General features: G+C 57.1%; 60 protein-coding genes. 24 read left to right on the forward strand and 36 right to left on the reverse strand.

Annotated features, from left to right (window positions below):
- Window positions 1-201: 201 nt before the first annotated feature.
- On the forward strand, window positions 202-918 hold the full coding sequence (locus tag FIL88_RS14865) for an outer membrane protein (RefSeq protein WP_142854672.1): 717 nt from the start codon (window positions 202-204) through the stop codon (window positions 916-918).
- Here the strand turns inward: FIL88_RS14865 and FIL88_RS14870 are convergent.
- Window positions 915-1,400 carry a DUF2937 family protein gene (locus tag FIL88_RS14870; protein WP_142854673.1) on the reverse strand — a complete coding sequence of 162 codons (486 nt, stop codon included), beginning with the start codon at window positions 1,398-1,400 and terminating at the stop codon, window positions 915-917. The genes FIL88_RS14865 and FIL88_RS14870 overlap by 4 nt on opposite strands.
- A 129-nt stretch (window positions 1,401-1,529) precedes the next feature.
- Complete coding sequence (proS, locus tag FIL88_RS14875) at window positions 1,530-2,882, reverse strand: proline--tRNA ligase (RefSeq protein ID WP_142854674.1); 1,353 nt, start codon at window positions 2,880-2,882, stop codon at window positions 1,530-1,532.
- A 129-nt stretch (window positions 2,883-3,011) separates the two neighbouring features.
- Between proS and FIL88_RS14880 the strand changes: the two genes are divergently transcribed.
- Together FIL88_RS14880 and FIL88_RS14885 are read left to right on the forward strand one after the other, a co-directional pair.
- On the forward strand, window positions 3,012-3,497 hold the full coding sequence (locus FIL88_RS14880; RefSeq protein WP_142854675.1) for a hypothetical protein: 486 nt from the start codon (window positions 3,012-3,014) through the stop codon (window positions 3,495-3,497).
- Window positions 3,498-3,538: 41 nt separating this feature from the next.
- Window positions 3,539-4,168: a hypothetical protein gene (locus FIL88_RS14885; protein ID WP_185960972.1), complete on the forward strand. Its 630-nt coding sequence runs from the start codon at window positions 3,539-3,541 to the stop codon at window positions 4,166-4,168.
- A 219-nt stretch (window positions 4,169-4,387) separates the two neighbouring features.
- Here the strand turns inward: FIL88_RS14885 and FIL88_RS16755 are convergent, their stop codons facing one another.
- Window positions 4,388-4,579: a hypothetical protein gene (locus FIL88_RS16755; protein WP_221931164.1), complete on the reverse strand. Its 192-nt coding sequence runs from the start codon at window positions 4,577-4,579 to the stop codon at window positions 4,388-4,390.
- Between the two features lie 179 nt (window positions 4,580-4,758).
- On the opposite strand from FIL88_RS16755, the gene FIL88_RS14890 reads away from it, so the two are divergent.
- Genes FIL88_RS14890 through FIL88_RS14905 form a run of 4 tightly spaced genes read left to right on the forward strand, consistent with a single transcriptional unit; the run spans window position 4,759 to window position 10,362 of the window.
- The gene (locus FIL88_RS14890; RefSeq protein WP_142854677.1) at window positions 4,759-5,847 is read left to right on the forward strand and encodes an AI-2E family transporter; all 1,089 of its coding nucleotides are present in this window, start codon (window positions 4,759-4,761) and stop codon (window positions 5,845-5,847) included.
- On the forward strand, window positions 5,847-6,518 hold the full coding sequence (locus FIL88_RS14895; RefSeq protein ID WP_142854678.1) for a P-loop NTPase family protein: 672 nt from the start codon (window positions 5,847-5,849) through the stop codon (window positions 6,516-6,518). Before FIL88_RS14890 ends, FIL88_RS14895 begins: the two co-directional genes overlap by 1 nt.
- Before the next feature lie 53 nt (window positions 6,519-6,571).
- On the forward strand, window positions 6,572-8,770 hold the full coding sequence (locus FIL88_RS14900) for an RNA degradosome polyphosphate kinase (RefSeq protein WP_142854679.1): 2,199 nt from the start codon (window positions 6,572-6,574) through the stop codon (window positions 8,768-8,770).
- A gap of 50 nt (window positions 8,771-8,820) precedes the next feature.
- The gene (locus tag FIL88_RS14905) at window positions 8,821-10,362 is read left to right on the forward strand and encodes a Ppx/GppA family phosphatase (protein WP_142854680.1); all 1,542 of its coding nucleotides are present in this window, start codon (window positions 8,821-8,823) and stop codon (window positions 10,360-10,362) included.
- Window positions 10,363-10,368: 6 nt separating this feature from the next.
- Here the strand turns inward: FIL88_RS14905 and FIL88_RS14910 are convergent, their stop codons facing one another.
- From FIL88_RS14910 to FIL88_RS14970, 13 genes are all read right to left on the reverse strand, one after another.
- A complete protein-coding gene (locus FIL88_RS14910) occupies window positions 10,369-10,713 on the reverse strand; it encodes an AAA+ family ATPase (RefSeq protein WP_246066741.1) in 345 nt (114 codons plus the stop codon).
- A gap of 15 nt (window positions 10,714-10,728) precedes the next feature.
- Entirely contained in the window at window positions 10,729-11,754 is a 1,026-nt protein-coding gene (locus FIL88_RS14915) for an endonuclease/exonuclease/phosphatase family protein (protein ID WP_142854681.1), read from the reverse strand.
- A 9-nt stretch (window positions 11,755-11,763) separates the two neighbouring features.
- Complete coding sequence (locus tag FIL88_RS14920; protein WP_142854682.1) at window positions 11,764-12,444, reverse strand: molecular chaperone DjiA; 681 nt, start codon at window positions 12,442-12,444, stop codon at window positions 11,764-11,766.
- 31 nt (window positions 12,445-12,475) lie between these two features.
- On the reverse strand, window positions 12,476-12,985 hold the full coding sequence (locus tag FIL88_RS14925; RefSeq protein WP_407642370.1) for a GNAT family N-acetyltransferase: 510 nt from the start codon (window positions 12,983-12,985) through the stop codon (window positions 12,476-12,478).
- The gene (locus FIL88_RS14930; protein WP_246066742.1) at window positions 12,949-13,563 is read right to left on the reverse strand and encodes a VOC family protein; all 615 of its coding nucleotides are present in this window, start codon (window positions 13,561-13,563) and stop codon (window positions 12,949-12,951) included. The genes FIL88_RS14925 and FIL88_RS14930 overlap by 37 nt, the downstream gene beginning before the upstream one ends.
- 124 nt (window positions 13,564-13,687) lie before the next feature.
- A complete protein-coding gene (gene scpA / locus FIL88_RS14935; protein ID WP_142854683.1) occupies window positions 13,688-15,814 on the reverse strand; it encodes a methylmalonyl-CoA mutase in 2,127 nt (708 codons plus the stop codon).
- A gap of 58 nt (window positions 15,815-15,872) precedes the next feature.
- The gene (locus FIL88_RS14940; protein ID WP_142854684.1) at window positions 15,873-16,388 is read right to left on the reverse strand and encodes a hypothetical protein; all 516 of its coding nucleotides are present in this window, start codon (window positions 16,386-16,388) and stop codon (window positions 15,873-15,875) included.
- Window positions 16,385-17,944, reverse strand: a complete 1,560-nt coding sequence (locus tag FIL88_RS14945) for a hypothetical protein (protein ID WP_142854685.1) — start codon at window positions 17,942-17,944, stop codon at window positions 16,385-16,387. The genes FIL88_RS14940 and FIL88_RS14945 overlap by 4 nt, the downstream gene beginning before the upstream one ends.
- Window position 17,945: 1 nt before the next feature.
- On the reverse strand, window positions 17,946-19,994 hold the full coding sequence (locus FIL88_RS14950; protein ID WP_142854686.1) for an acetyl-CoA carboxylase biotin carboxylase subunit: 2,049 nt from the start codon (window positions 19,992-19,994) through the stop codon (window positions 17,946-17,948).
- 143 nt (window positions 19,995-20,137) lie between these two features.
- Window positions 20,138-20,344, reverse strand: a complete 207-nt coding sequence (locus FIL88_RS14955; RefSeq protein WP_142854687.1) for a hypothetical protein — start codon at window positions 20,342-20,344, stop codon at window positions 20,138-20,140.
- A gap of 337 nt (window positions 20,345-20,681) precedes the next feature.
- A complete protein-coding gene (locus FIL88_RS14960) occupies window positions 20,682-21,032 on the reverse strand; it encodes a hypothetical protein (RefSeq protein WP_142854738.1) in 351 nt (116 codons plus the stop codon).
- 14 nt (window positions 21,033-21,046) lie between these two features.
- The gene (locus tag FIL88_RS14965; protein WP_142854688.1) at window positions 21,047-21,520 is read right to left on the reverse strand and encodes a DUF6497 family protein; all 474 of its coding nucleotides are present in this window, start codon (window positions 21,518-21,520) and stop codon (window positions 21,047-21,049) included.
- Window positions 21,521-21,522: 2 nt separating this feature from the next.
- On the reverse strand, window positions 21,523-23,055 hold the full coding sequence (locus FIL88_RS14970; protein WP_142854689.1) for an acyl-CoA carboxylase subunit beta: 1,533 nt from the start codon (window positions 23,053-23,055) through the stop codon (window positions 21,523-21,525).
- A gap of 188 nt (window positions 23,056-23,243) precedes the next feature.
- On the opposite strand from FIL88_RS14970, the gene FIL88_RS14975 reads away from it, so the two are divergent.
- The 3 genes from FIL88_RS14975 to FIL88_RS14985 all read left to right on the forward strand — a co-directional run bounded on the left by FIL88_RS14975 (window position 23,244) and on the right by FIL88_RS14985 (window position 26,796).
- On the forward strand, window positions 23,244-24,476 hold the full coding sequence (locus FIL88_RS14975; RefSeq protein WP_142854690.1) for a multidrug effflux MFS transporter: 1,233 nt from the start codon (window positions 23,244-23,246) through the stop codon (window positions 24,474-24,476).
- Between the two features lie 89 nt (window positions 24,477-24,565).
- Window positions 24,566-25,966, forward strand: a complete 1,401-nt coding sequence (locus FIL88_RS14980) for a helix-turn-helix domain-containing protein (protein ID WP_142854691.1) — start codon at window positions 24,566-24,568, stop codon at window positions 25,964-25,966.
- Window positions 25,963-26,796 (forward strand): alpha/beta hydrolase, encoded by an 834-nt coding sequence (locus tag FIL88_RS14985; protein ID WP_142854692.1) that lies wholly within the window; start codon window positions 25,963-25,965, stop codon window positions 26,794-26,796. Before FIL88_RS14980 ends, FIL88_RS14985 begins: the two co-directional genes overlap by 4 nt.
- A 47-nt stretch (window positions 26,797-26,843) precedes the next feature.
- Here FIL88_RS14985 and FIL88_RS14990 read toward each other — a convergent pair whose 3' ends face one another.
- The 4 genes from FIL88_RS14990 to betI form a co-directional block, all read right to left on the reverse strand.
- Window positions 26,844-27,083, reverse strand: coding sequence for a YdcH family protein (locus FIL88_RS14990; RefSeq protein WP_142854693.1), 240 nt, complete (start codon window positions 27,081-27,083; stop codon window positions 26,844-26,846).
- 82 nt (window positions 27,084-27,165) lie between these two features.
- On the reverse strand, window positions 27,166-28,821 hold the full coding sequence (betA, locus tag FIL88_RS14995; RefSeq protein ID WP_142854694.1) for a choline dehydrogenase: 1,656 nt from the start codon (window positions 28,819-28,821) through the stop codon (window positions 27,166-27,168).
- A 22-nt stretch (window positions 28,822-28,843) separates the two neighbouring features.
- On the reverse strand, window positions 28,844-30,352 hold the full coding sequence (gene betC / locus FIL88_RS15000; protein WP_142854695.1) for a choline-sulfatase: 1,509 nt from the start codon (window positions 30,350-30,352) through the stop codon (window positions 28,844-28,846).
- A complete protein-coding gene (gene betI, locus FIL88_RS15005; protein ID WP_142854696.1) occupies window positions 30,349-30,930 on the reverse strand; it encodes a choline-binding transcriptional repressor BetI in 582 nt (193 codons plus the stop codon). The genes betC and betI overlap by 4 nt, the downstream gene beginning before the upstream one ends.
- Window positions 30,931-31,118: 188 nt before the next feature.
- Between betI and FIL88_RS15010 the strand changes: the two genes are divergently transcribed.
- The 3 genes from FIL88_RS15010 (at window position 31,119) to choV (ending at window position 33,986) form a co-directional block, all read left to right on the forward strand.
- Window positions 31,119-32,051, forward strand: a complete 933-nt coding sequence (locus FIL88_RS15010) for a choline ABC transporter substrate-binding protein (RefSeq protein WP_142854697.1) — start codon at window positions 31,119-31,121, stop codon at window positions 32,049-32,051.
- Between the two features lie 76 nt (window positions 32,052-32,127).
- Window positions 32,128-32,964: a choline ABC transporter permease subunit gene (gene choW / locus FIL88_RS15015; RefSeq protein WP_142854698.1), complete on the forward strand. Its 837-nt coding sequence runs from the start codon at window positions 32,128-32,130 to the stop codon at window positions 32,962-32,964.
- A 2-nt stretch (window positions 32,965-32,966) separates the two neighbouring features.
- Complete coding sequence (gene choV, locus FIL88_RS15020; RefSeq protein ID WP_142854699.1) at window positions 32,967-33,986, forward strand: choline ABC transporter ATP-binding protein; 1,020 nt, start codon at window positions 32,967-32,969, stop codon at window positions 33,984-33,986.
- Window positions 33,987-33,996: 10 nt separating this feature from the next.
- Here choV and FIL88_RS15025 read toward each other — a convergent pair whose 3' ends face one another.
- Window positions 33,997-34,461: a hypothetical protein gene (locus FIL88_RS15025; RefSeq protein WP_142854700.1), complete on the reverse strand. Its 465-nt coding sequence runs from the start codon at window positions 34,459-34,461 to the stop codon at window positions 33,997-33,999.
- Window positions 34,462-34,568: 107 nt separating this feature from the next.
- On the opposite strand from FIL88_RS15025, the gene FIL88_RS15030 reads away from it, so the two are divergent.
- From FIL88_RS15030 to FIL88_RS15040, 3 genes are all read left to right on the forward strand, one after another.
- Complete coding sequence (locus FIL88_RS15030) at window positions 34,569-35,327, forward strand: hydroxypyruvate isomerase family protein (RefSeq protein ID WP_142854701.1); 759 nt, start codon at window positions 34,569-34,571, stop codon at window positions 35,325-35,327.
- Between the two features lie 74 nt (window positions 35,328-35,401).
- Window positions 35,402-35,767, forward strand: coding sequence for a VOC family protein (locus FIL88_RS15035; RefSeq protein ID WP_142854702.1), 366 nt, complete (start codon window positions 35,402-35,404; stop codon window positions 35,765-35,767).
- A 3-nt stretch (window positions 35,768-35,770) separates the two neighbouring features.
- Complete coding sequence (locus tag FIL88_RS15040) at window positions 35,771-36,493, forward strand: helix-turn-helix transcriptional regulator (RefSeq protein ID WP_142854703.1); 723 nt, start codon at window positions 35,771-35,773, stop codon at window positions 36,491-36,493.
- 107 nt (window positions 36,494-36,600) lie between these two features.
- On the opposite strand, the gene FIL88_RS15045 is transcribed toward FIL88_RS15040, so the two are convergent.
- The 5 genes from FIL88_RS15045 to FIL88_RS15065 all read right to left on the reverse strand — a co-directional run bounded on the left by FIL88_RS15045 (window position 36,601) and on the right by FIL88_RS15065 (window position 42,103).
- Complete coding sequence (locus tag FIL88_RS15045) at window positions 36,601-36,984, reverse strand: hypothetical protein (RefSeq protein WP_142854704.1); 384 nt, start codon at window positions 36,982-36,984, stop codon at window positions 36,601-36,603.
- A gap of 1 nt (window position 36,985) precedes the next feature.
- Window positions 36,986-39,778: a DNA polymerase I gene (gene polA, locus FIL88_RS15050; protein WP_142854705.1), complete on the reverse strand. Its 2,793-nt coding sequence runs from the start codon at window positions 39,776-39,778 to the stop codon at window positions 36,986-36,988.
- A gap of 93 nt (window positions 39,779-39,871) precedes the next feature.
- Window positions 39,872-40,060 (reverse strand): zinc-finger domain-containing protein, encoded by a 189-nt coding sequence (locus FIL88_RS15055; RefSeq protein ID WP_142854706.1) that lies wholly within the window; start codon window positions 40,058-40,060, stop codon window positions 39,872-39,874.
- Between the two features lie 68 nt (window positions 40,061-40,128).
- Window positions 40,129-40,512, reverse strand: a complete 384-nt coding sequence (locus FIL88_RS15060) for a histidine triad nucleotide-binding protein (RefSeq protein ID WP_142854707.1) — start codon at window positions 40,510-40,512, stop codon at window positions 40,129-40,131.
- Window positions 40,513-40,525: 13 nt separating this feature from the next.
- Window positions 40,526-42,103 (reverse strand): DUF5928 domain-containing protein, encoded by a 1,578-nt coding sequence (locus tag FIL88_RS15065; RefSeq protein ID WP_142854708.1) that lies wholly within the window; start codon window positions 42,101-42,103, stop codon window positions 40,526-40,528.
- A 150-nt stretch (window positions 42,104-42,253) separates the two neighbouring features.
- On the opposite strand from FIL88_RS15065, the gene FIL88_RS15070 reads away from it, so the two are divergent.
- Window positions 42,254-43,072: a sulfotransferase family protein gene (locus FIL88_RS15070; RefSeq protein WP_142854709.1), complete on the forward strand. Its 819-nt coding sequence runs from the start codon at window positions 42,254-42,256 to the stop codon at window positions 43,070-43,072.
- 26 nt (window positions 43,073-43,098) lie between these two features.
- Window positions 43,099-43,515 (forward strand): OsmC family protein, encoded by a 417-nt coding sequence (locus FIL88_RS15075; RefSeq protein ID WP_142854710.1) that lies wholly within the window; start codon window positions 43,099-43,101, stop codon window positions 43,513-43,515.
- 313 nt (window positions 43,516-43,828) lie between these two features.
- On the opposite strand, the gene FIL88_RS15080 is transcribed toward FIL88_RS15075, so the two are convergent.
- Window positions 43,829-44,821, reverse strand: coding sequence for an adenosine kinase (locus FIL88_RS15080; protein WP_142854711.1), 993 nt, complete (start codon window positions 44,819-44,821; stop codon window positions 43,829-43,831).
- Window positions 44,818-45,462, reverse strand: coding sequence for an endonuclease III (gene nth / locus FIL88_RS15085; RefSeq protein WP_142854712.1), 645 nt, complete (start codon window positions 45,460-45,462; stop codon window positions 44,818-44,820). Before nth ends, FIL88_RS15080 begins: the two co-directional genes overlap by 4 nt.
- 114 nt (window positions 45,463-45,576) lie before the next feature.
- On the opposite strand from nth, the gene FIL88_RS15090 reads away from it, so the two are divergent.
- The 3 genes from FIL88_RS15090 (at window position 45,577) to FIL88_RS15100 (ending at window position 48,063) form a co-directional block, all read left to right on the forward strand.
- Window positions 45,577-46,437 (forward strand): methylated-DNA--[protein]-cysteine S-methyltransferase, encoded by an 861-nt coding sequence (locus tag FIL88_RS15090; RefSeq protein WP_142854713.1) that lies wholly within the window; start codon window positions 45,577-45,579, stop codon window positions 46,435-46,437.
- Between the two features lie 115 nt (window positions 46,438-46,552).
- Entirely contained in the window at window positions 46,553-47,194 is a 642-nt protein-coding gene (locus FIL88_RS15095; protein ID WP_246066744.1) for a YiaD family glycine zipper/OmpA-like lipoprotein, read from the forward strand.
- A 113-nt stretch (window positions 47,195-47,307) separates the two neighbouring features.
- Window positions 47,308-48,063, forward strand: coding sequence for a FadR/GntR family transcriptional regulator (locus FIL88_RS15100; RefSeq protein ID WP_142854715.1), 756 nt, complete (start codon window positions 47,308-47,310; stop codon window positions 48,061-48,063).
- A 266-nt stretch (window positions 48,064-48,329) separates the two neighbouring features.
- On the opposite strand, the gene FIL88_RS15105 is transcribed toward FIL88_RS15100, so the two are convergent.
- The 6 genes from FIL88_RS15105 to FIL88_RS15130 form a co-directional block, all read right to left on the reverse strand.
- Window positions 48,330-48,620 (reverse strand): NUDIX hydrolase, encoded by a 291-nt coding sequence (locus FIL88_RS15105; protein WP_142854716.1) that lies wholly within the window; start codon window positions 48,618-48,620, stop codon window positions 48,330-48,332.
- A gap of 166 nt (window positions 48,621-48,786) precedes the next feature.
- Window positions 48,787-49,347, reverse strand: coding sequence for a F0F1 ATP synthase subunit B (locus tag FIL88_RS15110; RefSeq protein ID WP_142854717.1), 561 nt, complete (start codon window positions 49,345-49,347; stop codon window positions 48,787-48,789).
- 4 nt (window positions 49,348-49,351) lie between these two features.
- A complete protein-coding gene (locus tag FIL88_RS15115) occupies window positions 49,352-49,903 on the reverse strand; it encodes a F0F1 ATP synthase subunit B' (RefSeq protein WP_142854718.1) in 552 nt (183 codons plus the stop codon).
- Between the two features lie 77 nt (window positions 49,904-49,980).
- Complete coding sequence (locus FIL88_RS15120; RefSeq protein ID WP_039017421.1) at window positions 49,981-50,220, reverse strand: F0F1 ATP synthase subunit C; 240 nt, start codon at window positions 50,218-50,220, stop codon at window positions 49,981-49,983.
- Between the two features lie 59 nt (window positions 50,221-50,279).
- Window positions 50,280-51,089: a F0F1 ATP synthase subunit A gene (locus FIL88_RS15125; protein WP_142854739.1), complete on the reverse strand. Its 810-nt coding sequence runs from the start codon at window positions 51,087-51,089 to the stop codon at window positions 50,280-50,282.
- 40 nt (window positions 51,090-51,129) lie between these two features.
- Window positions 51,130-51,468, reverse strand: a complete 339-nt coding sequence (locus FIL88_RS15130) for an AtpZ/AtpI family protein (protein ID WP_142854719.1) — start codon at window positions 51,466-51,468, stop codon at window positions 51,130-51,132.
- A gap of 229 nt (window positions 51,469-51,697) precedes the next feature.
- On the opposite strand from FIL88_RS15130, the gene FIL88_RS15135 reads away from it, so the two are divergent.
- Window positions 51,698-52,027 (forward strand): ArsR/SmtB family transcription factor, encoded by a 330-nt coding sequence (locus FIL88_RS15135; RefSeq protein WP_142854720.1) that lies wholly within the window; start codon window positions 51,698-51,700, stop codon window positions 52,025-52,027.
- On the opposite strand, the gene FIL88_RS15140 is transcribed toward FIL88_RS15135, so the two are convergent.
- Entirely contained in the window at window positions 52,024-52,917 is an 894-nt protein-coding gene (locus FIL88_RS15140) for a LysR family transcriptional regulator (protein WP_142854721.1), read from the reverse strand. The two genes, FIL88_RS15135 and FIL88_RS15140, sit on opposite strands and share 4 nt — an antisense overlap.
- Before the next feature lie 122 nt (window positions 52,918-53,039).
- Here FIL88_RS15140 and FIL88_RS15145 point away from each other — a divergent pair, with 122 nt between their 5' ends.
- Complete coding sequence (locus FIL88_RS15145) at window positions 53,040-53,600, forward strand: FMN-dependent NADH-azoreductase (RefSeq protein WP_142854722.1); 561 nt, start codon at window positions 53,040-53,042, stop codon at window positions 53,598-53,600.
- Window positions 53,601-53,692: 92 nt separating this feature from the next.
- On the opposite strand, the gene FIL88_RS15150 is transcribed toward FIL88_RS15145, so the two are convergent.
- Window positions 53,693-54,385 (reverse strand): hypothetical protein, encoded by a 693-nt coding sequence (locus FIL88_RS15150; protein WP_142854723.1) that lies wholly within the window; start codon window positions 54,383-54,385, stop codon window positions 53,693-53,695.
- 300 nt (window positions 54,386-54,685) lie between these two features.
- Between FIL88_RS15150 and infC the strand changes: the two genes are divergently transcribed.
- The gene (gene infC, locus FIL88_RS15155; RefSeq protein WP_322788901.1) at window positions 54,686-55,144 is read left to right on the forward strand and encodes a translation initiation factor IF-3; all 459 of its coding nucleotides are present in this window, start codon (window positions 54,686-54,688) and stop codon (window positions 55,142-55,144) included.
- Window positions 55,145-55,168: the final 24 nt, after the last annotated feature.

Consider the following 55,168-nt stretch of genomic DNA (forward strand, 5'->3'; position numbering starts at 1 on the left):
AGTATTTGGCGGGCGGTTTTCGTATTGGCTGAACAATCCCCCTTCAGATCCACCTTTGCGTATGGGTTCGGGACAATAACACCCGCAAAGCGCGTGTTAGTGGTGCCACACCAGATATGGCAAAATTATTATTTCCCACTGCAACATTTTGTAGTTAAAAAAGGACAATCCATATTCTGCGTTTGAACACGAGTGTTACCTATGATGAAAGCTGCCAGCATTTTCACCGCCCTCTCCTCGCTCATTATTTCAGGAGCAGCACAAGCGGGAAACCTGCAAGACCCGACTGTTGAAGCACCTGTCGAGGTCATCCCATATGAAGACCCTCATCCATGGCAGGGCGCTTATGTTGGTGCCACGCTTGGATATGTACTTCCCGGCGATGATCGGATTGGGATCACATCGCGTTCAGGGGCCGGGTTTGGCCTTGGAAATCTTCACATAGGCGGGAAAATGGCAGGTCTGCGTGCCGGGTATCGCTGGCAACTCGCGCAGTTCGTTTTCGGCCCCGAGCTTTCTTACGAAGCTGGCCCGGTTGAGGATGCCTTTGTCAACGGTAACTCCGGTGCCTACACCGAGTTAAATCACGCAATGTCGCTTCGTCTCAAAGCGGGTAGTGTCTGGAAGGTTTTCAATTCCTTCGTATATGGCACTGTGGGCTTTTCCCGTGCCGAGTTCGACTATGTCGTTGCAGGGAACCCTATCCAGGGCCCTGTGGCCTTCAACGAAACCTATTCGACCAATGGCTATATCCTGGGTCTGGGGTTCGAACGCCCAATTTCGGATCGTTTGACGGTCACTGGTGAATATGAGTACACCAATTTCGGCAAGGATGAACTGACGGATTCCTTCGGGAACACCACCCTGGCAACACCGCTATTCCACACATTCAAACTGGGCGTGAACTATAACTTCTAAGCCAGCTTGCGGAACGGGCGCAGAAATGCGCCCAACAGCAGCGACACGATCAGCCACCCACCCACATAGCCGATCCCCGCACACAGAATCCCGTCCGCCGTCACGGGTACGGCCGGTCGGTAATCATTCCAGGTGCGTTCAACCAGATCCGCATCGCGGAAATGCCAAAGCTTGGTCAAACGCATCAAAGGCTCGGTTCCCTTAAGCGCCGCATAGGACGCGTCCAGTCGGTCGTATCGGTTAAAATTGTCCTGCATCTGGTCGCGCAGATCATTTTGGAAATCCGATCCGCTCATCTTGTCCAGCGCTTCGTCACGGGAGTACCCTGCCGCCTTCGCCGTCAGGTCAAACCCGGTGGTGATCACTTTCAACTCGGTTCGGGCACCGGACAGGCGCTGCACGTATTGCTGCGTGAATTCAGGGAACTGGCTGAGCGCCACGGCGCCAGCCAAGCCACCTATCATGGCCAATGTTCGGATCATGGTCTGCTCTTTCGCTTTTGCGTTTTGACCCAGTCTATCTTAGGGCGGCTTCCCACGTCAAAGGGGCCATTTCGCGACTTGGTCCCCGCCCAAGAAAAAAGCCCCCGGTGTCCCGAGGGCTTTCTTGATTTACAGACCAGTCACGCGATGCGGTTCGTAGATCTCGATGATCTTGGCAATTGCCGCTTCTGGCGTCATCTCTTCACTTTCGCCGGTTCGGCGGCTGGTGACTTCAACCACACCATTTTTCAGCCCGCGCGGGCCCACGGTGATGCGCCACGGCAGACCGATCAGATCCATCGTCGCGAACTTGCCGCCAGCACGTTCCTTGCGGTCATCATACAGCGGTTCAAGACCCGCATTGGTCAGCGCCTTATAAAGCGCCTCGCATGCCTCATCCGCAGCCTCGTCGCCCTGTTTCAGGTTCACGATGCCACAGTGGAACGGGGTCACACCTTCGGGCCAGATGATGCCGTTGTCATCATGCGACGCTTCGATGATCGCGCCCAGCAGTCGGCTGACGCCAATCCCGTGCGAGCCCATGTGGACCGGCACCTGCTTCTGTTCGCTGTCGATCACCTTGGCGTTCATGGCTTCCGAGTACTTTGTGCCGAAATAGAAGATTTGGCCAACTTCGATTCCACGCGCAACGCGGCGGCGATCCTCGGGGACGTCATTGAACAGCGCTTCGTCATGGGTCTCGTCGGTGCGCGCGTATTTCGATGTGAATTCCTCGAGCACGCCTTGACACTGCGCCACGTCATCATAGTCGATCGCACGATCGCCGAAAGTCAGGTCGGTGACGGCGCTGTCATAGAACACTTCCGACTCGCCGGTTTCGGCTAGCACAAGGAATTCGTGCGTATAGTCGCCACCAATCGGGCCACCATCGGCGCGCATCGGGATGGCCTGCAGGCCCATACGCTCGTAGGTACGCAGATAGCTGACCAGATGGCGGTTATAAGCGTGCAACGCATCTTCTTTGGTCAGGTCGAAGTTATAGCCGTCCTTCATATAGAACTCGCGGCCTCGCATCACGCCGAAACGCGGGCGGATTTCATCCCGGAATTTCCACTGGATTTGATAGAGGGTCAGCGGCAGGTCCTTATAGCTCGACACATTCGAGCGGAAGACGTCGGTGATGACCTCTTCATTGGTGGGACCATACAGCATGTCGCGCCCGTGGCGATCTTCGATGCGCAGCATTTCTTCGCCGTAGTCGTCATAACGACCACTTTCACGCCACAGGTCGGCGGGTTGGATCGTCGCCATCTGCATCGGAATGTGACCCGCGCGGATCTGTTCTTCGTGCACGATGTTTTCGATCTTGCGCAGGACTTTGAAGCCAAGCGGCAGCCACGTATAAATCCCGGCGGCTTGCTGTTTGATCATACCGGCCCGCAGCATAAAGCGGTGGCTAACGATTTGAGCATCGGCGGGGGTCTCTTTCAAGACCGGAAGGAAATAGCGAGTCAGGCGCATTAGGACCTCTTATTTCATGTTTAAGAAGCGAGTTACGGGAAAACGCTGCATAGTGCAATTTTTCCTGCGGTTGCACTTGTGACCTACAATCGTTTATCCGCATTTAGAGCCACTTGGAAGGTCACATGTATGCTCCAAACTGATGCTGGAACCCGATCGGAAACTCTGCCTAAGGCAGGTGTTGGCATCGTTTTGCTCGTCAGCACAATGATTGTGCTGATGGGCCTTGCCTCAGACGTGGTGAACGGTGGGGACAAATGGCACCAAGGGGACTGGCTGATACATGATCTGAATGGCGCAGTTCGCCGCGGTGCGTTTGGCCGTTGGATCATTCTGTTTTCAGACGCATTGGGGCTATCTCCGGTTTGGACCGCAGCCTTCTTCCAAGCCGTGATTACAATCAGCATTCCTGTGCTGTTTTGGCGCATTTCCAGCGCTGTCGGAGCTTGGTCTGCAACTCTGTTGTTGATCAGTACGCCGGCAATGATCTTTCTTTTCTGGGCTGGCGACATACAGGGCGCGCTTCGAAAAGAGATCATCGGCGTCCTGGCGGTGTTATTCGCGGGAATTGGCGTCGCCCGCGGTCAGTTTGTTCCGGCAGCACTTGGGGGGTGATCCTTGCCGCCGGCGCGTGGGGGCATATTATCAACGTCCTAATGGCTCCGCTTTTCCTATCCGTTCTGTGGATCGGACGGGCGCGCTTCCCCACACAATCGTCTGTTGTGGTCCTTGGATCGACCGTGATCATATTGTGCGGGCATGCGTTGTTCTCTGCCCTCAGCCACGCTCAGATCAGCTCGACCGACCCAATCTGCGATGCGCTGACACAACGTGGGATTCACCCCGCGATCTGCGAGGGCGCGATTTCCTATTTAGACAAAGACAGCTCTCACGGCTTGAAGAAAGTCGCGGATAAGTTCTTGAACACAGAAGCCTTGCCGGACATTGCACTATTAATGGGCTTAGCGCTTCTCGCACCCATTATCTTCGTGCTGCAACATCACATTGCCCGCACTGTTGCTTTGGCGACTGCGTTATCTGGCGCAGCACTGCTTCCACTCTTTTTTGTGGCCGTTGACTGGGGCCGCTTTGTCAGCGTCCAGATCTTTGGATTTTCGGTGTTAATGATGGTCGGATACCTGACCGGGGCCGTCCGGGAAAAGCGCCAGATTACACCGGGGCAAATTTTGGTCTGCCTCGTGATTGGGCTTATCTTCTCGATTGGGCATGTCAAAGGCGTTTCAACTTTGGGAGCTCTGAGCAGCCTGTATTTGATACTTCAATGATACTTGGCTAACCTTGCGCGTCGCGTCCAGCCTTTCCGAGATCTTATTTGCGACCGGAAGAAGGCTCTCCGGAACAACTGGCGACAAATTATCACCCGTCCCTAGCAACCATTCGAAGTTTCCATCTACGACGACCTGACACCGCCCAGCCTGAAATACTACAGGCAACACTTCAAGCGCCGCTCATGATTGCAGGAAAGGCTTGAATGAGGCCGCTGGCTAGATTGAACCACCCAAGCTGACAGAGACTTTCGTCTTGGAATGCGGCGTTGTCTTGCCGTTCTCATATTTAATGCCAACGCCGGCCTGGCCCGAGACTGTCACACCCGGCTCTCTCGGCTCGTATTGATGCCCTTCACATGCCGCAAGCAAGCATAAGACGGCAACCGCAGCAATCGCTGGCTTCATCATAAAATGTCCTTCCAAGGTCTAACGACCGCATTTGAGCCGCAGCAACGTCCCGGGCGCAAGCAGTTTCCTGAAAATGGTGCGAAAAACTGCCGATGAGAACAAAAACTCGATTTGCGCCTGCCCTTGAAATACCCGCTGGCTTGGGCGACATAGATGAAAGTTCATTTATCGGAGCCCTTATGCCGCTTCCCGTTCAAACTCAGGCCAAGTATTGGTCCATCGCAATTGCCATTATCGCCTTGGCCTTGTGGTTCCTAGGCGATGTTATCATGCCCTTCATCCTAGGAGGCGCGATTGCGTATTTCCTGGACCCGGTGGCAGATCGGCTGGAAAGGGCGGGACTGTCGCGAGTTGCCGCGACGGTCGTCATCTCGCTTATCGCGATGCTGATTGTGATCCTTGGCTTCTTGTTGGTTATCCCCTCGTTGGTCTCGCAAGCCATAGCTTTGGCCAATGCTGCCCCTGATCTATTGCGCGAACTTCAGACATTCCTGACCGAGCGGTTCCCGTCGCTGATGGATGAAAGCTCGACCATTCGCCAGTCGTTGGAAAGTCTGGGTCAGAAAATTCAAGAACGCGGGGGCGAGCTGGTGGGCACTTTGCTGTCATCCGCGATGAGCGTGATCAACATTGTGATCTTGCTGGTGGTGACTCCCGTGGTGGCCTTCTATCTGCTGCTGGACTGGGACCACATGGTCGCACGGATTGATCAGCTTTTGCCGCTGGATCATCGCCCAGCCATTCGCGAAATCGCCCACAACATTGATCGTACATTGGCCAGTTTCATTCGCGGCCAGGGCACGGTCTGCATTGTTCTGGGCACATATTATGCGGTCGCCCTGATGGTGGTCGGCCTAAACTTTGGCCTTGTGGTCGGCTTCATCGCCGGCCTGATTACCTTCATCCCATATGTGGGGGCCTTGGTGGGGGGCGCATTGGCCATCGGTCTGGGCCTGTTCCAGTTCTGGGGCGAATGGTGGAGCCTTGGCGCAGTGGTCATCATCTTCGCGTTGGGCCAATTCTTTGAGGGCAACATCCTGACGCCCAAACTGGTGGGCAGCTCGGTCGGACTGCATCCTGTTTGGTTGATGTTTGCTCTGTCCGTCTTTGGGTCGCTTTTTGGGTTTGTCGGTATGCTGGTGGCGGTTCCGGTTGCGGCCTCCATCGGGGTTGTGGCGCGGTTCTTTATCGCGAAATACCAGACCGGGCGGCTATATCAGGGCGTCGCTGGGCGCGACGCTGCGCTGGACGAGGACGTAACGAAGTAATGGCCGAACAGCTGACCTTCGATTTGCCTGCGCGGCCTGCGCAGGGGCTGGACGACTTTCTTGTCACGCCATCAAATGCCAATGCCATGGCAACGATCGAAAGCTGGGAAAACTGGCCCAACAGCAAGCTTGTACTGGTCGGGGACGAAGGCACGGGGAAAACTCATCTGACCCATGTGTGGGCCGGATTGACCGGGGCACAGATCATACCGGCGCGTGACCTGCCCCAGACGCGAGTTGAAGATTTGGCAGGCCGATCCATTGCGCTTGAGGATGCCGACCAAATCGCAGGTCAGGCTGATGCAGAAAACGCGCTATTCCACCTGCATAATCTGGTGCTGGCTGAAGGGGGGGCTTTGCTGCTCACAGCGCGTACCGCCCCATCGCGCTGGGGGCTTACGTTGCCAGATCTGCGCAGCCGAATGGAGGGTACTACACTGGCGCGTCTGGACCCGCCCGACGATATGCTGTTATCCGCCGTGCTGGTCAAACTGTTCCACGACCGCCAAATTACCGTGCCGTTGAACCTGATCGACTATCTTTTGCCCCGGATGGAGCGCTCGCTTGCCGAAGCTTCGCGTGTTGTGTCCGTTCTTGATCAGGCCGCCTTGTCCGAAGGCCGCGCGCTTACCCGAACGCTGGCGGCACGTGTTCTGGACAATTCAGAGTAAATCAGGGCATAACGTCACCTTCCCGTCACACTTTCCCGCGATAGAGTGCCGTCATGAATACGCCCAAGACACCTGATCTTCCGCTTGCTGATTTCCTGTCAGCAGAGTTCCCGCCCGCAGTCGCCCTGCCTGCCGAAACCTTTGCCGGTACAAAACGGTTCTTCAACCGCGAGCTAAGCTGGCTTGGCTTCAACTGGCGCGTCCTTGAAGAGGCCGAGAATTCCCGCGTCCCACTGTTAGAGCGTCTGCGGTTCCTGTCGATCTCGGCCGCGAACCTTGACGAATTCTATACCGTGCGCGTGGCCGGGTTGCGCGAATTGGTGCGCGAAGGGGTCTCGACCCCAGCAGCCGATGGGCTGTCGCCGCCCGATCAATTGAAGCTGATTGATGCCGATGCGCGCGCGCTGATGGCACGCCAACAATCTGTTTTCGAAGAGCTGTCGGGCGAAATGCGGAAAGAGGGCATCATCATCGCCCGACGTGATGACCTGACAGATGCTGATCGCGCACATCTTGATCATGTTTTTCTGACGCAAGTCTTCCCGGTGTTGTCGCCCTTGGCCATCGATCCGGCCCACCCGTTCCCATTCATCCCAAACACCGGTTTCTCGCTGGCGCTGCAGCTGGAACGCACCAAGGACAAACAGAAGCTAAAGGCGCTACTTCCGATCCCGCATCAGATCGACCGCTTCGTTGCCCTGCCCGCCGAAGACGGCCAGTTCCGCTTCCTACCGTTGGAAGATCTGCTGCTGGAACATCTGGGCCAGCTTTTCCCGGGCTACGTGGAAAAAGGCCACTGCGCATTCCGCATCTTACGTGACAGCGATCTTGAAGTAGAAGACGAAGCCGAAGATCTGGTGCGCGAGTTCGAGACAGCTCTGAAACGCCGTCGCCGGGGCGAAGTCGTCCGCCTGAAAATCACCTCGGGGGCGCCACCTGCCCTTCTGTCGATGATCAAACGCGAGCTTAACATCTCGGGCCACGAAATTGTCGAGGCTACAGGCATGATCGGGATGGCGGATCTAAGCGAGCTGGTGTTGAATGACCGGTCTGACCTTCTGTGGCCCAGCTTCACCCCCCGCGTGCCCGAACGCGTACAGGATCACGAAGGCGACATGTTCGCGGCGATCCGACAGAAAGACATGCTGCTGCACCACCCGTACGAGACCTTCGACATGGTGGTCCGCTTCCTGCATCAGGCTGCGCGTGACCCCAATGTGGTGGCGATCAAGCAGACGCTTTATCGCACGTCCCATGACAGCCCGATCGTCAAGGCACTGTGTGAAGCTGCCGAGGATGGCAAGTCCGTCACTGCACTGGTCGAACTGAAAGCCCGGTTTGACGAAGCTGCCAACATCCGACAGTCGCGACGATTGGAACGCGCGGGTGCGCATGTGACCTATGGTTTCATCAACTATAAAACCCATGCCAAGATCTCGACCGTAGTACGGCGCGAAGGGGACGAGCTGGTCACCTATACCCACTATGGCACTGGGAACTATCACCCGATCACCGCACGGATTTACACCGACCTCAGCCTGTTTACCTGTGACACGGCGCTTGGCCGCGACGCCACACGGGTCTTCAATTACCTATCCGGTTATGCCGAACCACAAAGCCTTGAGAACCTTGCGATTTCGCCGCTCGATCTGAAGTCGACCCTGATCAAACGGATCAAGAACGAAGCCGAGTTCGCAAAGGCAGGCAAGCCCGCCCAGATCTGGGCCAAGATGAACTCGCTGGTTGAACCTGATGTGATTGATGCGCTCTATGCCGCATCGCAGGCGGGGGTAAAAATCAGCCTTGTGGTGCGCGGCATCTGCGGGCTGCGCCCCGGCATCGAAGGCCTGTCCGAGAACATCCGCGTGAAATCCATTGTGGGCCGGTTCCTTGAGCATTCTCGCATCGTCTGCTTCGGCAACGGGCACGGGCTGCCCTCGAAAAAGGCGCGTGTTTACATGTCGTCCGCCGACTGGATGGGGCGCAACCTGAACCGCCGCGTGGAAACGCTGGTCGAGATCAAGAACGCCACCGTGAAGGCCCAGATTGTCAGCCAGATCATGGCCGCCAACCTTGCGGATGTGGCGCAGAGCTGGGTGATGGGCCCGGACGGCAAATTTTCCCGCGCCGATCTTTCTACAATTGACCGCCCCTTCAATTGCCACCGCTTCTTTATGGAAAATCCATCCCTGTCCGGGCGTGGATCTGCAGGCGCATCAGATGTGCCGGAACTAACGCATTCAGAAGATTGAGCTATGTCGGGCACGCCGTTAATGTATCCGTACTGAGACAGGGGGATTCTATGGACGGACGAGGCGATACGGGGGACGACTGGGGCCCGTTTGGACGACCTCTGTTCGATGATCCGTCGGCCCGCAGACTTAGCCGCGTAGGCGTGGTGGATGTGGGATCGAACTCGGTCCGTTTGGTGGTGTTTGATGGCGCCGCGCGATCGCCCGCATACTTCTTCAATGAAAAAATCCTGTGTGGTCTGGGCCGCGGCATCACCGAAACCGGACGCCTGCACCCAGAAGGGCGCACACGCGCACTAGCTGCGATCAAACGTTTTCAACGCCTTGCCGATGGCATGGACCTTGGTCCCCTGTCCGCCGTGGCCACCGCCGCCGTTCGCGATGCCGAAGATGGACCAGAATTCCGCGAACAAGTGCTGCGCGAAACCGGGTTGGAGCTTTACGTCATCGACGGCGAAGAAGAGGCCCGCCTGTCTGCCCAAGGTGTGCTGTTGGGCTGGCCCGAAGCGCAGGGGCTGATGTGCGATATTGGCGGCTCGTCTCTGGAACTGGCCGATATTCGTGACGGAGAGGTCGGAAAGCGCGTGACCTCGCCCCTTGGCCCGCTGAAGTTGGCCGGCGTTCCCGGTGGTAAAAAGGGGCTGAAGGCCGAAATCGCCCGCGTGGTCGACGATCTGGCCCGCGAAATGGGCACTGATCACAAACGTCTGTTCCTTGTGGGCGGATCATGGCGTGCCATTGCGCGGTTGGACATGGAGCGGCGCGGCTATCCTCTGACCGTTCTGCATGAATATCGGATGACGCCAAAATCGCTGGCCAAGACATTGAAATGGATTGAAGACGTCGATTTGGACGAGATACGCCAACGCACCGGCACATCCGCTGCCCGTATGGCGCTGGTGCCGATTGCAGCGCTTGTCCTAAAGCGCCTGATGCATGTTTTCCGCCCGAAAGAAATCGCGGTCAGTTCGTACGGAATTCGCGAAGGGCTGCTGTATGAACAGATGCCCGACCGGTTGCGCAAGCGCGACCCGCTGATCGAGGCGTGCTATCATGCGGAAAAGAAAGACGCGCGAAATCCGGGATTTGGCAAGGCGCTGTTTCGGTTTCTGACGCCGCTCTATAAATCGTTGAAGCCCGAAGATCTGCGCATCATCCGCGCGGCCTGCCTGCTGCATGACGTCAGTTGGCGCGCCCACCCCGATTACCGGCACGAGGTCTGTTTTGACAACGCCACCCGCGCCAATTTGGGCGGGCTGACACACGAACAGCGTGTGTTCCTTGGGCTTGCCCTGCTGCATCGTTACAAAAACAGCCGCGAGGGTTCACATTTTGCCCCGCTGTTCGAGATCCTGTCCGAAAAGATGCTGGCCCGCGCCGAAGTGCTGGGCAAGGCCATGCGGTTCGGGGCCATGTTCTCGGTTGAAGATCCGGCGCGCATGGCCGAACTGCGCTGGTTCCCTAAGAAACGCGAATTGGTGTTGTATCTGAAAAAAGAGGCTGACGGACTGTTTGGCGAAGTGGCCGAGGCGCGTTTTCAGACGTTGGCCGAGGCGCTGGACGCAACCCCCATCGTGAAGAAGAAACGCTAGGTCGGATTAAATGTCGGTCTCACCCGGGCCAGCTGGATCCAGTGGGGTCCGGCGGCGGATGATGATATCACCGTTTGGCAAGACTTCCGGCGGATGATAGGTCTGCATATCGCCGAATTTCTCGACCATATCAGCCCAGCCATCCGACCATTCTTCTGCAAGTGGCTCTATCTCGTTGGCCAACCCTTCCAGCAGCAGCTGGAACCCGCGGTTTAAAAGCTCAGCCCCTTCGCTAAGTTCGGGATTGTCCGACGGTGTGTTGTCCTGTGCCTGCACGCCGGTACTGGCCAAAAGCAGGGCAAGGGCAGAGGTGATCGCAAGCTGTTTCATGGTGTAAATGTAGGTGCTCATCGCAGGATGTGAAGGTCAGAGTTTTAGATCCATCGAAACAGGGAAATGGTCAGATGCTGTCAAAAGCGCCTCGCGCAGGGCCATGTCATGATAGCAGCCAGGATCGTCAAACGGGTGCCAGATGCGCCATTTGGGCTTGGTCTCAAGCAGATCAGGCGACACCATAACATAATCCAGAAGCGCCTGAAGATACCGCTTTTCCCTAGCAATATAGAAGCGAGAGGTCGTGGGTCGCGCGCCTGTGCGCTGCGACAAGGCCATACGGGCATGCGGATCGTACATACAGGGGGCGTTTCCTTCCCCTAATACGATTTCGACTCCAGATCGCCCAAAAAGCTTTTCGTATTCATCTAATCCCGGACCATCGTTGAAATCTCCTAGAACGATCAGGGGTTCACCCACACCCAGATGTTCATCCACACGACGGCGTATCCAGATACATTGCGCCATCTGTTTGCGGCGGTTTTCAATCGCGACTCGCATGACTTCGGCTGCACCCCGCGCGCCGTGTGGCGCCTTAGATTTCGCGTGTACGCCGATCAGACGCAGATCTTTGCCGCTTTTACGATGGGTCAGTGCGACCTCAAGCGGCGGCTTTGAGAAGACAACCGTATCAAGTGCCGCATCCGTATTCAGATCCAGCTGAAAACTGCTGTCAAAGCGCGGCGCGGCATAGCCGTCTTCGATGTTAATTGCCCCTACTGGGTCATGACGTGCGCTGACCACATCAGGATCATAGAGCAACGCGATTTCCTGCTGTGTATCGCTGCTAAAGCCGATCAACGCAGCGCGCGCGCGCAACTCGAAATGCTTGGCAAAATGCTCGAGCGCGGGAAGGGTTTTGCGTTTGCGGTTCTCGTCGGGTGCCTCAATGATCATCACCGCGTCCGCGTCCATGTCCTGAAACACTTTGCCCACAGCGTTCCACTGGGCAGCACGTGTCACGTTCTGGCGCCCCGACCAGCCTTCGTCGATAAGCGGATTACCCTTGTCATCAAATAGACTGTTGAACCACTCGACATTATACGTCGCAGTGCGCATGCGCCTGCCCTAACCTTGGCCCGCGTTGATCTCTTCCCACGCGCGGTTGACTGCAATCAAACGTTTCTCGGCCAGTTTCACAGCCTCTTCGGGGACACCACGGGCAATCATGCGGTCAGGGTGGCTTTCACGCACTTCCTGACGCCAGATTTTGCGGATCTCGTCCATCGGCGCGGCGCGGGCGACACCCAAGACCTGATAGGGATCAGGATGCTCATCCGGCACCATGCGCGAACGAAGCGCCGCGAATTTATCCTCTGACATCCCAAATATGGTCGAGACTTCTTCAAGAAAGGCGTTTTCGCCGGGATGGTATTCGCCATCAGCTATTGCGATGTGGAACAGCCCCTCCATCAAGTCACAAAGGGCCGGATCATCGGGACCAAACATGGCAGCAACCCGCTGGGCGTAAAGTTCGAACCCAGCGACGTCCGTACGTGCGAGGTTGAACAGACGCGCTGCATTCTTTTCCTCGGATTGCGGAATGGTGAACACTTCGCGAAAGGCGGATACCTCGTCACGCGTCACCAACCCATCTGCCTTGGCCATCTTGGCACCCAGCGCAATCACCGCAATCGCAAAACCGGCCGAACGTTCTGGCGGCGTGCGCAGCTGCGAAAAAACGTCGGACAGGCTGTCGCCCTTGGCAAGCGCCGAAAGCGCGTCGGAAATGCGGGACCAAATAGACATACCGGCAGTGTTAGCGCCTTTCACCACCGGGTCACAGGATTTTCTGCATCAGGACAAGGTCATGCCACTGATCGAACTTCCGCCCAGCCTGTGGGATCGTTCCAACGGTGACGTATCCAATGGCGGCATGGAATGGTTCGCCCAGCGGGTTCGAGCCGGAAACCCCCGCAATCATGGAATGAAATCCCTGTGTGCGGGCCTCGTCCTCGATCCGCTGCATCAACGCGCGGCCCGCCCCGCGACCCCGTGCCCTGGGTGACAGCATGATAGAGTGTTCCGCTGTGCGGGCGTATCCGGCACCACCACGAAACTGGTCGAAACTGGCATAGCCGATCACTGTCCCACCAACTTCTGCCACCAGCATGGCTTTCGAAGATTCGATCGCCTGCTCGACGTCCTCACGCGACTTTTCGATCGAGTTGAAGGTGATCAACGTCTCGCGGATCGCAAGGTTCCAAAGCGCTTGGATGGCTCGCGCATCCAAGATGGTTGCCGCGCGGATGATCACAGCTGCACAAGCCCGGCTGGTGTGTCGATCCAAGCCGTGATCCCCGGATCCCCGGAATGCAGGGATATGCGCGTGTCCTCGACCAGCGGGCGCAGGGCCACTGCCAACGCCTCGGCTTCAGGATGCGTGATTTCCAGTGCGGCCAGTCGCAATCCGTGATCAGGCAGGCGCGGTGCGGGCATATCGCCATTCCAAGACAGAAGCCCCGGCGCGCACCCTGCGAAGGGAAGCCGCCCATCCGCGGGAACGGCCATGTCCCAACGCAGATCTCCACGCGATAAGTGTAATTCGTCGCCCGACCCTTCCGGTGCACGCTGAAGCGCTTGATGCAGGTTTGGCACCCGCAATGCCCAGTTGGTCAGCCGCGCAGGACCGGTGAAGTAATCCAGATCAAACCACCGTGCATGATCCGGCGCATCCGCTTCAGGATTGATGGCAATGACTTCAAGATATGTGGCTGGACCAAGGGACAAAAGTGCGTTGTGGGTGCCCATGAGCGGGTGGTCTCCTCCCTCCGACATGGACACCCCAAGCAGGTCCTCGATAAACGCGATGCCCTCTGACAGGGTCGCGGAGGACACTACAAGATGATCAACTTCGCCCAGAGCCATTTCGCCCCCCTGATGGTCTGGGATAAGGCTGGCGGGAAACGCCGCCAGCCGCAAGTGTTTTTGGCCTGATTTATGTCACAGGCCCGAGGAGCACAAAACCGGTTCCCACTTTTGTGCGGTCTGTTTACCCGCGGGCTTCGCGCACCAGTTTCAGGATATCCTGAGCCGCTTCGGGGATGTTGGTGCCGGGGCCGAAGATGGCTTTCACGCCATTTTCGTACAGGAAGTCATAGTCCTGCTGCGGGATCACGCCGCCGCAGATCACGATGATATCCTCGGCGCCTTGCTCTTTCAAAGCCTGCACCAGTTGCGGGGCCAGCGTCTTGTGACCGGCTGCCTGCGAAGAGATTCCGACAATGTGCACGTCATTGTCGATCGCGTCCTGCGCGGCTTCATCAGGCGTTTGGAACAGCGGACCTACGTCCACGTCAAAGCCGATATCCGCAAAGGCCGTCGCGATGACCTTGGCGCCACGGTCGTGACCGTCCTGCCCCATCTTCACCACCAACATACGCGGGCGGCGGCCTTCGGCCTCGGCGAAGTCTTCGACCGATTTCTGAATGGCGGCAAAACCTTCGTCGCCTTCGTAGGCAGCGCCATAGACGCCAGCCAGCGTTTTCACTTCGGCGCGGTGGCGGCCGAATTCATCTTCCATAGCCATGGAAATCTCTCCTACGGATGCGCGGGCGCGGGCAGCTTCGACTGCGGCTTCCAGAAGGTTTCCACCTTCTTTTGCACGTCGGGTCAGCTCGGCCAATGCGGCCTCGCATGCAGCTGCGTCGCGGGTTGCGCGGATGTTTTCAAGGCGGGCAATCTGGCTGTCGCGTACGGCCATGTTGTCCACGTCCAGAATGTCGATCTGATCTTCTTCGGCCAGCTTGTACTTGTTCACACCAACGATGACTTCGTCACCTTTGTCGATCATGGCCTGACGTTTGGCTGCTGATTCCTCAATCCGCAGTTTCGGCATGCCCGAGGCGACCGCTTTGGTCATCCCCCCCATGCTTTCGACCTCTTCCATCAGCTCCCACGCTTTGTTGATCAGCTCGTCGGTCATGCTTTCCACGTAATAGGATCCCGCCAGTGGATCGACCACGTTGGTCACGCCAGTTTCTTCTTGCAGGATGATCTGGGTATTCCGCGCGATACGGGCCGAGAAGTCAGTGGGCAGCGCAATCGCCTCGTCCAGCGCGTTGGTGTGCAGCGACTGGGTGCCACCAAGAGCTGCGGACATGGCTTCGTACGCGGTGCGGATCACATTGTTATAAGGATCCTGTTCCTGCAACGACACGCCCGAGGTCTGGCAATGGGTGCGCAGCATTTTGGAGCGCTCGGACTTCGCGCCGAACTCGGTCATCACGCGGTGCCACAGGGTTCGGGCGGCACGCAGTTTCGCGGCTTCCATGAAGAAGTTCATGCCGATGGCGAAGAAAAACGATAGGCGACCAGCGAATTTGTCGACATCCATGCCGGCCTCGATGGCGGCACGCACATATTCGCGACCATCTGCCAGCGTATAGGCAAGCTCCTGCACAAGGTTCGCGCCGGCTTCCTGCATGTGATAGCCGGAAATCGAGATCGAGTTGAATTTCGGCATCTCGTTCGAGGTGTACTCGATGATGTCCGAGATGATCTTCATCGACGGCTCAGGCGGATAGATATAGGTGTTGCGCACCATGAACTCTTTCAGAATGTCGTTCTGAATTGTGCCCGCCAGCAGCGACTTGTCATGCCCCTGCTCTTCGCCCGCCACGATGAAGTTCGCAAGGATCGGGATCACCGCGCCGTTCATGGTCATCGAGACCGAGACCTTGTCCAGCGGAATACCGTCGAACAGGATTTTCATGTCTTCGACACTGTCGATCGCCACGCCGGCCTTACCAACATCGCCCATCACACGCGGGTGGTCGCTGTCATAGCCCCGGTGCGTAGCAAGGTCGAAAGCGACCGAAACGCCCTGCTGGCCAGCCGCCAGATTGCGGCGGTAGAAGGCGTTGGATTCCTCGGCGGTCGAGAACCCCGCATACTGACGGATCGTCCACGGACGGCCAGCATACATCGTGGCCTTCACACCACGGGTGAAGGGGCCAAAGCCGGGCAGCGTGCCCATATGGTCCAGATCCGCCGTGTCGTCGGCCGTATAAAGCGGTTTGACGTCGATGCCTTCCAACGTGTTCCACGTCAGATCATCCAAGGCACGGCCACGCAGTTCCTTCTCGGCCAGTTCCTTCCAGTTCTTTGTGTCGGTCATCTTGTCGTCCTTTTCGTCTTGGCGCGCGCAGGGGCGCTGGCTGGTTCTGGGCCGCGGGTCACAGGGGATCTCCGGCAGCAAAAAAGAGTTTTCGTTCAAGAGGATCGAGGACCATGACCCCCTGCACCCCAGTATCATAAGCAATCGTTGCACCGGGCCGCGTCAGCGCGCGAAAGAAGTCCTGACTGTCCGCATCCGACAAGCACCTCCCGACCAGCGCAGCGGCAGCCAAAGCCTGCCGCCCAAACGCGCCGTCTTCGGTGGCCAACATTTTGTCCGTAAGAGCGTGAGGTGTCTGCCCATCGACGCGCAATGCGGCCTTACCTGAATCCCGGAAAAGTTCCTGTGCCTCGGTGCTGGTCGACGCCAGCGGCATGTCGGGTTTGACATCATTCAGCGCGGCGCGGAATACAGCAGCGGTGCAGGTCAACTTGCTGTTAAACGACAGTGTATCCCCTAGCGTAAAATATCGCTCGAGCGCGCCCCGCAATGAAGCTTCGCGATGCAGGTTACAACCTGAAAGCACTGCAAGGCTAGTAACCGCGGCCAATGGGATATGGCGCAAAAAGCTCATTCCAGCTCCGCGTCATGCACAGTTAGGGTTGCATTACCTTGCACTTGCGGTGCGAAGAGGGTCAATTGCGCGCGAATCTTATCAGCCGCTTCTGGGGTAGTTGCAAAGAATCCCACATGGAAACCACCCAGAAACGCCGTGCCGCCGGTGAAGCTCAGCGTACCTACCTTAACCCAGTTCTCTCCCAAGCCCTCGTCAATCCAGTGTTCATAGATGATGGCAAGCTCGATCCCTTTTGCCTCCACCAGATCGGCCGCCCAGCCCGGATATGGATCATCCAGCCGGGTCAGCAATGCCTCGTAAGACGCCAAGCCCCACAGATCCAACACATAGTTAGGATTTGCCCATGCAACAAAGCCAAGATCATTAACCGCCACAGGTTTCTGATACACATCCTTTACGAAACGCCCCATGTTCCCGTGCGACGAATAGATCGCGTTGGGACCGTTAGTGCCGTATCTCAGCATCCAGTTCCCATAGGTTACGGCAAGGAATCCGAACCCGATCACAAGCAAGACGCGGTGTGTTTGAAGGTTTCTTTCGCCCAGCGCCACAAGCATAAGAAGGCCCATGGTAAACGCCATCGCATAAAGCTCGTAGCGTTCAAACCAACCGAATTGACCAAGGATCAGATGGCCAAAGCCTGTGAACACAGCTGCCAGCAACAATGCACGCACTGCGCCCCGACGCGCGCTGCCGTGTGAAAACAATAGAGTAACCGCAACAAAAAGCGCAACAAGAAGCACGACGGCTTTGTTCGACATGGACAGTTGAGCCAGCGCTTTTAGCGGCAGTGCCGCAAACGAGAACCGCTCGTTTCCAGCGCCAGCCAGCTTCGCCATGACCGAATTTGGGAGTGGTTCAAGGCCCAACGTTATTAAGAATATCATGAAGCCTGCGGCAAGTGCTGCGGCACCAGAGAAGAGCATCACACCAACGGCCCAGCGCCCCATCACAAGCAACGCCAATGCGCCTCCTCCGGTCACTGCAAGACCTTCGAACCGCACCATTGGCCCCAGCACCATGCCAGCTACCAACAGCCAGCTGATACGACCCTCGTCCATCTGGATCTGAAGTCCGCGCAAAACGGCGAGGCTCGCCAGAATGTGCAGACTGTGTTCCATGCCGACCATAGCCGCGCCAGCAAAGTTGAAAGCAAGCGGGCCAAGGGCTGCGAAAGCCAGCATCCAGCCCCGAGACGCATCAGTATTTGACACGATCCGCGCCCAAAGCGCGGCCCCAAGCAACAAGGAGAGTGTGTTCCAGAACAATGGAAGCCACGTTTGGGCGGCAGTGCCTGCAAAGGCTGTCAGCAAAAACGGGTAAATCGGCGATGACGCGGGCGAGGTAAACTCGCCCGGATTTACGCCATATCCACCAGCGGCGATCTGTTCAGCAACCGCGAGGTGGATGTAAACGTCATCGAGCGGGTATTCGAAAACACCCACTCGGAACAGAGCAACACCCTGATAGAGCGCGAAAGCCACCACGCTGATCAGCACCGACAACACTGTCAGCTGTCCCGACATGCGGGGCAACATGGTGGCGTCTCGCATTTTATTCGAACTCCATGATCACTTCGTCAACGGCAAGGCTATCGCCTGCGCCTGCATTGACCTTGGAGACAACACCCTTTTTCTCGGCACGCAAGATATTTTCCATCTTCATCGCCTCAATGGTGCAAAGCGCCTGGCCTTCTTGCACCTCTTGGCCGACTTCTGCGTCAACTTTCACCACCAGACCGGGCATCGGGCACAGCAGCATTTTCGACGTATCCGGCGGCAGTTTTGCCGGCATCAGGCGGGCAAGTTCGGCCTGACGCGGCGTGCGCACGTTCACCTTCAGATCCGCACCGCGCGAGCGCATGCGGAAGCCCGAACTGATCTTGTCGACCTTCAGCACCAACGGGGCGCCATCCACATCCAGCGTTGCAAGGCTGTCACCCGGCGTCCAGTCCGAGGAAACGCGCAGCTTTGTGCCGTCTTCGAACTTGATGGTCGAGCCTTTCTTGTCGGCCTTAACCTTCACGGCGAATTCCTCGCCCTGAAGGGTCACAACCCAGTTTTTGCCCACTTTGCGTTCGTGGTTATCCATGCGGCCCGAGATACGAGTGCGACGGATTTCCGCGACGCGGTACATAGCCGCTGCCGAGGCCGCGATACGTTTCAGGGCGTCTTTACCCAGCTCAACGCCGTCGAACCCCTCGGGATACTGTTCTTCGATGAATGCGGTGGTCATCTCGCCTTTAATAAAGATCGGGTGATCCATCACAGCCGACACGAAGGGCAGGTTGTGACCGATGCCTTCCAGCTCGAACCCATCAAGCGCATTGCGCATGGCTTCGATCGCTTCGTCGCGGGTCGGCGCCCAAGTACACAGCTTGGCGATCATCGGGTCGTAATACATCGAAATTTCGCCGCCTTCAAAGACGCCGGTATCGTTGCGAACTGCATAATCCGAGCCTTCGATCGCTTCGTCGGCCCACTTTCCGTTGGTCTGCATCGGGCCAGCCGCAACTTCTGCCGGAGGGCGATAGCGGGTCAGACGACCAATCGACGGCAGGAAATTGCGGTAAGGATCTTCCGCATAAACGCGGTTTTCGATGGACCAGCCATTGATCCCCACATCGTCCTGCGTGATCGACAGCGGCTCGCCATTGGCGACACGGATCATCTGTTCCACAAGGTCGACACCGGTGATCAGCTCGGTCACTGGATGTTCCACCTGCAAGCGGGTGTTCATTTCCAGGAAATAGAAATTCTTGTCGCCATCGACGATGAACTCCACCGTACCGGCCGAGGTATAGCCCACGGCTTTGGCCAGCGCGACCGACTGTTCGCCCATGGCTTTGCGGGTGGCTTCATCCAGGAAGGGCGACGGGGCTTCTTCCACAACTTTCTGGTTCCGACGCTGGATCGAGCATTCGCGTTCGTTCAGGTAGATGCCGTTGCCATGCGCGTCGCACAGAACCTGAATTTCAATGTGACGCGGCTGGGTGACGAATTTCTCGATGAAGATACGGTCGTCGCCAAAGCTGTTGGCGGCTTCGTTCTTGGACGATTGAAAGCCTTCGCGGGCTTCTTCATCGTTCCACGCGATCCGCATACCTTTACCGCCGCCACCGGCCGAGGCTTTAATCATGACTGGATAGCCGATTTCGTTCGAGATCTTTACAGCTTCATCCGCGTCCTCGATCAGGCCCATGTACCCCGGAACAGTCGACACATTGGCGTCCTGTGCGATTTTCTTCGAGGTGATCTTGTCCCCCATCGACACGATCGCACCTTTGGGCGGTCCGACAAACGCGACGCCAGCATCTTCCAGTGCCTCGGCAAATTTCGAGTTCTCGGACAGGAACCCATAACCGGGGTGCACAGCTTCGGCACCCGAATCCTTGATCGCCTGCATCACCTTATCGATGACGATATATGACTGGTTTGCCGGGGGCGGGCCGATATGTACGGCCTCGTCCGCCATTTTCACATGAAGCGCGTTGCGATCTGCATCCGAATAGATCGCCACCGTTTTGATGCCCATTTTGCGGGCGGTCTTGATCACGCGGCAAGCGATCTCGCCCCGGTTCGCAATCAGGATCTTGTTGAACATGTCCTGTCCTTTCGGTTCATGTGAGGGCACGACACCGGCCGGTGCCATGCTGATTGACATAGAAAAGCCCGCCGGACCGGGTGGTCGCAGCAGGCCGATTCTGTGATGAGGTCCCGCGCAGGGCGGAAGCGAAGAAATTCAGATCAGTTGCAGATGCCGACGCCAACGTCGTCGCACAGCGCACCAACGCCCGCACCGATGACCGCTCCGGTAAGAAGGTTGCCACTGGTTGCTTGTGCAACCACTGCACCTGTGGCTGCGCCAACTCCGGCGCGCTGAAGGTCATTCCACTGGCATCCCGCCAATACGGCAAGGACGAACGCACCTGTGATGAGCTTTCTGTACTGCATGTCTGACTGCCTCTTTCTAAGAGTGTTGTTGTTGCAGTCATTGTGCCCTGAATTCGCGCCCTTCCCAAGGCGTTTTTTCGCGGAGAGCGGTGTCGCGCCAGACGCCAACCCCTATCAATGCGGGAAAAAAGGCCCGGTTCAGATGCAAAAGCACTGAACCGGGTAGAAGAAGGGGAAGGGTAATGGTTTCGACAAACCATTGCAGAGAACGGGGATTTGTCCTCTGCATGTCCAACATGTTGGCACGAACCCACATAGACGCAAGCCCCTGCCGGACGCGTGCGTCGTCGTTGGGCTGTTTTTTGCCAGTTCGTATCCAATGCGGGCGAAATCATGCCTATTGTTCCTCAAACGCATCCGGGAACGCAGCACGTGCGCGCGCTTCGTCAATCATCAAAAGGGCTTCGTAGTCTTCAGCATCGAACGGATCCTGCGCCGGCAGAACTTCGCGTTCAAACAGCCAGGACAATCGCCCAGCATCCAAATTGCCACGCTCGAACGGCTGATCGCCAAAATAGTCCCACAACGCTTTCATAAACCCGTTATCTGCCCGGCGATCGGCAGGCTTGCGGTCGGCATAGCGCTCGCGCGCGGCCAGCTTTGTGGCCCCCGTCTTACTGGGGCGACGAATTGTAAATTGAAAGTCAGTTCCCGGCAGACGCCCGGGGAACCCTTTATGTTTCAGCATATACGGAAGTGCCATCAGAACCCATCCCAAACACACACCCCATTTTCGGGGCGGAAGGCTTCGAAAAACTGGGTCGCGTCCATGTCCGAGACGCCGAACTCGACCCAACGATCTGCCAGAACGATCACGATCTGCTCTGGCTCGGTTTCTGTGATCTTGGACAGGTGCGGCAGCACATAGTCCTGACAGATCACGGCCATATCCTCTTCCGCTTGCGAGAACGCGATGCGTCCCGTGTCGCGCGCGATTTCGGGGGCCAGAAATCGAACATGTATCGCCGATCCCCCCCGGTTGCCATCCTGATGATTGATTTCAAGCAGGGTGACAGGCTGACCCGAGGGCACATCCAGTGACATGCCTTCGGCCCAATCATCTTCGGATGCTGTCAACATCGTGGGCGCAGCAAGAGATAGGGCCAGGGTGACAGCAGCACGTGCTGCCACCCCGGTCAGGCCAAAAAGGCCCAGATATCCCGCCGTGCGACCCATGATCACAGCGGAATATTGTCGTGCTTCTTCCAGGGGTTCTGAAGCTTTTTGCCACGCAGCGATGCAAAGGCACGGCTGATCCGGCGACGCGAGGACCGCGGCTGGATGACCTCGTCAATGAAGCCACGCTCGGCGGCCACAAACGGGTTGGCAAAACGATCTTCATAGTCCTGCGTGCGCTGCGCGATCTTCTCGGCATCGTCCAGTTCCGAACGATAAAGGATCTCGGTCGCACCCTTGGCACCCATCACCGCGATTTCCGCGGTCGGCCAAGCATAGTTGAAGTCTCCGCGCAGGTGCTTGGACGCCATAACGTCATAGGCACCACCATAGGCTTTACGCGTGATCAGCGTGACCTTGGGTACAGTGGCTTCGCCATAAGCAAACAGCAGCTTCGCGCCGTGTTTGATCACACCGCCATATTCCTGGCTGGTGCCCGGCAGGAAGCCCGGCACGTCGACCAAAGTCAGGATCGGAATTTCAAACGCATCACAGAAGCGGACAAAGCGGGCTGCTTTGCGCGAGCTGTCGATGTCCAAGCACCCTGCCAGAACCATCGGCTGGTTGGCCACAACGCCTACGGTCTGCCCTTCCAGGCGGATGTAGCCGGTGATGATGTTCTTGGCATAGTCTTCCTGGATCTCGAAGAAATCGCCCTCGTCACCCAGCTTGGTGATCAGCTCTTTCATGTCATAGGGCGAGTTCGGGTTGTCCGGGATCAGCGTGTCCAGACTGTCATCCACGCGGGCCGGATCGTCAAAGAACGGGCGGACCGGTGGTTTTTCACGATTGTTCAAAGGAAGGAAGTCGACCAAACGACGTACTTCCGACAGGGCCTCGACGTCATTTTCGAATGCACCGTCAGCGACCGAGGATTTCTTGGTATGAGTCGAGGCGCCGCCAAGCTCCTCGGCTGTCACCACTTCGTTGGTCACGGTTTTCACTACGTCAGGCCCCGTCACGAACATGTACGAGCTGTCTTTCACCATGAAGATGAAGTCGGTCATGGCGGGTGAATACACCGCACCACCAGCGCACGGCCCCATGATCACCGAAATCTGCGGCACCACACCCGAGGCCATGATGTTGCGCTGGAACACCTCGGCGTAACCGGCAAGCGATGCCACGCCTTCCTGAATACGCGCACCACCCGAATCGTTGATCCCAATCACAGGCGCACCGTTCTGCATCGCCATATCCATGATCTTGCAGATCTTTTCAGCGTGCGTTTCCGACAGCGAACCACCAAAAACGGTGAAGTCCTGCGAAAACACATAGACCAGTCGGCCGTTAATCGTACCCCAGCCGGTGATCACACCGTCGCCAGCAGGCCTGTCGGCCTCCATGCCAAACTCGGTGCAGCGATGGGCTTTGAACATATCGAACTCTTCAAACGAGTCCTCGTCCAACAGCAGCTCGACACGCTCGCGGGCGGTCAGCTTGCCTTTCTTGTGCTGGCTATCAATCCGTCGCTGACCGCCCCCAAGGCGGGCTTTCTCGCGGCGGCTTTCAAGTTCTTGGAGGATATCTTTCATGTGGCGGCACTCCTTGATTTCGCTGCAAACTAGCCTGTGCGCCCCGTTGCGTGAAGCAAAAAGGGGCGAATTTGCAAATATGATGCAGAAGAAGGTGTGCAAATTGGAAATCTGCAAACTTTCACCCAATCCGGCCCAGCGATACGAAACGACTGGACAGCCCAAGGCACTGCGCATAGCTCTGTATCATGCAACTTAAAGACGCCAGTCCAGCGCAAAACACACGTTTTCTGGATCCCAGCACACCGCCAACTCTTTTCACCCTGACCTTCGTGGCAGCGATGGCTGCGGTGTCGATGAATGTTTTCCTGCCATCCCTGCCCGGTATGGCGCGGTATTTTCAGGCTGATTACCACCTGATCCAGCTGTCTGTTGCGCTCTATCTGTTTGTAAACGGCGCCTTGCAGCTTGTGGTCGGACCACTGTCAGACCGATATGGGCGGCGCCCCATTATCCTGTCCGGCTTTGCGATCTATATTATCGCAACATTCGGCTGCATCGTCGCGCCGGATGTCTACAGCTTTCTGGCATTTCGTATGATGCAGGCCACCGTAGCGGTTGGCATGGTGCTGTCCCGCGCTGCCATACGCGACATGGTTCCAGGTGATCAGGCGGCATCCATGATCGGATACGTCACGATGGGCATGTCCGTGGTGCCCATGCTTGCCCCCGGTTTGGGAGGTTTGCTTGATCAACATTATGGCTGGAAGGCCAGCTTCTGGCTGCAAAGCCTGACGGGGCTTATGGCGCTGGCGCTGCTGTGGCGCGATATGGGGGAAACCGCCCAGCGCCAGTTTGATGGCTTCGCAGCCCAGTTTCGCGCCTACCCCTCGCTACTGATGTCCCCCAGATATTGGGGCTATTGCCTGACCGCGACCCTGACCTCGGGCGCGTTCTTTGCCTATTTGGGCGGCGCACCCTATGTGGGCAGTGAAATTTATGGGATGGAGCCTTCACGCCTTGGATACTTCTTCGGCGCGCCTGCCGCTGGATATTTTGCCGGAAACTTTCTGTCCGGCCGCTTCGCCGTTCGCGTGGGCATGATCCGCATGATTTTTGCCGGCGCGATCATCACCGCGTTTGGCATGATCACTGCGATGGTGATCTTCGCCCTAGGCGGTGGATCCGAGTATATTTTCTTCGGCGCCATGATCCTTGTCGGGCTGGGCAATGGCGTCACACTGCCATCGGCAAATGCCGGGATCATGAGCGTCCGCCCGGAATTGGCGGGCAGCGCCATTGGCCTGAGCGGTACATTGATGATGATCGGAGGCGCAGGCGTTTCCGCCTTTGCAGGGTTCGCACTGGGCGATGGGATGTCGCCAATGCCTCTGCTGTGGGTGATGCTCACCTCGGCCCTGCTGGCCGTTATCGTGATGCTGGGCGTCATTCGGCGCGAGCGGCGGCTTGGCGTGTCCTGACGACAGCGGAATATCTTTGACCCGCATAGTTTGCAAATGATACGCCGGAAGATGACGAAATTTGCAAAGCGAGTGGGTTAAGCAACGCCATGGCCACGCAGAAACTCTATGCCGGTGTAAAACTGCGGGAGATCCGGTCCCGTTTAAACCTAACCCAGAAAGCCTTTGCCGAAAAGCTGGGCGTCAGCCTGCCCTATCTGAACCAGATGGAAAATAATAACCGCCCGGTGTCGACCGGTGTGGTGCTGGCCTTGGCACAAGAATTTGGCTTTGACGTCGCAGAACTGTCCACGGGCGACGCGGAACGGTTGGTGACAGATATGCGCGAGGCATTCGCCGACCCTGTATTTTCCGACATTCCCCCTTTGGCCGATTTACGGCTGGCGGCGTCGAATGCCCCTGCCCTTGCCCATGCGTTGTTAGAGCTGCATCGCGCTTACAGGCTTGGCCATGAACGCCTTGCATCCATGGATCAGAACATCGGTGTTGATGACACTCCGAACCAAGCAAGCCCGTGGGAGGAGGTCCGCGATTTCTTTCACTATTGCGACAACTACATCGATGCCGTGGATCGCGCCGCCGAGCATTTCGCAACAACCGGGACCGCACGCGGGTTAACCCAAGCCGCGATGGCAGAAGCTGTGTTGAAAGAGCGCGGAATCACATTGGTCCGCAAAGATGTGGACAAAGTGCGCAGCTATGATGTCGAACGCCGAGAGCTGACCCTTTCCACACGCCCGCCCCGCGCCACACAAGAGTTCCAACTGCTGATGCAGGTGGCGCTTCTGACGCAGGACGCGCTGCTGGAAGCCACTTTGGACTTCGCGCGTTTTCAAACAGACGAGGCACGCGCCATCGCCAAGCTGGGGCTCGCCAACTACTTCGCGGGCGCCGCGCTTTTGCCGTATGAGCAGTTTCTTGCCGCCGCTCACGAAACCCGCCACGACCTTGAACGGCTGGCAGATCGCTTTGGTGCATCAATCGAGCAAATCGCGCATCGCCTCTCGACCCTGCAGCGTCCCGGATCAAAAGGTATTCCCTTCTTTTTCGTACGCGTAGATCAGGCGGGCACGATCACCAAGCGTCACTCTGCCACGCGGTTGCAATTCGCCCGCTTCGGCGGTGCGTGTCCCTTGTGGAATGTCCACCAAGCCTTTGAAACTCCAGGGCGTTTCTTACGCCAGCTGGCTCAGACGCCAGATGGTGTGCGATACTTCTGCTTGGCCCGGAACGTCACCAAATCCGGAGGGAGCTTCGATGCCCCTGTCCGCCGCTATGCCATCGGGTTGGGATGCGAGGTGAAACACGCCGATGCTTTGGTCTATGCCGACGATTTCGACACGTCGAATGATGCCGCATTTGAGCCTATCGGTATCTCGTGTCGGATCTGCGAACGGCAGCTATGTCACCAACGATCGGTTCCTCCCCTTGAACGCAGACTACAAGTCGACCCATATTCGCGCGGAACCCTTCCGTACGAGATCACATGATGAAAAAGATTCTGCTTACTGCGTTGCTGACGCTATCCGTTTTGGTCACCGTGGGACCAAGCCTTGCGCGCGCGGAAAGCATCGCCACTCAGATCGAGCGCCGCATTTTCTATCAATTTGGCACGAAGTATCGCAACCCGACCAATGCCGACAAACGCCTAAGCGAGGTTCGCTACAAGGGGTTAATCCTTTGGGTCGCGAAACCAAAAAATGGCAAGCCAACGGTGATGTACCTGCCCGGATCAGCCGGGAACCTGTACTCGCGCAGCCATAAGTTCCGCTGGTTTATGGACCAGGGTTATGGGGTCGTCGCTATGGCCTATCCGGGGATGGCAGGCAGCAAAGGTAAACCCAGCCGCCAGAAAATCCAGATACTGGCAAATAGCCTCTATCGCGACATCCCAAAGATGACAGGCAGCAAGCGGATCATATTGATGGGCGAAAGCCTTGGCACAGGTGTGGCGCTGGCGCTCGCGGCAAGTAAAGCGGGGCGCGCCAACCCGCCTACTGCAATAATCTTGCAAGCCCCGTATACATCTTTGATTGACTTGACCGCGGCCAAGAACCCAGTCCTTCTGCCATTCGTGGCGGGGCGCAACGATCTTTGGCCGTCGAAACGTTTTATCAAGAATGTGAAACCTCCAACCTTCATCATGCACGGCCAAAAGGACCGCACAGTCCCGTTTCATATGGGCAAGCGATTACACCAGCTTTCGCCAGCTAAAAACAAGGTTTTAGCCGCACGCCCGCAAGCTGGGCACACGTCAATCTGGCGACCCAATGTACTAAAACCGCTGCGTAAATGGCTGGAAAAGATCCACAGGAAATAGTGAGGCCGGGCAATTTCCCGGCCTTTTGTCTTTGATCTGAACGATACTTATGCGACCGAGAGCATGCGATAAATCTCGTCCTTCAAGGTCGCGCGTTTCTTGCGCATGTCTTCCTCATTGAACTGATCGGTTGGCTCGACATTGGTTTCGGCGCGGTGGATTGCACGATTCAGCTCGTGGTACTCGTCCGCCAGTTTTGAGAAATGCGCATCCGACTGCTTTAGATCGCTCATTTTATCGAGATATTCTGGGAATTCTTCATTCAGCTCGTGGGGGGTGTGTGACATTCGCGTGTCTCCTTAGCCTAAAGTCAGGGGAAGTTTGCGCCGGGCAAGCTTCCCCCGCTTTGACAGGGATCAAACCGCGCGATTATCGCTGCAAATTTTGCCAATCCGGATGGATCCACGGTTCGTCATTCGCAGAGGGCAGACGACGTCCAAGAATATGATCCGAAGCCTTCTCGCCCACCATGATCGACGGGCCGTTAAGGTTGCCATTGGTGACACGCGGGAAGATCGAACTGTCAGCAACCCGCAGCCCTTCGACGCCAATCACGCGCAGGTCAGGATCGACAACGGCCGTTGGATCGTCAGCGCGACCCATGCGGCAGGTGCCACAGGGATGATAGGCGCTTTCCGCATGTTCGCGGATGAAGTCGTTCAGTTCGTCATCCGACTGATAATTCACGCCGGGTTGGATCTCGTGTTTCACATAGGGCTCGAAGGCTTTCTGAGCAAAGATCTCGCGGGTCAGGCGCAAACAAGTGCGGAAATCCTCCCAGTCCTGATCGGTCGACATGTAATTGAAGAAAATCCGTGGGGCTTCTTTCGGGTCCGCCGATTTCAGCGTGATTTCCCCGCGCGAAGGCGAACGCATGGGGCCGGTATGGGCCTGAAAACCGTGACCTTCGGCTGCCGCCTGCCCGTCATAGCGCACGGCAATCGGCAGGAAGTGATACTGAATATCCGGGTATTCGACACCGGCTTTCGAACGGATAAAGGCCGCACTTTCGAACTGGTTCGACGCGCCCAAACCGGTTTTGGTGAACAGCCACTGTGCACCCAACAGGCCTTTCCAGAACAGGTTCCAATAGCGGTACAGCGTGATCGGTTTTTTCGACGCATACTGCATATAGACCTCAAGGTGGTCCTGCAGGTTCTGGCCCACACCAGCGCGGTCTGCGACGACCTCGATCCCATGTTCTTGCAGATGGGCTGCAGGCCCGATCCCCGACAGCATCAGCAGTTTGGGTGAGTTGATCGAGCTTGCGGCGATGATCACCTCGGCCTCGGCGCGGATCACGTCGATCTTACCGCCACGCTCAACTTCAACCCCCACCGCGCGGCCATCTTCGATGACAATCTTGCGGGCGAAGGCGCGGATCAGTTCGCAGTTCTCACGCTCTAGCGCGGGGCGGAGATAGGCATTGGCCGCTGACCAGCGTCGCCCTTTCCAGACGGTCTGCTCCATTGGGCCGAAGCCTTCTTGCTTCTGGCCGTTGTAATCGTCGGTCACTTCATAACCGGCCTGCTTCCCCGCTTCGACAAAGGCATGGAAAAGGGGATTCTTTCGCGGGCCGCGCGTGACGTGCAGCGGGCCATTTTTGCCGCGCCAATCTGCATCGCCACCATGACCGCTGTCATGCCAGCTTTCCTGCCGCTTGAAATAGGGCAGTACATCCGCATAGGACCAGCCATCCGCGCCCTGTTCCGCCCAGTGGTCGAAGTCCTTGGCGTGGCCGCGCACATAGACCATCCCGTTGATCGAGCTGGACCCACCAACAACCTTGCCGCGCGGGGTCACCAGCGTTCGGCCCCCTAGATGCGGCTCGGGTTCGGTTTGGAAGCCCCAATCATAGGTCTTCATGTTCATCGGATAACTCAGCGCCGCCGGCATCTGAATGAACGGCCCGGCATCGGTGCCGCCATGTTCGATCACCAGCACCCGCTTGCCTGCTTCCGCCAGCCGATACGCCATTGCGCATCCTGCGCTGCCAGCGCCAACGATGATATATTCTGCTTGCATTGTCTTTCCGTCAGGTCAGGGGTTACTCGCCACGGGGGAAACGCGCGTTTTCTTCAACATTGTCGAGGTTCATGTGGTTGCGCATGTAGCGTTCCGAGGCTTTGCGAAGCGGCTGATAGTCCCAGGGGAAATAGGCGCCATTGCGCAGCGCTTCATAGACGACCCAGCGGCGGGCCTGGCTTTCGCGGACCTCGTTGTCATAAGCGTCCAGATCCCAGCGAGCTTCGGATTTCGCGCGCAGTGAATTTACCGTACCTTCATGCGCCGGATCCTCGGCCAGATTCACCAACTCATGTGGGTCGGCTTCCAGATCGAACAGTTGATCCGGGTCCAGCGCGCAGCGATTGTATTTCCACTTGCCATAGCGCAGGGACACGAGCGGCGCGTATGACGCCTCGGCGGCATACTCTATCGCCACCGGGCTGATGCGCTCTTCACCTTTTGTCAAACCCACGAGGCTTTCACCATCGACCCACGGCTTCACTTCTTCCAAAGAAATCCCGGCCAGATCGGCCAGCGTTGGGGTCACATCCAGTGTAGACACTGGCGTCTCGACCAATCCCGGCTTCATCCCCGGCGCCGAGATCATCAACGGCACACGCGCCGACCCCTCATAGAAGTTCATCTTGAACCACAATCCACGCTCGCCCAGCATGTCGCCGTGATCCGAGACAAACATAATGATGGCCTCTTGGCGGGTGCTTTCCAGAATATCCAGCAGCTCGCCGACCTTGTCGTCGAGATAGGAAATATTGGCGAAATAGGCGCGGCGCGAGCGGCGGATATCTTCTTCGGTGATATCGAAATTGCGCCAATCGTTGGCGTCGAAAATCCGCTGTGCGTGCGGGTCGTGATCCTCGTATGCCTTGGCGGGCACCGCGGGCAGAAGGTGCTCGCAATCCTCATAGAGGTCCCAGTATTTGCGACGCGCCACGTAAGGATCATGCGGATGGGTGAAGCTGACCGTCAGGCACCAGGGGCGTTCGTCATGGCCACGGGCCAGATCATAAAGCTTGGCGCAGGCGTTGTACGCAACCTCGTCATCATACTCCATCTGGTTCGAGATTTCGGCGACCCCTGCCCCGGTGACGGAACCCATATTGTGGTACCACCAGTCGATCCGCTCGCCCGGCTTGCGGTAGTCCGGCGTCCAGCCGAAATCAGCGGGGTAGATATCGGTGGTCAGGCGTTCCTCGAACCCGTGCATCTGATCAGGGCCAACAAAGTGCATCTTACCCGACAGCGCGGTCTGATAACCTGCACGGCGCAGGTGGTGCGCATAGGTCGGAATGTCGGATGCGAATTCAGCCGCATTATCATATACCTTGGTGCGGCGCGGCAGAAGGCCAGACATAAAGCTGGCCCGCCCCGGCGCACAAAGCGGGCTGGCGGTATAGGCGTTTTGAAACCTGACCGATTTCTCTGCCAATTTCTTCAGATTCGGAGCATGCAACCAGTCTGCCGGGCCATCCGGGAACAGCGTGCCATTCAGCTGATCCACCATGATGATCAGAATGTTTGGGGAGGTCATGCGTGGGTCTCCAGAATAATATCGAGGCAAGCCAGAACGCGATCACAGGCGCGTTTGCCGCTTGGGGTTTCTTCACGAAGGGCGTGGCGGATATACAGCCCGTCGATCATCGCCGCGAGCGTGTCTGCAACCTCGTGCGCATCCTCGCCCACCAATGGGCGCAGATCATAGACAAGGTTCGAATGCAGCCGGTGCTGATAAACGCGAAGAAGTCGCCGCGCACCGTCATTGCTTTGTGACATCACATAAAAATTCAGCCAAGCGCTGATCACTTCAGGGCGAAAGTTGCCGGCTTCGAAGTTCGCGCGAATAATTGCCTCGACCCGCTCACGTGGTGTCTTTGCGCCCAAAACGGCGGCGCGCACCTGCGCACTGTAGACAGACAAAATATGGCGCATCGCGGCTAGAAAGATCTGATCCTTCCCGCCGAAATAGTGATGCGCCAAAGCGCTGGAGACACCAGCACGTTTGGCAATTTGCGTCACAGTCACGTCAAGGCTTCCTGCGCGGCCGATCTCGTCGATCGTGGCCTGCACCAGCGCGCCTTTTCGAATGGGTTCCATCCCCAGCTTTGGCATGTGCCTCTCCGAATTGCGGTACGACAGGGTTGCTTTTTTTAATTGACTCGTCAATCAATAAAAAGCACCGTCTGCACCAATGAAGCCGGTTCCACCTTTGCGCTACCTGCGCTAGGGTCCCGCCGAGAGGTCTGCGCGCGCAGGCCCCGGCCAAGCAAGAAACCGCACCAAAAACAGGGAGCGAACTTATGAACCTCAAATCCACTCTTTCCGCCATCGCACTTACGGCTGTCGCCACGACCGCCTTTGCAGATGGTCACTGCGACACCGTGACCTTCTCGGATGTAGGCTGGACCGACATCACCGCGACGACTGCCGCAACTTCCGTTGTTCTGGAGGCTCTGGGCTATGAAACCGACATCAAAGTTCTGTCCGTACCCGTGACCTATACGTCGCTGGCTGAAGGTGACGTTGACGTATTCCTGGGCAACTGGATGCCTACCATGGAAGCCGACATCGCACCTTACCGCGAAGCTGGCACCGTCGACACCGTGCGCACCAACCTGGAAGGCGCAAAATACACGCTGGCCGTCAACAAAGCCGCCGCTGATCTTGGCATCAAAGATTTTGCTGACATTGCCGCCCAAGCAGACGCTCTGGAAGGCAAGATCTATGGCATCGAGCCGGGCAATGACGGCAACCGCCTGATCCAGTCGATGATCGACGGGAATGCCTTCGGTCTGGAAGGTTTCGAAGTGGCTGAAAGCTCGGAACAGGGGATGCTGGCACAGGTTGCGCGCGCCGACAAAAAAGACGAACCGATCGTCTTCCTCGGCTGGGAACCCCACCCGATGAACGCCAATTTCGAGATGTCCTATCTGACCGGTGGCGATGATTTCTTCGGCCCGAATCTGGGTGGTGCCGTGGTCGACACAAACACCCGCGCTGGTTACGTAGCTGAATGCGCCAACACTGGTAAGCTTCTGCAAAACCTCAGCTTCTCGCTGGCGATGGAGAACGAGATTATGGGCGCCATCCTGAATGACGGCCAAGATCCCGCTGATGCAGCCAAAGCGTGGCTGTCGGCCAACCCTGATGCGTTCATGGCTTGGCTGGACGGTGTGACCACCAAAGACGGTGGCGATGCTGTGGCTGCTGTCAAAGCTTCGCTGGGCATGTAAGCCACATCCAAGATGCTGAAACGCGCGAGGTCGAATCCTCGCGCGTTTTATATTGCCTGCAATTCCTGAGGATCCCATGAACTGGCTGACAGACACCAAAATTCCAGTCGGCAAAACCATCTCGGATGGGTTTGACTGGCTGACCGATGCATTTGGCCCCTTCTTCGATTTCGTCGACGAGGTGCTCAGCAACGGAATTGACGGGTTCCTTTGGCTGTTGCAGTACCCCCCCGCCCTATTGATCGTGGCAATGCTGGGTGCGCTGACCTTTTACATTCAGCGCAGCTGGGGCCGTGTGGTCGTCGTTGTGCTGTGCTTCCTTTATGTGCTGAATCAAGGGTACTGGGAAGAAACAACAGAAAGCCTGACACTGATTGTCTTCTCGGTCCTGTTTTGCATGGGGGTTGGTGTGCCAATCGGCATCTATGCCGCCCACCGCCCGCGCTTCTTCCAAGCGATTTTGCCGGTTCTGGATATGATGCAAACCATCCCGACCTTCGTGTACCTGATCCCTATGATCGTCTTGTTTGGCATCGGCATGGTGCCCGGTCTTGTCGCCACTTTCATCTTCGTTATCCCCGCCCCGATCCGCCTGACCCAGCTGGGCGTCAGCCAAGTGCCAAAGGCGCTGACCGAGGCAGGCCAAGCCTTTGGTGCAACCCGAATGCAAACCTTGTGGAAGATCGAACTTCCGTCGGCCTTCCCGCAGATTATGACAGGTTTGAACCAGACCATCATGCTGTCTCTGTCGATGGTCGTCATCGCCGCCCTTGTTGGCGCGGATGGCCTTGGTGTTCCGGTGGTGCGCGCGCTGAATACGGTGAACGCCTCGCTGGGCTTTGAAAGCGGACTGGTCATTGTGGCCGTCGCCATTGCCCTTGACCGAATGCTGCGCGTGGAACGGGAGGTCTGATCATGACTGCTGTAGAATTTGACAATGTCTCGATCGTATTCGGCGACAAGCCGGAAAGTGCCCTGCCCGGAATGGATGCCGGAAAGGACCGCTCGGAGGTAAAGACCGAAACCGGTCAGGTGCTGGGCGTGCATAACTGCTCGCTCTCCGTGGCCGAGGGCGAAATTCTTGTGCTGATGGGCCTGTCTGGCTCGGGCAAATCTACGCTTCTGCGCGGTGTGAACGCGCTGAACCCCGTGGTGCGCGGCTGCGTTCGGGTGAATGACGGCAGCGGCTTAGTCGATGTTACCAATGCCGATGCCGCCACTCTGCGCCGTATCAGACAGAACCACGTGGCAATGGTATTCCAACAATTCGGTCTCCTGCCGTGGCGCACTGTTCGCGAAAATGTCGGGCTTGGGCTGGAATTGGCTGGCATGGCCAAAGCCGAACACAAGGCCCGCGTGGACGAACAGCTAGAGCTGGTCAATCTCAGCGAATGGGCAAACCGCAAGGTCGGAGAGTTGTCGGGCGGCATGCAACAACGTGTGGGCCTGGCCCGTGCCTTTGCCACCCAAGCGCCGATCCTTCTGATGGACGAGCCGTTCTCGGCCCTTGACCCGCTGATCCGCGCCCGTTTGCAGGACGAATTGATCGAGCTTCAGCAACGCCTGAAACGTACCATCATCTTCGTGAGCCACGATCTGGATGAAGCGTTCAAATTGGGTGATCGCATCGCGATCATGGAGGGCGGACGCATCGTTCAATGCGGCACGCCCCGCGACATCTTCACCAACCCTGTGAACGAATATGTGGCGGACTTCGTTGCCCATATGAACCCGCTGGGCGTTTTGACCGCGCGCGACGTGATGGAAAGCGGGGCGTCAGCCGCGCCCGTCTCCGTCGATATTGCTGATCAGGTGGACGCGGTGATGAAAGCACTGGCAGGCCAAACCGAAATCAGCGTGATGCAAGACGGCCAATCCGTCGGGCGCATCACCCCCGACGCGGTGATGGCACGCCTGTTGGACCCGCGCAGTTGATCCAGCAGACCTAGTTGGTCAAGCAATAGCGCGTGCCGCCTTCAACCCAGTCCAAGCCAACCGCCTTGCGCGGGCAATCATTCTGGGCAATGGCGGGTTGAAGGCGCGCACCATCATTTCGCACCAAGTAATACTCGTGCGCATAGCTGAAGGGCCGCACCTGAAGATCCCAGCCAGTGATGGCCGAACCGCCAAGATGCGGGTCGCTGGGCGGCACCAAAAGCCAGTATTCGCGCCCACGCAGCCGCGTGCTGACCTGTTTCGACTTGAACCACAACGCACCGGGCTGACTGAGCGCGCACATTTCTGGCCGGGTCACGGCGCGTTTGGTGTCTGCATCCCCCTCGACCGATCGCCAGCCGGTCAAGCGATCGCAGAAACCGGCCGCGCCAAGCGACGCGCTCTTGCTCTGCCCCGACTGGCAGGCCGACAGGGCAAGGGCAGCAAGAATGGACAGGGCCGGGAAAATGCGCATGGAAAACCTCTTTAAACTACGAAAACCCTACAGCACCTTGGCCTTGCGTCAAGCGTCCGCATAGGCAAGGTTGTCGCGACCAGACAATCGCGATCTGAAAGCCGCCCATGCCTCGTTTTGCCGCCAACCTGACCCTTCTGTTTACGGAACTACCTTTCCTTGACCGCTTTGAAGCTGCTGCCGAGGCCGGGTTCGACGCCGTCGAAGTGTTGTTTCCCTATGAGGATGCCGCGCCAGAGGTTCAGCGTAGGTTGGCTGCTTTTGGGTTGCACATGGTGTTGATCAACACGCCACCACCAAATTGGACCGGAGGGGCACGTGGCTTTGCCGCAATACCCGATGGGCAAGATCGGTTCCGGCACGATTTCAAACGTGCACTGCGGTTTGCACATGCATTCAACGCAACGCATCTTCATATCATGGCTGGCGTGGCTGATGGCGACGCGGCGCGTTCCATATTTGTCGAGAACCTGACATGGGCCGCGGCCGAGGCCCCCAAACAAAGCCTGACCATCGAGCCGATCAATCAAGGCGATATGCCAGGCTATTTCCTGTCAGACTATGATCTGGCAGCCGACATTCTTGGCGAGGTGAACGCCCCTAATTTGGGCCTGCAATTCGATGCCTATCACGCCCATAAGATCACCGGGGACATGCCCGCAACTTGGAAGAAGGTAAAACATCTAACCCGCCACATTCAGATTGGTGGCCTGCCGGATCGGCACGAACCTTTGGCAGGCGTGATCGACTATCCCGCGTGGTTTCAGGGGCTTGATGACGGTGGTTATGACGGCTGGGTCAGCGGCGAATATCATCCAGCCGGACGGACTGAAGACGGATTGTCATGGATCAAGGGGTTCGACTGACAGGCTCCTGACACTATGCTGTCAGGAGGGGTGTGTCACACATGGCTCATCAACTTTGATGAAAGGAAAACACAATGACCCCTCCCGTAGTTTGCTGGGCCGAAATTCCCGTCACGGACATGGACAAGGCAGTCGCCTTCTACAACACCGTCTTCAAATGGACGATGGAGATCGACACTTCCGGCCCCAATCCCATGGCCACGCTGGGCGGTGCGATGGATACCACCGGTGGTCACCTGTATCCGGGCAAACCGTCAGCTGGCGGCAATGGCCCAACTGTCCATATCGTGGTGCCCGACGCGCTGGAAGACGCCGCCAAACGCTGTGCAGATGCAGGCGGCACGGTTCTGTGCGACCCGATTGAGATCCCGCCGGGCCGTTTCGTCTATGCGATCGACCTTGACGGTAACTCGATCGGCTTGTTCGAGCCGAAGGCCTGATCCATGCGCCGTGCCGACCGCCTTTTTCAGATTGTTCAGCTGCTTCGAGGCGGTCGGCTGACCACGGCGCGTGATCTTGCCGAAGAACTTGAGGTCAGCGAACGCACAATTTACCGCGACATCGCTGACCTTATCGGATCAGGCGTGCCTATTGAGGGCGAAGCTGGCGTCGGATATGTCATGCGCGCCGGATACGACATGCCGCCGCTTATGTTCACGCGTGAAGAAATCATGGCTGTGATCGCAGGCACCCATCTGATTGAGCGCATGGGCGGAGCGGCGATGGCAGCCTCGGCCCGCGAAGCGTTGATCAAAGTCAGATCCGTGCTGCCCGAGGCGCTGGAAGCACAGGCGAAGCGGGTCGAAATACACGCTGGTCCAACGTTGCGGCCCTCAGAGCGTGATCGGCATTTCATCGACCAGATCGAAAGCGCCATTGATGCGCGTTTACGACTGGCCATAACCTATGCAGACGAAGCGGGCGCAAAATCCACCCGTACCATCCGCCCGTTGGCGCTGTGGCTTTGGCGCAATGGCTGGTCCGTCGTAGGGTGGTGCGAGCTGCGCGAAGACCACCGCATGTTCCGCGTGGATCGGATAGAAGGTTTCACGACCGGAGACCGCTTCCGCGATGAGCGCGACAAAAGCCTGAACGTCCTTTATGCCAAGTTAGAGGCGCAAGGATTAGATCCCCGTGGAGATGGCGTTTTTTCCGGAAAGGCGTGAGGGGCGCTGCCCCCCCGCGCGATGCGCATTCACCCCGGGATATTTCAGGGCCAAAGATGCGACGGGCGGGAGCACGCGCGACGCTTGTGACACTGTCAACAATGAACCTACGCCGGATGCAGTAATCCACTGACCGTGCACGCCGGACCGAATTCAGGCGGCAGCAATTGAAACGGAAACTCTGTTCTTCTGCGCTTTGGGAATTCGATCACAAGACCATCAGCATCTGCCCGCCAGCGCCCATTCCCCCAAAGGTCATGCGCGGCATCGCATCCTCGTCCCAAGTGAATCTTGTCAATTCCAGTTTCGATATTGCTGTTGATACCCTTCCCCAAAATCCACGCCGCCGGATAGAGCGATGTTAATACCAAGCCCTCTTCGACTGTGGAAAGGCTATACTGATGCCCCTTGCGCGAGACAAAGATCGCGTCCTCGGCAGAAGCGGGCGAAGAACCAAGAACTGCGATTAGAACTACGGCCAAAAGGCGCATATCAATGCGCCTCGGCCCAGTTCATGCCGACACCAGCATCCACCACCAGCGGCACGTCCAGTTTGATCGCCGGTTCGGCGGCACCTTCCATGACATGGCGGACAGTTTCTATCACCTCATCCACCGCGTTTTCTTCGACCTCGAAGATCAGTTCGTCGTGAACTTGCAGCAACATCTTCGCGGGCAGTTTGGCGATAGCATCGGGCATGCGGATCATGGCACGGCGGATGATGTCGGCGGCAGTGCCCTGGATGGGCGCGTTGATCGCGGCGCGCTTGGCAAACCCAGCTTGGGGGCCCTTTGCACCGATTTCAGGCGTATGGATACGGCGACCGAACAGCGTTTCGACCCGTTTGTGTTCCTTGGCGAACTCGATTGTGGTGTCCATGTACTTGCGGATGCCCGGAAACCGTTCGAAATAGCGGTCGATGAAACCCTGCGCCTCGGACCGTGGAATGCGCAGATTGCGGGCAAGACCGAAGCCTGAGATGCCATAAATCACACCAAAGTTGATGGCCTTGGCCTGACGGCGGATGTCTGGCGTCATCTCGTCCAGCGGCACATCGAACATCTCGGATGCAGTCATGGCGTGGATGTCGTGGCCATCGCGGAAGGCCTTTTTCAGAGCGTCGATCTCGGCCATATGAGCCAGAATACGCAGTTCAATCTGGCTGTAGTCGAGGCTGATCAGTTTGGTGCCTTCAGGGGCTATGAAGGCCTCGCGAATGCGGCGGCCTTCCTCGGTCCGGACTGGGATGTTCTGCAGGTTTGGATCGGTCGAGGCCATACGCCCCGTGTTCGCCCCGGTCTGCGAATAAGACGTGTGCACACGCCCGGTCTCGGGGTGGATGTGGTCTTGCAGCGCGTCCGTATAGGTCGATTTCAACTTTTGCAGCTGGCGATAGTCCAAAACACGCGCCGCGAAAGGATGTTCTGTGGCCAGATCTTCCAGCACGTCCGCCGGTGTCGACCATTGCCCCGTTTTGGTTTTCTTGCCGCCCGGCAGCTCCATTTCGCCAAACAGGATCTCGCCGACCTGAGCCGGCGACTGAACGTTGAAATCGCGGCCTGCGATCCCATGCAGCTCGGCCTCGTACCCCGCCATTTTCTGGGCAAATGCGTTGGACATGCGCGACAGCACCTCGCGGTCGACTTTGATCCCCGTCATCTCCATCTGCGAGAGGACAGGAACCAGCGGGCGTTCCAAACGTTCGTAAACGCGGGTAACGCGTTCGCTGTGCAAACGCGGCTTCAGGATTTGCCACAGACGCAGCGTGATATCCGCATCCTCGGCGGCATATTTCACAGCGTCCTCAAGCGGAACGCGATCAAAGGTGATCGCGGACTTCCCCGTACCCAATAGCGATTTGATCGAGATAGGCGTGTGCGACAGATACACTTCAGACAGCTTGTCCATGCCGTGATTATGCAGACCCGCATTCTGCGCATAGGACATCAGCATCGTGTCATCAATCGGCGCGACATTAACCCCGTAACGCGCCAGGATCTTCGCGTCATACTTCATATTCTGCCCGATTTTCAGGATCGCGGGATCCTCGAGCATTGGTTTCAATGCGGCGATCACCTGATCCAAGGGCAACTGTCCCTCAGCCAGGTCCGAGCCACCGAACAAGTCATCGGCCTGGCTGGATTTATGGGTCAGTGGGATATAGCACGCCTCGCCCGGCTCTACCGCCATTGAGATCCCGACCAGATCGACAATCATCTCATCCAGACCGGTCGTTTCCGTGTCGAAAGCCACATAGCCGCGCGCATAGGCACGGTCGATCCATGCCGACAACGCGTCCATATCTTTGACCCATTCGTATTTTTCGGGGTCGATGGCGGGCATTTCGACGGCGGCAGGCGCATTGCTGACTTCGGGCTGCGCGATCTCGGGCGCGTCCAGCCCCAACTTCCCGGCCACGCGATTGGTCAACGTGCGGAACTCCATCTCGGCAAGGAAGGTCAGCAAGGTATCCGGCTCGGGGTCATTCAGCTCGAAATCCTCGAACGAGACATCCAGCTCCATCTGGTCGTCCAACTTGACCAACTCGCGGCTGACGCGGATCTGGTCGGCGTTCTCAATCAGGGTCTGGCGGCGCTTGGGCTGTTTGATTTCCTCGGCGCGTTCAAGAAGCGTATCAAGGTCACCATATTCGTTGATCAGAAGGGCCGCCGTCTTAATGCCAATGCCGGGTGCGCCGGGAACGTTGTCCACGCTATCACCCGCCAGCGCCTGTACGTCGACCACACGGTCGGGACCGACGCCAAATTTTTCTTCCACCCCTTCGACACCGATCCGCTTGTTCTTCATCGGGTCGAGCATTTCGACCCCGCCGCCCACAAGCTGCATCAGATCTTTATCCGAGGACAGAATGGTCACACGCCCGCCTGCCTCGTCTGCTTGGCGGGCAAGGGTGGCGATAATGTCATCGGCCTCGAACCCTTCGACTTCGAGACAGGCGATGTTAAAAGCGCGGGTCGCGTCGCGGGTCAGCGGAAATTGCGGGCGTAGATCTTCGGGCGCTGGGGGGCGGTTTGCCTTATATTCCGAGTAGATATCGTTGCGGAAGCTTTTGCCGGAATGGTCAAAAATGACGGCCACATGGGTGGGCGCATCGGCCCCTGCGTTGTCTTCAACAAACTTGAACAGCATGTTGCAGAACCCGGCTACCGCCCCGATAGGCAGCCCATCGGATTTACGCGTCAGCGGAGGCAGCGCATGATAGGCCCGAAAGATGAAGGCCGACCCGTCGACCAGATGCAGATGACACCCTTTGCCAAAGCTCATTGGAATTCCCCCTGAAGCACGTATGCCCATAAAGCAACAAAAGGCCGCGAGGCACCAGCCCGCGGCCCGACTTTTCAATACAGCCCGAAAGGGTCAGGCAGCTTTGTCACCGCCAGCGTGATCCCGGTGCACATATTTGCAGTCGCAATAGGGGCACTCGACCCAGCCTTGATCAGCCGGGATCTGAAGATAGACACGCGGGTGGCCCAGCGCGCCCTCGCCGCCATCACAGGCGACTTTGTAGCTGTCAACGATCTTGGTTTCCGGAGCCGGTTGGGTCATTTGAGACACCTCTGTCATTTCGTCATCATATTTACGCGCCACGCGGCATCACCCGCAAGGGCGAACCGTCATTCAACAGGCGATACCATACGCCCAATCGAACGGCCTGCCAGAATATGAATGTGCAGATGAGGCACTTCTTGCACGCCATGCTCGCCCGCGTTCGAGATCATCCGATATCCGTCGCCAGCATTGCCCGGCTCGATCCCTAACAGCGCGCACACTTTTCCAACGGCGCGGGTGAAGCCAACGATCTCTGCGTCACTGCCTTCGCTCGCTAGATGGTCAAAGGTTACATAGGGGCCTTTGGGGATCACCAGCACATGATGCGGCGCTTTCGGCTGGATGTCGCGAAAGGCCAGTGCGTGATCATCTTCATAGACAGTATCATTCGGAATTTCGCCGCGCAGGATCTTGGCAAAAATGTTCTGGTCGTCATAAGTGTAAGGCATTTGGCCTCCTGTATCAGTCATCAAACAGGTGATTGGTCTGGGCGATCTGAAGCGCCTCGTCCTGCGGGATCGTTAGAAATTGCGATAAGGCAAAGGCATTGTCCTGCGCGTCTCGCAGCTCGCTTATACGGTAATACCGCTCAAATCCGGCATCTCGGATGCGATCGCTTTCCCCCAGAACATCCGCCCTGATCGTCGGCAAAAGGCGCTCCATCGACTGGGACGGTGTGTTCTCGCCTGCAAGTCCGACACGGATGGCGTGACCCGCCAAATAGTCATCTGTGAAGACGCTTTCGACTTCCAGTAAACGCGTGATGGAACGGTCGGTGAAGAAATCCTGAAACATCTCCATGTTTTTGGGATCCATACAAATCACCATGCGATCCGTATCATAGTATTCATACAACATGCGCATCAGCGCTCGACGGTGGCGTGCACGCTTTCCCATCTGCGTCTGAATGCCGCCCAGATCAGGCATCGGGCAGCTTGCCTCGTCAAACAGGTATTCGATGGCCTGGATATTTGTGACCTCTTGGATCTTACTGGCTAAACGCTTAGCCACGTGCCATTTTTTCGCCACCACAATCAGAAGTTCGCGTTCACGGCCCAGACTACTTTCAGCTTCCCAGAACCGTGGTGCAAAACGAACCCCGTTTCGGCCCCGGCTGGTCAAGAAGCGAAACAGGCTGCGCCCTTCGTTCGAGATCTGGAACTCGATTCCCTTAGCCGCATAGAGTTCACCCAACCGCTGCTTTAGCTCGGTTGCCTCGGGGCTGATCTTGCGTGCGAACAGGAAATCCTGACTTAGCAGCAAGTCATAGTGGTCATTATAGAACGTCACCGGCATCCCATAGTCCGTGAACATCAGGAACGTCAGGGTGCTGGTGCAAATTTCCGTATCCGGCACAACATGGCGCACAATCGTCTGGAAAAAAGTTTCATCGGGGATCCAAGTTGACCGGAAAAACCGCATCACATCCTTGCGCTCACGGCAAAAATCCATGACCCATTCGACTGTCCGACGGCGCAAACACCACCATTGGCTGCCGATCATGACCTGAATATCGCTGGGGATATCGCGTTTCAGACCCAGCCGTTCTTGCAAACGAAATGAGGCATAGAAAAGCTTCTTGTGCTTTCGTTCATTCAGATAGTGACGGTAAATCAGACGCTCTTCCTTAAAACCGGTCTTAATCCAATCGCTTTCAAAGAAGTCAAAGCTCTCAATATAATCCACGTCCTCGCCATCCAAAAGCGCGTGCGCGTATTCGGCTGATTTGATCGCCATACAATCGCCAGACAGCATGTAGAAATGCGTCGCGCGAGGGAACGCATCTAACGCGGCTTCAACCGCGTTCAGTGACGCTTGCACTAAGGACCATTCGCCCCAACCGCATTTGATGCGCTTTTTGGCGAAGGTCACATTCGGATTGTCATTCAGTGCATCTTGAATACGCTGAAAATCCGCCGGATTGGCACGCGCATCAAAATGGATCGCCATATAATCGCCCGCCGCCGTCAACTGTCGGGCTTGCGAAATGATGGCCTCGGGATCTTTGTGGCACAACAGAATGAAGGCAATTTGAGCCATGTGACGCTTTACGACCTTTGGAGCTGACGACTAATTGACTAAATAGCGTGAAGACCTGTTGAATAAACAGAGATTCTTTACTTTTTTCACCAATCTGTTCACAAACGGGTCCGACGGTCCGGTCAAAGTAATTAGAAGGCGAGGTATATTATGGGTTTCCCCGGCACCTGGATGACCGAAAGCGAAAGCGTTGTATACCGCGTGGTCCCGAAATGCGCTTGCTCGACCATCGGTCAGATCATGTTCTATTCAGACAATGGCGAATTTTTCGACGGCGACATCCATGACAGCAAGAACCGTATGCACAAATGGGCACAGGATTTTTCGCAGGTGAAGATCGAAAACAATGTGCGTAATCACCGCAGCTATGCCTTCACTTGTGTGCGCAATCCGTACACAAGAATCCTGTCCAGTTTCTTTGACAAGATCTGCGGGATCCAGCGCAACGGACGCCGCTATCGCGGCAATTTAGTGCCCCTACTGATCCAGAAATACGGGATCGAAGTTGGCGACCCAGACACAGGGTTTGAGTTTGACCAGATTAAAAGCTTCCGGCGTTTTCTGCTCTTTGCCCGCGATACCATCCGCTGGCGAAAGCCGATGAATCCAGACATTCACTGGTCGGCGATGTCGGGCCATGTCTCGACCTTCATCGTGAATGGTGGGCGCTATGACAACATATTCTGGACCGAGAATTTCAACGACGGGATGCAGTCCGTATTGGATGCGATAGACACGCCGCATAGCATTGATCTGGCAGAGATCCCACGTTTCAACGAAAGCGAAGGCCATGGGCCGAAACGCGCACACCCGGTCGAAGACTATTTCGACGACCTGTCGATGCATCTGGTCTATGAGATCTTCAAACAGGACTTCGAACTGTTTAAGTACGATTTCGAAAATCCGGGGAACAAAATGCCCATTGGCGAGATTGATCTGGACGAGATCCACGCCAAATTGGGCGACTGACCCCGCATGACTGCGAAGGGAAACACATGAAAGCGCGCGTCAAATGGGCCGAGGCCCGTACCTTTGTTGGCACTTCTGGCACGGGTCACAACATCGTTCTGGGCACCGGCCATGACGGATCCGGAACCCCTGGCCCCAGCCCGATGGAGCTGCTTCTGATCGGCACTGCCGGGTGCTCTGCATATGACGTTGTGTCCATTTTGGAAAAACAACGTCAGCGGATCGAGGATGTGGATATCGACGTCAGCGCCGAACGCGCCGAAACGGACCCAAAGGTCTTCACAAAGATCCACCTGCATTTCATCGTCAAAGGACGTGGGATCAGCACTGACAAAGTCGAACGCGCGATTTCACTGTCGGTGGACAAATACTGTTCGGCTTCTGCCATGATGGCCGCCTCTGCGGCTGTCACCCACGACTTTGAGGTCGTGGATACCGAATAAGGCGTGCTTGCACCCGGAAAAGAAAGCCCGGATCTTAGGATCCGGGCTTTTTACATTATATTTTTACATTATAGTTGTGAGCGTCCAACGGTGCAAGCGCGATCCAGCCAATTGCCCAGAAACCCTCCCGCCTCTTTATGACCTACCGGTCACCAGAGTTGGGGGTGGCCCGAGGCGATGCCTCGGGTCCATACGCTCCGCTACCCGCCTCAACTCAACTTGCTTGGCATCCCCATACACGCGGGGCTTCGCCCCGCAGGCTCATCCAAAGGATGAGCCACCAGATACCATGTCACCACATATCAAGCTGATTTCAGAGCAGCCCTTTTTCACGGAACATGGCTGGCAGATTGCGATCGGCGCGCGGCCCCATGTGCCGGATCACTTCGCCCGCGACCGTACAGCCCATTTCGCCGCAAATACGCAGGTCCGCACCGGTGGCCAAACCGTATAGGAACCCTGCAGCAAAACCATCGCCCGCGCCAGTCGCGTCGACTGGAATAATGCGCTCCACGGGCACGTCGACGCGGTCACCGCCTGCAAGGATGGACACGCCATCGCCTGACCGCGTGCAAGCCACAAGCGGGCAGATTTCGGCAGTCTTGGACATCGCTTCTTCCAGATCATCGGTCTGGAACAGGGCTTTCAGCTCTTCCTCATTACCGATCACATAATCAAGCTCGTGTTCGATCAGCATCAGGAAGTCAGTGCGATGGCGTTCAACGCAGAACGGGTCAGAAATGGCTATCCCGGCCTTGCCGCCTGCCGCACGGCAGGCCCGGGCCATGGCGATGAAGGCCTCTTTGCCTTTGTCTTTGTCGAACAGATAGCCTTCCAGAAACACGATCTCGGCATCGGCGGCGACCTCGGGATCCACGTCTTCTGGGCCCAGCTCGGCAGAGATTCCCAGATAGGTGTTCATCGAGCGCTCACCGTCTGGCGACACGAAAATCATCGACCGCGAGGTCGGCAGCTCTCCTTCTGGCACCGGCGGGTTTACAAAGCGGGTGCCGTCCATCTCCATCGCATCAGCATAGAAATGCCCCAGCGCATCGTCATGCACGCGCCCGACAAAGCCGGTGGCCAGACCCAAGTTTCCGATCCCGGCAAGGGTATTGGCCACAGATCCGCCGGCCGCCTGCTTGCGATCCTGCATCGCGGCATAGAGCACCTCGGCCCGGTCCTTTTCGACTAGCTGCATGATGCCTTTCTCAATGCCCATCAGCTCGAGAAAGCTGTCATCAGCCGTCGTGATCACGTCAACAACCGCGTTGCCGATCCCGACAACCTTGTACTTTTTCGTCATAAGTTCTTTTCCTTGAAGGGACATAGGTCCCGAATAATGCAGTTTCCGCACATTGGCTTGCGGGCTTTGCAGGTATAGCGCCCATGCAGGATCAGCCAGTGATGGGCATGGTGTTGAAAGTCTGCGGGGATATTGTCTTCGATGGCGCGTTCCACCACATCTACATTTTTTCCGGGGCAGATGCCGGTCCGATTCCCAACGCGGAAGATGTGAGTATCGACGGCCTGCGCGGGCACACCCCACCACATGTTTAAAACCACATTGGCCGTCTTTCGCCCCACCCCAGGCAGCGATTGAAGTGCTGCGCGGGAATTCGGCACCACTCCGTCATAGTCATCAACCAAGATCTGGCTCAGCTTCATCACGTTCTTGGCCTTCTGTCGAAACAGCCCGATGGTCTTGATATGCTCGGTCAGACCCTCAAGCCCCAAATCCAGCATCTTCTGGGGCGTGTCTGCGATCTTGAACAGCGCACGCGTGGCTTTGTTCACACCTGAATCGGTCGCTTGTGCCGACAGAGCCACAGCCACGACCAGCGTATAAACATTCACATGTTCCAGCTCGCCTTTTGGCTCGGCTTCCTGTTCCTTGAAGCGCTCAAAGATCTCGCGGATCTGATGATATCCAAGTTGTTTTGCCATCGCGTCCATCCGTTTCCGCCCACTGTCTTATGCCAGCCGTGCGCAATGCGCAATTTCCGGGTCGCTTATAGACGCAATTCGCGGCACTCTGATCACAAGAAACACGAGGCTACCATGACCCAGACCGAAAACAGCTATCACTACAACGTCATCCGCCGCGCAATCGAAGAGATCGACGCAGCAGGAGGAGAGCCGCTCGCCTTAGATTCGCTGGCCTCGAAGATGGATATGTCGCCTGCCCATTTCCAGCGCGTGTTTTCACGCTGGGTTGGTGTGTCGCCCAAGCGCTATCAGCAGTTTCTGACCCTTGGCCACGCAAAAGCACTTTTGGCGGATCGGTTCTCGACGTTGGACACGGCGCAATCGGTGGGCCTGTCCGGTCAGGGCAGGCTACATGACCTGTTCCTGCGGTGGGAAGCGATGAGCCCCGGTGAATACGCCAAGAAAGGCGAGGGGCTGACGATCTATTGGGGCTGGTTTGACAGCCCGTTCGGCGCGTCATTGGTGATGGGCACGGAACGCGGCATCTGTGGCATCGGCTTCGCAGATGAGACCGGCGTCGCAGAGACTTTTGAGGACCTTATTTCGCGCTGGCCAAACGCCACATTCATCGAGGACTCGATGTTTCTGCATCCTTGGGTTCTGGCGGCCTATGACACCGAACTGGGCGAAGACGGGAAGACGCCATTGCATCTGATTGGTTCGCCCTTGCAGATCAAAGTGTGGGAGGCTTTGCTGTCCATCCCCTCGGGCCATGTGACCACCTATGGGCAAATCGCTGAAAAGATCGGTCAGCCTCGTGCCGTACGCGCTGTCGGAACAGCTGTCGGGCGCAACCCGGTCAGCTGGCTAATTCCTTGCCATCGCGCACTTCGAAAATCAGGTGCCCTTGGGGGATACCATTGGGGATTACCGGTAAAACGCGCGCTTCTCGCCTGGGAAAGCGCAGAGCTGGAACAAGAACGCGCTGGGTGAAGTAAGTTTTTCTTGAAGTTTCCCCATAGCAAACCCTTGTTATTCGATATCAAGGTGCTTTTCTGTATGCAAAACAAGAAATCTAACCGAGGACAGCAGTATGCACCCAAGACATATGATTCTTTCGTTCGGCCTGATCGCCGGACTCGCCACCAGCGCCTGCACAACGACTACGCAAGGCGGAAACCTTGGCCCACGCACGCAGAACGGGGCCGCAATCGGCGCCATCGCGGGTGGCCTTTTGGGCGCCACTCGTGATGGCGAGGGTAAACTGGGCAAAGCCGCCGTCGGCGCCGTTGTAGGCGGCATCATTGGCGGCGCCATTGGCCAGCACCTGGACAAGCAGGCAGGCGATCTGCGTCAGGCCATCGACAATGATGACGTAAAAATCGTCAACACCGGCAGCGAGCTGATCGTAACCATGCCGCATGACATCCTGTTTGACACTGGCAGCGCACAGATCAGCACGGCCCTGCGCGGCGACCTAGCGGCACTGTCGCGCAACCTGCTGCAATACCCGGACTCGGTTGTCGAAGTTCAGGGCCATACCGACAATGTAGGATCGGCTAACTATAATCTTGATCTATCGCGCAACCGTGCGGCCTCGGTCGCATCGGTTCTGTCGGCGAATGGCGTGCCAAGCTGGCGCATTCAGACCGTAGGCTTTGGCGAAGACCGCCCCGTTGCGTCCAATTTGGGCAGCTATGGTCGTCAGCAGAATCGCCGGGTCGAGATTGTGATCCGCCCTACCGCCTAAAAGCCGAGATGGCGCAAGAGGCATGCAAAAAGCCGGGCAAGCGCCCGGCTTTTTTGTTTGAGGCTTGGTGCGGGATGTGGTCATATAATCTGACCAATTTGCGCGAGTACCCCATGCCCTTCCAAAAGATAGCCGCCAGCAAACTTTCTAACTCGGTCGTCGAACAGATCGAGCTATTGATCCTGCGGGGCGTGCTGCGCCCGGGCGAACGCCTTCCATCCGAACGTGATCTGGCCGAGCGTTTAGGCGTCTCGCGCCCGTCGCTACGTGATGCGCTGGCCGAGATGGAGAATTCTGGACTGCTAGCACGACGCGCAGGTGCAGGGATTTTCATTTCGGATGATCTGGACAGCTCGTTCCCCCCTGCCCTAACCAACTTATTCTCGCGCCATGACGAGGCCGTCTATGACTACATCGCCTTCCGCCGCGATATGGAAGGACTAGCCGCAGAGCGCGCTGCTCAGTTCGGCTCTGACACGGATCTGGCAGTAATCAACGAGATTTTCGTGAAGATGGAAAAAGCCTCGGAAGGACAGGGCGCAGATCTGGACAGCGACTTCCATATGGCGATCATCGAGGCGAGCCACAATGTACTGATGGTCCACATGATGCGTGCGATGTATGATCTGCTAAAGCAAGGGGTGCTTTATAGTCGTCAGGTTGTCATCCAGATCACCAATACGCGCATGGATCTGCTAGAGCAGCATCGGGCCATTAACGACGCCCTGCAGGCCCGAGACCCCAAAGCCGCCCGTAGCGCGATCGAGACCCATATGGATCACGTTATCCAATCCTATGCTGACTTACGCCGCACCGAGCGCAATGAACAGGTCGCGCGCCAGCGGCTGACATACGAAAAAGAGAGGTAGCGCGCGCACCGGTCATCTGCCGCCGCCAGAAATCGCTCTAGACTGGGTTCATCCGTGATGTTGCGCACTACATTGCATGACACTCAGCCTAGCGAACGCTCAGCCTGCCCACTCCGATCCCAAAACTAGTTCGATACCAAAATCAACCAACTCCATCCTGTCCAGTTGACGGACATCTTCCAGCGTGAACCACGCAGCCGCAGCCGTTGTATCATCATCGTTGAAATCTGTTTTTAGCTTACCAATGCAATGATGTGCCTCAAAAACTAAGCGGAGTGCATGACCAGGTTGGCCAAAATCGGATGCATCTGCGTGAAACCACTCGGACTGCTCCCAAGTAAAGACCCGATCTCGGCTTCCAGACCGGTCTCTTCCCTGAGTTCTCGCGCCGCAGTTTGGTGCGCCTGCTCGCCCCATTCCATGCCCCCACCGGGCAAGGTCCAAGACCCTGACTTTGGATGGCCCGGAATCTCAAATCGCGTCAACAAAACCCGGCGTTTCGCATCAAGTGCGGTCACATAGGCGGCAGCTCTCTGCCATTCAATCTTCATCAACATGTCCTTCCATATACAGCCTGCGAGCGTGTATTCAGTTTTTCATTGGCTCCGATATTGGATGCCACGCAGACGAATTGCGAATAATCGAATTTCGGTGAGTAACACCAAATAAAAAAACCCGGCCAATATGACCGGGTTCTTCGAAGGTCGTATAAGACAGCACTGCTTAGTGCAGCTTGGCTTCCACGTCCTTGATGGCCTCATCGATCAGCTTGTTGCCGTCGGTTGCGGTCATCTGTTTGGCGATCATGTCGCGGGCAGCGCCCACAGCAACCAGAACGGCGCTGTCGCGTACCTCTTTCACGGCAGCAGCTTCAGCCGAAGCAATCTGGTCTTCGGCAGCAGCCAGACGGCGTGCAATCGAAGCTTTCAGATCTTCCTTGGCCTGAGCCGCAGCATTTGCGGCCTCTTCCTTGGCATGCGCAACGATGCGCTCTGCCTGTTCAGCCACTTCCTTTTGCTTGCGCTCGTAAGACGCCAGAACAGTCTGGGCTTCTTCGCGCAGGGCACGGGCTTCATCGAGTTCCGACTTGATGCCCTCGGCACGTTTGTCAAGCTGACCGCCCAACATCTTGTGCACGCCCATGTAACCAAGGAAAGTTACGAACAACAGGAATGCCAGGGTGACAACCATGTTGGTGTTGGACAGATCGGTCCAGCCAGCGTCGCCTGCGGCGAATGCTGGGCCAGCCGCGATCGCGAAGGGGAGAACTGCGAGTTTCTTCATCAGTTTACCCTTTCATCCGTGCGGTCACAGCCGCAGTTACCGACTTGGCATCCGCCTTATAGCCCATCGAGCCTAGGATTTCCTTAGCGGCATCCTTGGAGACGGCCTTGATGCTGTCGATCGCTCCGGCGCGGATCTCGTTGATCGCGGCTTCGCTTTCGGCAGCCTTGGCGGCGATCTCGGCATCTGCTTTGGCAGCAGCGGCATCCAGATCAGCCTGAATGTCCGCACGGGCTTCAGCGACGATCTTGTTCGCTTCTGCACGGGCGTCAGCCAGGGCCTTGTTGTAAGCTTCTTCGGCTTCGACAGCCTTCTGCTTCAGCTCTTCGGCAGCGGTCAGATCGTTGGTGATCGTGCCTTGACGTTCGGACAGCACAGCCTCGATCCGGGGCAATGCAATCTTGGTCAGGACGAAGTAGATCACGACCAGCGTCACCACCAGCCAGAAGATCTGGTTCCCGAAGGTCGAGAAATCCAGCTGCGGCATACCAGCAGCTTCGGCGGCGCCATGGGCGTCTCCGTGCGCTGCGTCCGTGCTATGTGTGTTACTTGCCATGTCTTAAGTCCTCTGGAACCAGGGTTACTTGGGGCGAAACGCGGACGCCTCGCCCCGGCGTAAGGATGGTTCAGGTCTTAGACAGCAAACATCAGCAGCAGAGCAACCAGGAACGAGAAGATGCCCAGAGCTTCTGCAAATGCGATACCGATGAACAGGGTTGCGGTCTGTGCGGCGGCAGCCGACGGGTTGCGCAGAGCGCCTGCCAGGAAGTTGCCGGCCACGTGACCAACACCGATGGCGGCGGCACCCGAACCGATAGCGGCCAGGCCGGCGCCGATGAATTTACCAAGAGCTGCTGCTGCTACGAGTTCCATGATGATTCTCCTTACGATGGAATTCTTTAGATAAGTTTTGTTAGCGGGCTGTAACCGTCTTAGTGCGACGGATGCAGAGCGTCTTTCAGATATACGCAGGTCAGGATGGTGAACACGTAAGCTTGGATGAAGGCTACGAGCACTTCCAGTGCGTAGACGGCCGAGATGGCCAGGATTGGCAGGAAGCTGAACACGCCCAAGGCGGCAGCAAAGCCAGCGAATACTTTGATCACGGCGTGGCCAGCCATCACGTTACCAGCCAAACGAATTGAGTGGCTGACGGGGCGCACGAAGTACGAGATCAGTTCGATTACAGCCAGGATTGGGCGCAGCGCCAGAGGAGCGGACGACACCCAGAACAGGCCTAGGAAGCCAACGCCGTTCTTCACAAAACCCAGCACGGTTACGAAGACGAACACGATCATCGCCAGAACCGCTGTTACAGCGATGTGGCTGGTCGAAGTGAACGAGGTCGGGATCAGGCCCAGAAAGTTAGCGAACAGGATAAACATGAACAGGGTCATGATGCCGGGAAAGAATTTCACGGCGTCTTTACCAGCCACGTCTTCGACCATCTTATAGACAAAGCCGTAAGCCATCTCGGCAACCGACTGACCACGTGTCGGCACGATGGCACGACCGCGCGACCCAACAACCAGAAGCAGGACGATACCAATGATGGCCAGTACCATCCACAAGGTCATGTTGGTGACTGTAAACAGGCCCAGTTTGCCATGACCGTCACCAAACAGCGGTTTGATTTCGAACTGATCCATCGGGTGGATCGCCAGGCCAGGATGCGCAGGCGAGAACAGCACGCCGGACAGCAGAACCACTGCCAGAACAGCAAAGAATGCAATCTTGATGATCGGGCTTGCACCCTGTTTTGCGCCTTGTTCAGCCACGTTCCTATCCCTCTTCCTTGTCAGAAGCCTGCGCGTCCTGCGCATCTTCTGCTTTCTTCTGCATCTGAGCCGCAGTTCCCAGCATGACTTTCATGCCTGCCGCGAAGCCCAACATTATGAACAGCACCATGAATATCGGCTTGGTCCCAAAGAGACTATCCAGTCCGTATCCGATGCCGAAGCCGATCACCAGACCGACTGTAAGCTCTATGACCATCTGCCAAGCGAACGATGCTTGGTTATAGGCCTCATCCCCGGTTTTCGTTTTCTCCTCTTCCCCTTTCGCCGCGTTGATGCGGGCTTCGAGCTCTTTTAAGCGCTCGGGATTAGGGGTGTCGGGCACGAAAAATCCTCCGGTGACAGTTAGGCCATGTGCTAAGGCGTGAAGGGCTATGAGTCAACGGCGTTTAGCGCCAACATAAATTCTCGTAAGATGTTGATATGTTTCCCAATTATCTCTCGCAACTTTTCCCAAGACGCTGAACGAACCCGCCCACCCCCGGATTCTGGGCAGATGCGCTTATTTAACCGATTGGTTGACGATCGCCCCGCCGCACCCTAGGCCCATGCGTATGGAAACCCGCCTTGACCTTGTCTTTGCTGCCCTGTCCGACCAGACGCGACGCGCCATTCTGACCATGCTTCTGGAAGATGACATGGCCGTCACCGATGTGGCCGAACCGTTCGACATGTCGCTGGCCGCGATCTCGAAACACCTGACGATCCTGTCGCGCGCAGGTCTGATCACGCAGGAAAAGCGCGGCCGCGTGAAATGGTGCAAGCTGGATCCCGACGCGTTGCGCGAAGCTTCGGTCTGGATGCAAGGGTTTGGACAATTCGAACCGGTCAATCTGGATGCATTCGAACGGTTCTTGGAGGAAGAACTGCGCGACGAGGCCTAGTCAGGCAGGCTGATCGCTGGATCAGACTTTACCCACTCGACCGCGGCATCTTTCAAACAGTTCAAAACCGCCTGCACTTTCGCGGTTCGATGAAGATCGACATGGGTGACCAGCCAAAACCCCGAACGCCATTCCGGCTGAACCGGCATCACTTCAATCAGTTCGGGATGCTCGCCGCGCACAACAAACCCAGCCCCTGCTCCAGCCAGAACGGCTTGTTGTTGAGACACATCGTCGGTCACACGGAAGGTGATGTTCTCGCTCGGAATGTGTTCATTCATCCAGCGTGCAAATGGCGCGCGTGAATGGGCATCATCCACGCCGATGAAACGATGCTGATCAAACGTGTCCTCGGTCGGCATCCCATATCGCGCGACATATGTGGGTGACACACACAGGGCCAGCTCAAGATTAAGGAATTTCTGCGCCACATTGTCCGGCTCTTGCGGGGCACTGCCCGCGCGGATGGCTACATGGGCTTCGCCATATTCCAACCGAAACAAACGAAGTCCGGTCAGCAGGCGGATCACCGTATTGGGATGTCTATGGTGAAACTCTGCCAATACGGGCGTTAGGCGTGGCGCGAAGGACGCAAGTGCCGTCACCACGACCTCGCCCGAGACATCTTCGCCCTGCCCTTTCAGTCGCGTGCCCAGCTGCGCAAATTGTTCTTCCGTGGTCGACGCGATACGCGCCAGATCCACCCCAGCTTCGGTCGGGGTATATCCCCGCGCGTGACGCTGGAACAGCTTCACCCCCATCCGCGCCTCGAGTGAATCCACATGCCGGATCACAGTGGCATGGTGAATGCCCAGACTATCTGCGGCCCCGCTGACGGTGCCAGCCCGTGCAACATGATAGGCCGTCCGTATTTCATCCCACTGATCCATAGTGTCCCCGCCTTGAAAGGTCTGTGCATTATCACACACAATCTGTTGATTAACCCAGATTGCGTTTAAAAATGCAAGGGCGCACATATGCTCCAACAGACACACATACCCGGAGACTTCCCATGCATATCCTTCGTATCGACAGTTCGCCCCGCACCGACACCTCGCTTTCGCGCAAGCTGGCAAATGACGTTCTGTCCCGTTTCGCGGACGCCACCGTCACCACCCGCAATCTGGGCGATGGCATCCCGCATATCGACGCGGGGTTTACCAGTGCGACGTTCATCCCACCCGAGGCCCGCAGCGACGCAGACAAAGCAGCGCTTGCCTTATCTGACGAAATTGTTGCTGAAGTTCAGGCAGCCGATCTGATTGTCATCTCGATGCCGGTTTACAACTTCTCGGTCCCGTCGACGCTGAAAGCCTGGATCGACCAACTGGCCCGCGTTGGTGTGACCTTCCAGTATACCGAAAACGGCCCGGTTGGATTGCTCGAAGGCAAGCGCGTCATCGTCGTCAGCGCCTCGGGCGGCACACCAGTAGGAGCACCCTACGAATTCGCCTCGCCCTATTTGACCCATGTTCTGGGCTTTATGGGCCTGACCGACGTGTCCTTCGTAAGCGCAGCTGGTGAAGCCGGTTTGGAGGAGGCCGAAAAGGCCATTCAGGCACTTGCCGCTTAGCCTATCGTCGACGTGATAAGTCAAACCAACCAGACAAAAAAACGCCGCGCAGACTGCTCTGCGCGGCGCAACTTTGCAAATGAAGCTTAAGCTTACATGCCCAGGGCGGTCTTGATCTGGTCCAAGGCAACCTGCAGCAAAGCTGGGTTGTTCGCAGCCGCATCTGCAGCCGTTTTCAACGCAGTTTTAGTGGAATCATCCAGCGACGACCCGTCGATCAGATCACCAACTTTGGCCGCATCAAACCCTTCGGGTGTCAGCAGCTTTTTCGCCATCTCCATGGCATCACCCTCTTCGGCGGGGGCTTCCTCTGCAGCAGCTTCTTCAGCGGCTGGGGCAGCAGCTTCGCCGGTTACGGCTTCGGTGGCGGCGGCTGCAGCGTCTTCAACAGCACCCGTGACAGCTTCGGTCGCAGCTTCGGTGGCAGCACCCAAGGCTTCCGTGACTGCAGCCCCTTCACCCACAACATCGGTCACAACGTCGCCGACGGCTTCCATTGCACCTTCAACAGCTTCGGTCGCAGCTTCGGATGCAGCAGCCGTTGCGGCTTCGGCGGCGGTGGCAGCTTCGGCGGCGGCAGCTTCTTCTGCAGCTTTTGCTTCAGCTTCGGCGGCAGCAGCGGCGGCGGCGGCTTCTTCAGCGGCTTTGGCTTCGGCTTCGGCGGCAGCTGCGGCGGTGGCTGCAGCTTCTTTGGCAGCCATTTCTGCCTGGTTACCTTCGTACCACTTGTATCCGCCAAAGGCAGCAGCGGCGACGACCAAAAGCGCGATAATGGATTTGTTCATGTCGACATCCTCAGTTTATCAATTCGGCACGACCATCTCAGGGGCCACGCCATCTGGAAGGGATGTGCGACCTTCGACGATCAGGCGCAAGGGGAGTTTCCGGCCTTCGGCGTCAAAACGCTTAGAAAACATAAACTATCGGGTTGAAAGCAGGGCGGCGCACCTTTACGTTTCGCACCCATAGTTTAGCGAAACCACAGAAGGAATGGCACCATAGCCCGCAGACCTCATAACGCGCCCCCGACGCGCGACACCGGCCCACGCATCAACGATCGCATCCGGGCCCCGGAAATCCGCCTGATTGGCGCCGAAGGCGAAAACGTTGGGGTCGTAACCCCTGCGCGTGCGCTTGTCATGGCCCAAGAAGCAGGTCTGGATCTGGTCGAGATCTCGCCCAATGCCAATCCTCCCGTCTGTAAGATCATGGATTTCGGCAAGTTCAAGTATGAACAGCAGAAGCGCGAATCTGAGGCCCGCAAAAAGCAGAAAACGATCGAGGTCAAAGAGGTCAAGTTCCGCCCGAACACCGACACGCATGACTATGATGTTAAAATGCGCAACGTGGTGAAGTTCCTGGAAAAAGGCGACAAGGTCAAAGTGACCCTGCGCTTCCGTGGCCGCGAAATGGCCCACCAGAACCTTGGTCGAGAGCTTCTTTTGCGTGTTGCCGAAGACATCAAGGAATTGGGCAAAGTTGAAAACATGCCCAAGATGGAAGGCCGTCAGATGGTCATGATGATCGGCCCGCTCCCGAAGTAATCCCATCTTGTATCTAATGTAAAA

The sequence above is a fragment of the Aliiroseovarius halocynthiae genome (genome assembly GCF_007004645.1).
Classification (GTDB): domain Bacteria; phylum Pseudomonadota; class Alphaproteobacteria; order Rhodobacterales; family Rhodobacteraceae; genus Aliiroseovarius; species Aliiroseovarius halocynthiae.

Coding starts and splice junctions, on each gene's coding strand:
- polA (WP_142854705.1), bottom strand. CDS start 39,778: ATGAGCTTTGGCAAAGGGTGTCATCTGCATCTGGTCGACGGGTCGGCC.
- FIL88_RS15115 (WP_142854718.1), bottom strand. CDS start 49,903: ATGGCAAGTAACACACATAGCACGGACGCAGCGCACGGAGACGCCCAT.
- choV (WP_142854699.1), top strand. CDS start 32,967: ATGACTGCTGTAGAATTTGACAATGTCTCGATCGTATTCGGCGACAAG.
- FIL88_RS15140 (WP_142854721.1), bottom strand. CDS start 52,917: ATGGATCAGTGGGATGAAATACGGACGGCCTATCATGTTGCACGGGCT.
- FIL88_RS14970 (WP_142854689.1), bottom strand. CDS start 23,055: ATGAAAGATATCCTCCAAGAACTTGAAAGCCGCCGCGAGAAAGCCCGC.
- nth (WP_142854712.1), bottom strand. CDS start 45,462: ATGGCAAAACAACTTGGATATCATCAGATCCGCGAGATCTTTGAGCGC.
- FIL88_RS16755 (WP_221931164.1), bottom strand. CDS start 4,579: ATGATGAAGCCAGCGATTGCTGCGGTTGCCGTCTTATGCTTGCTTGCG.
- FIL88_RS14960 (WP_142854738.1), bottom strand. CDS start 21,032: ATGCTGAAACATAAAGGGTTCCCCGGGCGTCTGCCGGGAACTGACTTT.
- FIL88_RS15070 (WP_142854709.1), top strand. CDS start 42,254: ATGGGTTTCCCCGGCACCTGGATGACCGAAAGCGAAAGCGTTGTATAC.
- FIL88_RS15145 (WP_142854722.1), top strand. CDS start 53,040: ATGCATATCCTTCGTATCGACAGTTCGCCCCGCACCGACACCTCGCTT.
- FIL88_RS14930 (WP_246066742.1), bottom strand. CDS start 13,563: ATGGCTCTGGGCGAAGTTGATCATCTTGTAGTGTCCTCCGCGACCCTG.
- FIL88_RS15135 (WP_142854720.1), top strand. CDS start 51,698: ATGGAAACCCGCCTTGACCTTGTCTTTGCTGCCCTGTCCGACCAGACG.
- FIL88_RS14980 (WP_142854691.1), top strand. CDS start 24,566: ATGGCCACGCAGAAACTCTATGCCGGTGTAAAACTGCGGGAGATCCGG.
- FIL88_RS14880 (WP_142854675.1), top strand. CDS start 3,012: ATGCTCCAAACTGATGCTGGAACCCGATCGGAAACTCTGCCTAAGGCA.
- FIL88_RS14975 (WP_142854690.1), top strand. CDS start 23,244: ATGCAACTTAAAGACGCCAGTCCAGCGCAAAACACACGTTTTCTGGAT.
- FIL88_RS14965 (WP_142854688.1), bottom strand. CDS start 21,520: ATGGGTCGCACGGCGGGATATCTGGGCCTTTTTGGCCTGACCGGGGTG.
- FIL88_RS15025 (WP_142854700.1), bottom strand. CDS start 34,461: ATGCGCATTTTCCCGGCCCTGTCCATTCTTGCTGCCCTTGCCCTGTCG.
- FIL88_RS14895 (WP_142854678.1), top strand. CDS start 5,847: ATGGCCGAACAGCTGACCTTCGATTTGCCTGCGCGGCCTGCGCAGGGG.
- FIL88_RS15055 (WP_142854706.1), bottom strand. CDS start 40,060: ATGACCCAACCGGCTCCGGAAACCAAGATCGTTGACAGCTACAAAGTC.
- FIL88_RS15065 (WP_142854708.1), bottom strand. CDS start 42,103: ATGGCTCAAATTGCCTTCATTCTGTTGTGCCACAAAGATCCCGAGGCC.
- FIL88_RS15040 (WP_142854703.1), top strand. CDS start 35,771: ATGCGCCGTGCCGACCGCCTTTTTCAGATTGTTCAGCTGCTTCGAGGC.
- FIL88_RS15120 (WP_039017421.1), bottom strand. CDS start 50,220: ATGGAACTCGTAGCAGCAGCAGCTCTTGGTAAATTCATCGGCGCCGGC.
- betA (WP_142854694.1), bottom strand. CDS start 28,821: ATGCAAGCAGAATATATCATCGTTGGCGCTGGCAGCGCAGGATGCGCA.
- FIL88_RS15010 (WP_142854697.1), top strand. CDS start 31,119: ATGAACCTCAAATCCACTCTTTCCGCCATCGCACTTACGGCTGTCGCC.
- FIL88_RS15030 (WP_142854701.1), top strand. CDS start 34,569: ATGCCTCGTTTTGCCGCCAACCTGACCCTTCTGTTTACGGAACTACCT.
- FIL88_RS15075 (WP_142854710.1), top strand. CDS start 43,099: ATGAAAGCGCGCGTCAAATGGGCCGAGGCCCGTACCTTTGTTGGCACT.
- FIL88_RS15150 (WP_142854723.1), bottom strand. CDS start 54,385: ATGAACAAATCCATTATCGCGCTTTTGGTCGTCGCCGCTGCTGCCTTT.
- proS (WP_142854674.1), bottom strand. CDS start 2,882: ATGCGCCTGACTCGCTATTTCCTTCCGGTCTTGAAAGAGACCCCCGCC.
- FIL88_RS15060 (WP_142854707.1), bottom strand. CDS start 40,512: ATGCCTTACACTTATGACGACCAGAACATTTTTGCCAAGATCCTGCGC.
- FIL88_RS14920 (WP_142854682.1), bottom strand. CDS start 12,444: ATGTCTATTTGGTCCCGCATTTCCGACGCGCTTTCGGCGCTTGCCAAG.
- FIL88_RS14945 (WP_142854685.1), bottom strand. CDS start 17,944: ATGCGAGACGCCACCATGTTGCCCCGCATGTCGGGACAGCTGACAGTG.
- FIL88_RS14905 (WP_142854680.1), top strand. CDS start 8,821: ATGGACGGACGAGGCGATACGGGGGACGACTGGGGCCCGTTTGGACGA.
- FIL88_RS14870 (WP_142854673.1), bottom strand. CDS start 1,400: ATGATCCGAACATTGGCCATGATAGGTGGCTTGGCTGGCGCCGTGGCG.
- FIL88_RS14990 (WP_142854693.1), bottom strand. CDS start 27,083: ATGTCACACACCCCCCACGAGCTGAATGAAGAATTCCCAGAATATCTC.
- FIL88_RS15095 (WP_246066744.1), top strand. CDS start 46,553: ATGATTCTTTCGTTCGGCCTGATCGCCGGACTCGCCACCAGCGCCTGC.
- FIL88_RS14910 (WP_246066741.1), bottom strand. CDS start 10,713: ATGAGCACCTACATTTACACCATGAAACAGCTTGCGATCACCTCTGCC.
- betC (WP_142854695.1), bottom strand. CDS start 30,352: ATGACCTCCCCAAACATTCTGATCATCATGGTGGATCAGCTGAATGGC.
- choW (WP_142854698.1), top strand. CDS start 32,128: ATGAACTGGCTGACAGACACCAAAATTCCAGTCGGCAAAACCATCTCG.
- FIL88_RS14885 (WP_185960972.1), top strand. CDS start 3,539: ATGGCTCCGCTTTTCCTATCCGTTCTGTGGATCGGACGGGCGCGCTTC.
- FIL88_RS15105 (WP_142854716.1), bottom strand. CDS start 48,620: ATGTTGATGAAGATTGAATGGCAGAGAGCTGCCGCCTATGTGACCGCA.
- FIL88_RS15035 (WP_142854702.1), top strand. CDS start 35,402: ATGACCCCTCCCGTAGTTTGCTGGGCCGAAATTCCCGTCACGGACATG.
- FIL88_RS15080 (WP_142854711.1), bottom strand. CDS start 44,821: ATGACGAAAAAGTACAAGGTTGTCGGGATCGGCAACGCGGTTGTTGAC.
- FIL88_RS14915 (WP_142854681.1), bottom strand. CDS start 11,754: ATGCGCACTGCGACGTATAATGTCGAGTGGTTCAACAGTCTATTTGAT.
- FIL88_RS14940 (WP_142854684.1), bottom strand. CDS start 16,388: ATGAGCTTTTTGCGCCATATCCCATTGGCCGCGGTTACTAGCCTTGCA.
- FIL88_RS15090 (WP_142854713.1), top strand. CDS start 45,577: ATGACCCAGACCGAAAACAGCTATCACTACAACGTCATCCGCCGCGCA.
- FIL88_RS14890 (WP_142854677.1), top strand. CDS start 4,759: ATGCCGCTTCCCGTTCAAACTCAGGCCAAGTATTGGTCCATCGCAATT.
- FIL88_RS14955 (WP_142854687.1), bottom strand. CDS start 20,344: ATGCAGTACAGAAAGCTCATCACAGGTGCGTTCGTCCTTGCCGTATTG.
- FIL88_RS15100 (WP_142854715.1), top strand. CDS start 47,308: ATGCCCTTCCAAAAGATAGCCGCCAGCAAACTTTCTAACTCGGTCGTC.
- FIL88_RS15045 (WP_142854704.1), bottom strand. CDS start 36,984: ATGCGCCTTTTGGCCGTAGTTCTAATCGCAGTTCTTGGTTCTTCGCCC.
- FIL88_RS14900 (WP_142854679.1), top strand. CDS start 6,572: ATGAATACGCCCAAGACACCTGATCTTCCGCTTGCTGATTTCCTGTCA.
- scpA (WP_142854683.1), bottom strand. CDS start 15,814: ATGACCGACACAAAGAACTGGAAGGAACTGGCCGAGAAGGAACTGCGT.
- FIL88_RS14985 (WP_142854692.1), top strand. CDS start 25,963: ATGATGAAAAAGATTCTGCTTACTGCGTTGCTGACGCTATCCGTTTTG.
- FIL88_RS14865 (WP_142854672.1), top strand. CDS start 202: ATGATGAAAGCTGCCAGCATTTTCACCGCCCTCTCCTCGCTCATTATT.
- FIL88_RS15110 (WP_142854717.1), bottom strand. CDS start 49,347: ATGAAGAAACTCGCAGTTCTCCCCTTCGCGATCGCGGCTGGCCCAGCA.
- FIL88_RS14950 (WP_142854686.1), bottom strand. CDS start 19,994: ATGTTCAACAAGATCCTGATTGCGAACCGGGGCGAGATCGCTTGCCGC.
- betI (WP_142854696.1), bottom strand. CDS start 30,930: ATGCCAAAGCTGGGGATGGAACCCATTCGAAAAGGCGCGCTGGTGCAG.